We start from the raw sequence: 57,671 nt of genomic DNA on the forward strand, positions 1-57,671 counted from the left end.
AATTCCACAAGGCTCATGCCTTTCTGAAACTGGATTTTGTTCCTGGCCATGACACGTCTCCTAACCCAAGGAAAACCAGTGTCGTAAGTTTAGACGGGAGAATGGCTTATGTTAGGTGGTAATCAGGTAAATATATTAAACAATTGTCATTGTTGATCACGAGCTAAAATCACCAATGTATAGCCTCATTGATTAAGCACTTCTAAACGTTGTGCGTTCAGGACAGAATTACTCTTCGCCAAGTATTTTCCTGATATCGTCTGGATGCCGATCAACACCTACGAGGATATAAAGAAGGCGTGCTACATCAATAATGGCCAAGACAAGTAACGCTCTATCCTCATACTCTGGTTCGACCTTATGGAAGAGATTGCGTATAACATCAGGTATAGACTGCTCACTTATAGAACCTGACCCAATCTCAGAAAGCAGGAAGACGGTTAATGACTTTATGCGAAACTGCCTGTCTACTGCATGATATACGACTGGATTATCCAGGTACTTTGAAACCTCTCTTGCTCGACATTCCTCGATATAACGGAAGCCATCTAAACCATCGGGTATAATGTTTTCCTTAATTTTCTGAAAAAGCAGGTTGGATATATCTTCAGGGTCAAGAGGCTTATCAGAAAGGCTGATACCTGTCTCAGGATCGCGAGATAACGATCGCTCAAACAGTCCTGTGCCTTGATCACTCTCCATTGTCATCCGATGATTAACCCTATCAGTCTTGCTCTCTGACACAAGAGCGCGAAGGCCTGCAGAGACCTTCGAAGACGTATCATCTTTAGAGGCGACATTGCCTCCTGACCTGTATTTCTGGAGTCTATCTTCATACCCTATAAGCGTGATATAGCTTTTTGCCACTTCCCGATTAATAACCTTTCGATTACTGAGCAACATCTTTTGAATGTCTGAACCTGAAGAGTGCATGGCTTCCATAAGCCTTTGTGATTCACGCTCATCCTTCATTGATAAATACTGCTCATAAGATACCGTCAGTCGCTTTACAGGGTGTGTAATGAAATAAAGAATACGCCCAAAAAAGTGGGCTTTTCGTTCTCCTGATAAAACCTGGTCGCCTTTCAAGCGAATAAGCGAGTCATCATTGATCGTTTTATCTGCCGCCAGTGCTTTTAACTGTCTTAGCGCACTTTCATCTAAAGAACCGGATCTTCCAACATCCATGAGCCATCCCTTGGTCATAGTGATTCTTAATTGTCATTTACCCAAGGCCAATTCCTACTGTGCCATGAACCTGATAATGACATTACTATATTAGCAATAATGAACATGCCCTGATGGTTCAGCGGAAACATCCTGTATCAGAAATAAAAAACCCGCCATCTGGCGGGTTTTTTATACGACAATTTAAATTTACTTCTTGCCAAGCTTCTTGCGGATCGCCTGCAGCGTACGCAGCTGAGCCGCCGCTTCCGCCAGCTGGGTCGCTGCACGGGAGTAGTCGAACTCGCCCTGCTGGTTGGCCAGCGCCTGCTCCGCCTGCTTCTGGGCTTCCAGGGCTGCTGCCTCGTCCATATCACTGGCGCGCATGGCGGTATCCGCCAGTACTTTCACCTGGCTCGGCTGTACTTCCAGAAAGCCGCCGGAGATGTAATAGACTTCCTCTTCCCCATCCTGTTTCAGGACACGGATCGGGCCGGGCTTGAGCGCCGTCAGCAATGGCGCGTGCCCCGGCGAGATGCCAAGATCACCCTCGGAACCGGTCGCAACAATCTGCTCTACCAGTCCTGAGAAAATCTCTTCTTCGGCACTAACGATGTCACAGTGCACGGTTATCGCCATATTCTGCCTCACAGACATTCCAGTTTAGGCCAGTTTCCTCAGGGGTACGGCACTGTTTAAACAGCACCGACCACCTGTCGATTTACCTGCTGATTACAGGGTCTTCGCTTTTTCGACGGCTTCGTCGATGGAACCCACCATGTAGAACGCCTGCTCCGGCAGGGCATCGTATTCACCCTCAAGGATGCCCTTGAAGCCACGAATCGTGTCTTTCAGGGAAACATACTTGCCCGGCGAACCGGTAAAGACTTCCGCCACGAAGAAGGCCTGGGACAGGAACCGCTCGATCTTACGAGCGCGGCTGACTGTCTGCTTGTCTTCCTCGGAGAGTTCGTCCATACCCAGGATGGCGATGATGTCCTTCAGTTCCTTGTAACGCTGAAGTACGGTCTGGACGCCACGAGCAACATCATAATGCTCCTGGCCAATGACCAGCGGATCCAGCTGACGGGAGGTAGAATCAAGCGGGTCGATCGCCGGGTAGATACCCTTGGCGGCGATGTCACGGCTCAGTACCACGGTCGCATCCAGGTGGGAGAAGGTGGTGGCCGGCGACGGGTCGGTCAAGTCATCGGCAGGCACGTAAACGGCCTGGATAGACGTGATGGAACCGGTCTTGGTCGACGTGATCCGCTCCTGCAGAACACCCATCTCTTCCGCCAGAGTCGGCTGGTAACCTACCGCAGACGGCATCCGGCCCAACAGTGCCGATACCTCGGTTCCCGCCAGGGTGTAACGGTAGATGTTGTCGATGAACAGCAGTACGTCACGGCCTTCGTCACGGAACTTCTCGGCCATGGTCAGGCCGGTCAACGCCACACGCAGACGGTTGCCAGGCGGCTCATTCATCTGACCATAAACCAGCGATACCTTGCCCAGTACGTCAGACTCCATCATCTCGTGATAGAAGTCGTTACCTTCCCGGGTCCGCTCACCCACACCGGCAAACACGGAGAAACCGGAGTGCTCGATGGCGATGTTACGGATCAGCTCCATCATGTTAACGGTCTTGCCCACGCCGGCGCCGCCGAACAGACCGACCTTACCGCCTTTCGCGAACGGGCAGACCAGGTCGATGACCTTGATGCCGGTTTCCAGCAGCTCATTGGTCGCTGCCTGATCCGCATAGCTGGGAGGCTCACGGTGAATGGCAGAACGCTCTTCCTCGCCGATGGGACCCTTTTCATCAATGGGGTTACCCAGCACGTCCATGATCCGGCCCAGGGTCTTGGTGCCCACGGGAACCTTGATCGGGTCTCCGGTGTTATTTACAGCCAGACCACGAGCCACACCTTCGGTGGAGCCCATGGCGATAGTACGGACCACCCCGTCGCCCAGCTGCTGCTGGACCTCGAGGGTCAGATCCTTGCCATCGACGGTCAGCGCGTCGTATACCTGGGGTACGTTTTCGCGCGGAAACTCTACGTCGATAACGGCGCCGATTATTTGTGCGATACGACCGCTACTCATAGATTGGTTCCTCACCCTGTAAAAATGTCTTGGCTACGGTCATACCGCAGCAGCGCCACTTACGATCTCGGAGATTTCCTGCGTAATCGCCGCCTGACGCGCCTTGTTGTAAACCAGTTGCAGTTCGTTGATCAGATCACCGGCGTTGTCGGTCGCGCTCTTCATCGCCACCATCCGGGCCGCCTGCTCACAGGCGTTGTTCTCAACCACGGCCTGATACACCTGGGACTCGATGTAGCGCACCAGGAGTCCTTCAAGCAGTGCCTTGGCATCCGGCTCGTAGATGTAGTCCCAGTGGTGCTGGAGTTCCGCGTCTTCATCCGGCTTCAACGGAAGCAGCTGAATGTTGATCGGCTTCTGGGTCATGGTGTTCACAAACCGGTTGTACACCACGAACAGCCGGTCAATACGGCCCTCGTCGTAAGCGTCCAGCATGACCTTGATACCGCCGATCAGGTCAGCAATGTTCGGCTCATCACCCAGTTGGCTGATGGCTGCGGAGACATTGCCGCCGAAACTGCGGAAGAAGGATGCGGCCTTGCTGCCGATCAGGCAAAGATCGATATCGATCTCCTGGTCGTGCCACTCCTTCATGGACTGCACGGTGGACTTGAACAGGTTGGTGTTCAGACCACCACAGAGTCCGCGATCACTGGCGACCACGATGAATCCGACCCGCTTCACATCACGTTCCAGCATGTAGGCGTGACGGTACTCCGGGTTGGCATTGGCCACATGGCCAACCACCTGGCGAATGCGATCCGCGTAGGGGCGGGAATGCTCCATACGCTGCTGCGCCTTGCGCATCTTGGACGCCGCCACCATCTCCATGGCACTGGTGATCTTTTGCGTGCTGTTAATGCTCGCAATTTGCGTGCGTATTTCTTTTGCGCCTGCCATATGCGTTCCTCAGCGTCGGGCTGCAGGCAAACCTGCAACCCTGCCGCTATTTACCAGGTCTGGGTGGCCTTGAACTTCTCGATAGCCTCTTTGATGCCGGCTTCGATCTCACCGTTGAAGTCTCCGGCTTCGTCCACAGTGGCCATCAGCGCTGCGTATTCCGCATTGACGAACGACAGCAGGGCGGCCTCAAATGCGCCGATCTTCTTCAGTTCGACATCATTCAGGTAGCCCTTGTCCGCGGCATACAGAACGATACCCATCTCCGCGACGGACATCGGTGCATACTGCTTCTGCTTCATCAGCTCGGTGACGCGCTGACCATGCTCCAGCTGCTTCCGGGTGGCATCATCCAGATCGGAGGCGAACTGGGCGAAAGCCGCCAGTTCACGGTACTGGGCCAGTGCCAGACGAATACCACCGCCCAGCTTCTTGATGATCTTGGTCTGCGCTGCACCACCAACACGCGATACCGAGATACCGGCGTTCATCGCAGGACGAATACCCGCGTTGAACAGGTCAGTTTCCAGGAAAATCTGGCCGTCGGTGATGGAGATAACGTTGGTCGGTACGAAGGCGGAAACGTCACCGGCCTGGGTTTCGATGATCGGCAGCGCCGTCAGGGAACCGGTCTGGCCTTTTACTTCACCATTGGTCAGCTTCTCAACGTGGTCGGCGTTAACACGCGCGGCACGCTCCAGCAGACGGGAGTGGAGGTAGAAAACGTCACCAGGATACGCTTCACGGCCCGGCGGACGACGCAGCAGCAGGGAGATCTGGCGGTAAGCCCAGGCCTGTTTGGTCAGGTCGTCATAAATGATCAGGGCGTCTTCACCGATATCCCGGAAATATTCACCCATGGAACAACCGGAGAACGGCGCCAGAAACTGCATCGAAGCCGGATCAGCGGCTGCAGCGGCCACGATGATGGTGTGATCCATCGCACCGTGCTCTTCCAGCTTACGCACCACGTTAGCGATAGAGGATTGCTTCTGACCAATCGCCACGTAAACACACTTAATGCCGGTGTTTTTCTGGTTGATGATGGCGTCGATAGCCAGCGCAGTCTTACCGGTCTGACGGTCACCGATAATCAGCTCACGCTGGCCACGGCCAACCGGCACCATGGCGTCGACCGCCTTGTAGCCAGTCTGAACCGGCTGGTCGACCGATTGACGGGCGATAACGCCGGGAGCCACTTTCTCTACCGGGGAAGAGAGCTCGGTGACAATCGGACCCTTGCCGTCAATGGGGTTACCCAGTGCATCGACCACCCGACCCAGCAGTTGCGGGCCTACCGGCACTTCAAGGATACGACCGGTACACTTGACGGTCTGCCCTTCGGCCAGGTGCTTGTAGCCACCCAGTACCACGGCGCCGACAGAGTCCTGCTCCAGGTTCAGGGCCATGCCGAAAACACCGCCCTGGAATTCAATCATCTCACCGTACATGACGTCGGCGAGACCATGGATACGTACGATACCGTCAGAAACGCTGACGATGGTGCCCTCGTTACGGGCTTCACTGGACACCTCAAGGCTGTCGATACGGCTCTTGATGATGTCGCTGATTTCAGATGGATTCAGTTGCTGCATGTCCTGCCTCTTAACCGTCAGCTTTTCTAAGCTAGGAATTCATCGCGTCAGCCAGCTTCGCCAGCCTGGCGCGGACACTGCCGTCTATAACCATGTCGTCCGCCCGGATAACCACGCCGCCGATCAGGCTGTCATCCACAGTCGTGCGCAACTTCACCTCGCGGCCAAGCCTGTTACGCAGTTTCTCCGCCAGACGATCCAGCTGTTCGGGCTTCAGCGCGAAAGCCGAAATGACTTCCACATCAGCAGTGCGCTCCTGCTCGGCCTTGAGCCGGTCAAAGAGGTCAGCAATCTGTGGCAGCAGGGTGATTCGCTTGTTGTCCGCCAGGGTACGAATGAAGTTCTGCCCCGTCTTATCCAGGCTGTCGCCGCACACACGGATAAACTCATCCGCCTGTTCACGGCTGGTCAGCACCGGCGAGGAAAGCACCCGGCGAATCTTGTCATTTTCACTTACGGCTGCGCTTGTCCGCAGCATGTCTGACCATGACTGCAGGGCGCTGTTTTCGCTGGCCACTTCATACGCCGCTTTTGCGTAAGGCCGGGCACAGGTGGTCAGTTCCATAACACGCCCCCCTGTCAGAGTTCAGCGACCAGCTGGTCAACCAGCTTGTCGTTTGCACCATTATCGATATGCGAACCCAGAATCTTCTCGGCGCCGGCTACTGCCAGAGTCGCCACTTCGGCACGCAGTACTTCACGGGCACGATTCACTTCCTGTTCGATATCTGCCTGGGCCGCTACTTTCAGGCGTTCGCCTTCGGAACGGGCCTGTTCTTTCGATTCATCGATCAGCTGTGTGGCACGCTTGGTAGCCTGCTCGATGATGGCCTGGGCCTGTTCCTTTGCTTCACGCAGGTTGTCGGTGGCCTTTTGCTGGGCCAGTTCGAGATCCTGGGATGCGCGGGTCGCAGCCTCCAGCCCTTCGGCTATCTTCTTCTGCCGTTCAGACAACGCCTGCATGATCGGCGGCCACACGTACTTCATGCAAAACCACACGAAGACGAGGAAGGCTATCGATTGGCCGATTATTGTCGCATTGAGATTCACGCCAATACCTCTCGCATCAGTTAATGTCCTGGTCGCTGAGTCGCTTCCGTGGCCCCGGAGAGCCGGGGCCGGCGCGCACTCACACAATCATTAACTGCAGCTTATTGCAGAACGGCAGCCGCCTGACCGATGAACGGGTTGGCGAAGGTGAAGAACAACGCGATACCAACACCGATCATGGTAACGGCGTCCAGCAGACCTGCCACGATGAACATTTTGACCTGCAGCATTGGCACCATCTCGGGCTGACGAGCAGCACCTTCGAGGAACTTGCCGCCCAGCAGACCGAAACCGATAGCGGTGCCCAGGGCGCCGAGGCCGATCAGCAGTGCAACTGCGATAGCGGTCATACCTACTACTAATGCCATTAGATTTTCTCCCGACTGTGTCGTTGTGTGTGAGTAAAGTTAGAACAACGGTTTTTAATTAAATCCCTGAGTGACCATGCAGGGCGCACCCCCTTCGCCCTGCTCTCCCATGGAGACGAATCAGTGATCCTCATGGGCCATGCTGAGATAAACAATCGTCAGCATCATGAAGATAAACGCCTGCAGCGTGATAACCAGAATATGGAATACCGCCCAGAGGAAATGCATGGGCAGCTGGAACCAGCCAACCAGTGCAATCAATATGAACAGCAGTTCACCGGCATACAGGTTACCGAACAGTCGCAGCGCCAGAGAGATGGGCTTGGCGATCAGGGTGACGGATTCCAGCAGGAAGTTCACCGGTATAAACAGTGCCTGTACCGCTTTGTTCGGGCTGTTGAACGGATGAAGCGTCAGCTCACCGATAAAGCCACTAAAGCCTTTCACCTTGATGGAATAGAAGATAATCAGGACGAACACGCTGAGAGAAAGCCCCAGGGTGATGTTCGGGTCAGTGGATGGCACGATCTTCATATACGGGATGCCAACCAGCATCGCCAGGCCCGGTATCCAGTCCACCGGCACCAGGTCCATGAGGTTCATCAGGAACACCCAGACAAATATGGTCAGCGCCAGCGGGGCGATCACCTTGCTCTTGCCGTGGAAGGTATCCTTCACGCTGCCGTCAACGAACTCAACAATGGTTTCCACCAGGTTCTGCAACCCGCCGGGAACACCGCTGGTTGCTTTCTTGGCAACGTAACGGAACAGGCCGATAAAAATCAGGCCGAGAAAGACCGACCAGAACAGGCTGTCCACATGAAACGCCCAGAAACCCATGGCCTGTGCTTCTTCAGCACCATGAGCGATCGTCCAGGTAGCCTCACTCAATGTGGTGCCGTCGTAGCGTTCAAAACCTGCGGGGAGCTGACCATACGTCAGGTTCTGCAGGTGATGAACGATGTATTCCGATGATGTTTGTCCACTACTCGCCATAATCGTGCTCTCGTCAACTAACCCTGCTTTTAAGAATGACCGGGGTAAACCAGTTTACCGCCTGTACTACCGCAAAAGCCCCCAGCAGCGCCAGCGGATGCAGGGGACGAACCCAGACAAACACCAGAGCAAAACCGCAAACGGTTAACAGGAATTTTCCGGCTTCACCTTTATAGAAACTGTTGACTATGCGCCGGGCGGAACGTGCGCCACCGTGAGCGAAAGCCTTGCGCACCAGCCAGGCATTGGGCAGCAGGCAGATCAGACCACCGAGCAGGGCTGACAGCGCCATCACCCGGTCAACCGCCAGCAGAGCCAGCACCAGTAACGCTGTCACTGCGGCCTGGGCGATAATCACCCGGTAAACCGGTGGCCGGGGCATGCCCACTGCACCTTTACCGCGCCTGGAACCTTGTCTGTACGTTGCCTGCATGAACAGTGAGAATCCCCACAGCCTGTTAATCGTGTATCACATCGTCGAATGTCTCGCTGGCGATGCTCTTACCGGCCGCTTCCCAGCATTATTATCTGTACACATCCCGGCCATTACAGTGCTTATTCCGTAATGACTCTAAGGCGGCTGCGATTATATGGGTATTAATACTTAGGTTCAACCACGTCCGCACCAGAACGGAGCGACCTGCCTGATCCTACCCGTCGCGACAGAAAAATCGTCTGGAATGCCGGTTTCCGGCAGATGCTTTCGCTTGCAATAACGTCCCACATGTCCGTGGAGATTCGGAGATTTTTTTACCGGTCATTGATACTGTCTTGACCTTAAAATCATTCCTCTGCAGCGAAGCAAATGTCATTTGCCCACCCTACAAAGTAGGCATAATGGATTTAGTTTTTGCGGCTTTTTACTGCCTAGCGTCATTAATGAGGGGACGCCAAAATAATACCAGCGCCGGTTTAGTCACGTGTCTCCCACTCAGGAGTGGTTATTTCCTGTAGTCATTGAGCGCATCACGATACTCAGTCTCATCGACTACCTTGATCCCGGCCTTCTTTAAAATAGCGGTAGTGGTGCCGTCGCCCTTTTTGAGCGACTCAAAATCTTGCGTAAATATCTTTCCGCAGCCACATGAGGGACTGTTGCTTTTTAATATGGCCAGACCAGCGCCGGAAGTCTCCGCTACTTTTAGCGTACGCTCTCCGCCTTTGAGATATTCGCTGGTTACATCGTTGCCTTCATGGGTTAGGACTTTGGCTTCCCCCTTTACAACGTCATGGCCATCCGCATCATCCTGCTCGCCGACTATCCTGGCTCTTGGCCTTGGCGTACTCAGACCACCCATCTCTTCAGGGCAAACCGGAATCAACTCAACCGACTCAAGGTCATTAATCAACTCATCATTCGTACACGCACAACCATCAAACCGGCATTTTTCACCCAGCAGGCACGCACTGACCAATATCTTTTTCTTGGACACGTTTTTCTCCAACAGGACTGGATAACACTGCGTCGATTAATTTATTGCTCAGTATAAAGCCGACTATTGGCTCTTGATGAATGATGACTGTCTTCCTGACGTTTTAGTCAGAAGAACAAACCGGTTAAGAAAGCGTTACTAACACTGTTAGCCCGGCATCCAAACCCAACACAACCGTTAAACCGTTTTTTGAACAGTATCTTTCCGCAAAAAAATCACTCTTGTCATAGTCAATATATTCAATATCCGGCTTGGGATTCCACGCGCTAACTTCAGGTTTCAAGCTGTCATGAACCCGCACCCTTGCCGAAAAGCAGGGCAAGTATATGGAATATCCCTGACCGATAAGAAATAGCGATCATTTAAATGACCTATCAATATCACTTATGAGCTTCAGGCAGCCGCGAAGCACCCGCCTGAAAATAAGGCCGGATCAACTTTGGCAGGCCTGAATGTAGTCAATAAAACGCTGCAGCATCCGTCCCCGGAACTTTTTCCTGTGGATAGCAATATAGAAGTAGCGCTCCAGCACCAGGTCGCTGACCGGCAACACCACCAGGTCACCGCGCCGCAGGTCGATATCCGCTGCCAGACGGGACAAACAAGCCACGCCAAGCCCTGCCCGCACGGCCTGCTTCAGTGCTTCCGACCGGTTCAGTGACATGCCGATCCTGGGAGAACCCAGTCGGCTGGCAATCAATTCATCAAACAGGGAACGGGTGCCCGAGCCTTCCTCACGAAGAATCCAGGGTTCATTTTCCAGATCCTGGAGCTGCAAATCCTCCCTGCCTGCCAGTGGATGATTAGCGCTAGCAATAATTAACAGCTCATCCTTACGCCACTCAATGGTTTCAATGTCGGGATGAAGACAGATGCCCTCCACAAAACCAATATCAATCTCAAAGCTCAGCAATCGCTCGGCGATGATGCCGGTGTTATCGATAGACAGGGAAATCTGAATCCCGGGAAAGTCCCGGTTGAAGTGGCCGATCAGAGAAGGCATCAGGTTATTGCCGATGGTTGAACTGGCGTTAACCTTCAGCATGCCTTCCAGGTAATCCGTCTTGCCGGTGAAATGCTGCTCAATCTCGGCCGACCGGGTCAGCACCTCGTTCGCCATGGGCAGCAGGACACGGCCCCGCTCATTCAGCACCATGCGATGCCCCTGCTGGCGGTCAAACAGAAAACCCAGCTGTTTTTCCAACTCGCCCAGCGCCATGCTGGCCGCCGGCTGGGAGATATGCAGGCGTTCTGCCGCAGCAGTGACGTTCCGGTTCAACGCTACAGCCCGGAAGATCTCAAGCTGTCGTAGGGTGATGTGCATGGTGGATTTGGCCGGTCAGGGGTTTGGGATCAAGCAAAAGGGCTCAGATAATATTCTACAGACAGAAACATTACCATAAACTCACCAACAAGAAGCTGAATGGTCATTCTCTAATACTTCCATTTGCAGCACCATTAATTTAAAGCATGAAATATTTTTAAAACATTATTTATAGAATAACAGGATCGAAATAACACTTTCGTTATTTATAGATCTAAGCCGGAGTTATATAGTAACTATTTTGCGGATTTGTATATGGATAGTCATACTGTCAGAGGCGGTCAACATTCTCTCACTCCAACCACAACGGAGAAGAAACCAAAAGAGCCAGTTCAAGCCATTGTAGCCAAACAGAAATCTAATGAGCTTCTATTCTTTCAAAATCAATTTAAAGCATTGGCAGGACGGAAGATTATAAATTCAGATCTTCATGAGGAAGAAAAGCTAATGCTTTATAAGTGGGTACAGATACCTCAGGATGATGAACTTCGCATGCACAGAAGTACCGCTGTTGTGTGGATGGATGAATGTTTCGAAAATCAGGGAATTGATAATAGTTTAGATCTTCAGGAACTCTGCCAAGTAGACCTACCCTTCTTCATAGAGCGAATGACTTGGTTAAGTTTTTTAAACCTTAGATCCTGTAGCCTGCTTCACTTTCCAGTTGCGCTATGCTCCCTGACAAATCTTATGGAGTTAAATCTTATCGACAATTTACTAAGGCGTTTACCTGATGAAATTATTCATCTTACTGAGGCAATTATCTACCTCAAAGGTAATCCTATCGATAAGAACTGGAAAAATTATGAAACAAAGAAAATCCGTGCACGAGAAGATGCACCCACACTGGATTTCGATGGAGAACCAAAAAATGTGTTATCACTGAGCGAAGATGAAGGCTCACAATCTCCTATCCCAAAAGAAGTAGAAACGACTGCATTCTCCGATGAACTTTATGAAAGTCCATTTTTAGGTGTTGCTTCAACTTCAAAAGAACATTTTGCAACATTTGTGCATTGTGTCTCCCACTTGGAAAATTTTATAAACGGGCAGCGATTAGACGACACATTTAAAACGCTATTAAGGTTAAGAAAACCAAGCACATTTGGAAAGATTGTTAACTTTATTGATCAACATAGAGATTTATTAACTAAAGAAAAATTGAAACCCACTCCTAGCTTCAATCTAGCATTTTTTAACCTAATTTATAAATGCTTTCAATTTTCGCCAGCTCTTGATAGCAGTTATCTGCACCCAATTCTAGAACCACAAAATTCAGTACACGAATTCATCATAACAATAGAAACGATTGAAAATAGCATGACCATTACCTGTATGCTTCAACAAGACCTTAATGTCTTTCAATTCATTAAAATTAAACACTCTGAAAAGAGATTGGAAAAACTTAAGCATTTAACTAAAACGTCAACTAAAGGAAAAATTAAATCGAACAAAGAAAAAAGCAAACTCGATATTTTATCTAAATTTCATTTTTATAAATTTCTATATGGAGGATTATTTGAATTACCACAAAACACTACTGATCATCTTTTTACAGAGTTTCCTCAATACTTACAGTCTGAACATGATTACATACTTAATGAGTTAACTGAAACAACAGTAACTATTAATGACATTATTAAATTAGATGAATGGGTAAGATGCCTATCATCCTGTTTAAAGTGTACTAATCAGGATTTTGACGAAAACGATGAAGAGAAAATTTACCAAAAAACTGAAGAGATACTTTCTGAATACCATAGGCTTTATTCAGCACGACATGTCTATTTGCCAGAACAAGAACCTCCTTCTAAAAGACCACGTTTATTCTGAATAACACTACACTCAGGGCAGGATGCTATACCTGCCCTGCTGCTTCTTTTATCAGCTTTGATTGATAGTTGTCATTGTCGGCTTATAAGCCGTTTCAATAATCTCAACCTGCTTGACATCAATGTCCGTCGGCTCTGTTCTGTGGTAATCCACTTCTCCGGAGATACGCACCGTCATTTCCGGGGTGACCGGCTCACGGATCGCGCCCCACTCATCACCGTCAATCTCGACACTGATCTCACCGGTAGAATCCCTGAACAGGTAATCTTCCCGGTTGACCTGGCGGACAATATGGCCTGTCAATACTACCGGTACTTCATCAGAGGCATTTTTGGCTTCTTCCACGGTCTTGATTGTTTCACTGCCCGGCCCTGCATACTGTGCCCACAGCGGGGTTGATGCGCCCAGAACCGCTACCAAGGCCATGCCACGAATCATCTGATGCTTCATTGTCTGTCTCATTGCTCTCCACCTCTGTCATTGTTGTTTTTGGAAGCCACTGCTTCCTGATCGCTGTTGAGACATAATGTACAGGAGGCTCAGTGAACAGAGAGTGGATGCATCATGAACATTTGTTAATAAAAAACGGCAGGGAATTACGCCTAGGCCACTTCACTCAATACGTAGCAAAATCCGAAAAACAAACGCATTCCCCACGCATCACTGACAATAAAAAAAGATTCAGCCCCAAAACCGCCACCCTATAAATAACATTGATACCCCTCCCAAGTTTTAATGATTTCCCGGTGATTCCGGACGTTCCTATACTCGCACCACTCCTCCCTGGATTGTTTCGTGGAACAGGTTTCCCCTTTATCAAACCTGCTCTGGTGAATATTTATTGTCTTCAATACGGGACACAATAGATATTCATTCATGGCGACCTGTTCCACGCTTTTTTCTTCAAACCGGATTGATTGCCATGAATACTATGTCTGATGCAAAACGCTGGATTGAACTGAAGCAGAACACTCACATCTTCACCGATATCATGAATGCCCGTAAGACGTTGAAGCGTTCGACCTCCTGGGATGACATGACCAAATTCTTCCGTGAAGCGGATAAGCACCTGAAAGACTGAGTATTAATACCTATCAACGCTCGACTCTCACCTTGATAGGTATCAAAAACCCGAAAGCCTGATGCTCTATCATGATGCGCCTAACGATCCAAGAGGGGCGCTTCATGAGTATAAGGCTGGTCAACCGCGCAGAAAAAGAAACCTATACCTTCTTTGACAAGCGCGTCGTGCAGCCTGAACCAGAACTCTATTACCGTAGCGATTTCTCGATACTTTTTATTGAGAAGGGTGAAGGCGTCATCCAGGTCAACGGCCAGACCAGCGAGTTTTCTGAACAGAATATCATCGTCATTGGACCCTATATTCCCCACCGTATTGTTTCCGCTCACGACAGCCTGATCACAGCCATTGTGTTCCGCATGAAAGCCATGGGGGAAGACTTCATCAACTGCTGCCAGCTCTCCCACATTCGCTCTTTTCTGGAACGCAGCAGTTACGGCCTGAAATACAGCGGCTCCGCCTGCAGGAAAGCCTTCCGGATTGCCGACCGGATTGAGAATACCTTTGGTTTCCGGGAAGTTATCAACCTGTTTGAAATCCTGGATATCCTGTCGCTGTCAGGCAATCACAAAATACTCACGAACGAGCCGGTTTCTACCCCGATTATCGACAAGAACAAGCAGATGATTGACCGGATCAAGCACTATATTGAGCAGCACTCACAGGATGTCATCTATGTTGAAGCGCTCGCCCAGCAGTTCAATATGGCGGAAAGCACGTTTATTCGCTTTTTCAAAAGTAATGCCGGTGTCTCATTCACCAAGTACCTGAACCGGGTACGAATTGATAAGGCCTGCCATCTGCTCACCACCTGCAGCGACACCATTGCCAGCATCAGCGCTACCGTGGGGTATTCCAGCCTGTCCAATTTTAACCGGCAGTTTCGCTGTATTATTGGGACAACGCCGCGGCAGTACCGATGTTCGCTCTGTGCATAGAACCCCGAATAACGCATTACAAACAGAAGCATATAGGCATAAAAACAACGAAAAATTGAACAACCATGTCGTGGTCATTCCAAAACAGGCAGGTGTACCGTGTTTGCATGAACAATAAGCAGTCGAAGGATGGTCACCATGCATCAGCTGTTTTTCACACAGACTGGCATGATGTTGAACACAGCAGGTTTCACCAGATCTGCCCTTACGACTGCCTGCTCGCCATTCCCCTCACTGATAACCAGAAAGTCATCATACGTTTTCCTCGGTACAACCCTGCACTCTGACTCTTATCAGGAGAAAGCCTATGTTTACCGGCTCGTGGACGCTTGACTGGTTCTTTGTACTGGCCGTCATCCAGATCGGCCTGCCTGTCCTGTTGTGGATAAAACGTGAGGCCGATGGCGTCAAGGGAATAGGAGAAGCCTGACCTGACAACCGTTTTAACTGCGTGAATCACACCCCAAAAACCTATCAAAAACAGTGATCACGACGCTCCTCGACAAATACCAATAATTGATCCGGTACTGACTGGCGGTTGGCTGTATGTGCCCGTCCCGTCATGGTATCCGAGAGGAGAGATCCTGTTATGCCCGAAATTAACTGGACGAACTGGCTGATCCTGATGGCATCGATCATGGTGCTGATCGGCATGGGTTACTACACCAACAAGAAAATCGTACACGGCTCCGACGGCGAAGGAGGCTTCCTGCTGGCAGGACGATCCCTTGGCCCCATCATCGGCGGCGGCACCATTGTCGCCACCGGCTTCAGCGGCTGGGGATTCATGGGCTCACCCGGCGCCGCCTATGCGTTCGGTACCACAGAACTGCTCGGTAACTTCTTCTTTGGTTTTTCTCTCGTCATCGGTGTGTTGTTCTTTGCCCGGTTTCTGTATCGCCGCGGCGTCAAAATGGGCGCACTGACCATTCCCGAATTTATTGCCAAAAACCATCCCGGCGATGAGCGCATGCAACGAATTCTGCAGGGAACGGCTTCCGTGATTACGGCTGTGTTGTTGAGCGTTTTTCTGGTCGGACAGATCAAGGCACTGGGAATGCTGGGCGGCAGCTGGCTCGGTATTCCGCTGGAATACGCCGCCGCACTCATGGTGCTGGTGATTGTCATCTACACCAGTATGGGCGGCCTGGCAGCTGTCGCCTGGACCGACACCTTTATGGTGATCTGCATGACCTTCTCGGCCATCTACATCTGCTTCCAGATGTTCACCGATATCAGCCTGTTCGAGATGATCGACCAGCTGCATGTCATTGACGCCAACCTGGTGAACCCGGCCACCGCCAATCCCTACGGCAGTGCCCCTTTCCAGATCTTCTACCTGCTGCCTTACACCATCCTGTTTGCCTGTGTGCTGCCTTACCAGTCCATTCGTCTGATGTCGTTCCGCCCGGATGTGAAGGCGCATCATGTTGCCATGGTGGTTGCCCCGATCGGCCTGATGCTGAGTATGATTCCGTTCGTCGGCCTCTACATGCGCATCAAGTTCCCGGAACTGGCCGTTGCGGATGAAGCCATGCCCATGTACCTCAAGCACTTCATGCCGCCGATAGCCTCTGGACTGATTACCCTGTTCATCCTGTTTGCTATGCAGTCCACCGCCAACTCTGTCCTTCTGGTGGTGTCATCCTCGCTCTCTCATGACCTGCGCAAGGCCATCAAGCCCGAATCAAAAATCTCCGACAAGCAGGCCATCACACTGAACCAGGCCACTGTGGTCATCATTGGCCTGATCACCATGGCCATGATGCTGTTTGCCCCACCCTTCATGCTGAACATGATCGCCATCATGGGTACCGGTACCTTAATGGCGTCGTTTGTCGGTCCGGTACTGGTCAGCGTGTTCTGGAAGGGCACAGCCAAAGGTGCGCTGGCCGCCATCATTTCCGGTTTCGGTATCAGCGCTGGTCTGCTGGTCTTCAGTGACCTGGGCTGGATTGAGCCGCCCATCTACGCCGCGGTCTGTTCCAGCATTATTTATGTCGTTGTCAGCCGTTTCACCCGGACGGATCCGGTAAGGAGCAAAGACACCGAAAGCGTCGCGCATCACCACAATGCCAGACCACTGGCGCATTAAACCCCAGTTTCCGGACGGACAGTCCGTCCGGTGCGTTATTGATTGATGTATTGGAGTCGGCTTTATGAAGCTTCAGATTGAGGATATTCATGTTCATCAACTGGCGTTCGGCTCTCCCGGACGGGTTGAAGAGGAAACGGTCTACATTGACCGGGAAGCGGTGCTCACGTTTATCCGGGAACTGGATACGCATATCACGGAAGTCCGGCTGGATATCGCCCAGCCCGGCGACAGCATCCGTATCATGCCGGTCAAGGATGTGATCGAGCCACGGGTGAAGATGGACGGCAAAGGTGTGATGTTCCCCGGCATCCACGCCGATGAAAACGAGATGGTCGGTGAAGGCGTCACCCGGGTGCTGAAAGGCATGGCGGTTGTCACCACGGGTAAAGTCGTGGGTTTTCAGGAAGGCGTAATCGACATGAGCGGCACGGGCGCGGATTACACCCCGTTCTCCAAAACCCGGAATCTGGTGATTACCTGCGAAATGGATGATGCCTGCACCGCCCACGAGAAAGAGGCCATCCTGCGCAAGGTCGGCCTGGAAACCGCCTTGCTGGTCGGCAAGTTGGCGCTGGAAGGCGTGCCAGATGAAGCCGCCGTTTATGAGTGCAAATCCCTCGCTGAACAGGTGCTGGAACATCCGGAACTGCCCCGGGTCGGCTACATCTATATGTTGCAAAGCCAAGGCCTGATGCATGACACCTACCTCTATGGTGTCGATGCTAAGAAGATCCTGCCCACCCTGCTCTCCCCCACGGAAGTGATGGATGGCGCGCTGATCAGCGGCAACTGTGTGGCGGCGTCCGATAAAGTCACCACCTACATGCACCAGAACAACCCGGTCATCCATCAACTGCTGAAACACCACGGCACCCGCTACAACTTCGTGGGCGCCATTGTCACCAATGAGAACGTCACCCTGCAGGACAAGGAGCGTTCCTCCGCCTTTACCTGCAAGCTGGCGCGTCAGCTGGGGCTGGACGCGGTCATCATCACCGAGGAAGGTTACGGCAACCCGGATACCGATCTGGTGATGAACTGCAGCCGCCTGGAAGACGCCGGTATTGAAACCGTCCTGATTACCGACGAATTCGCCGGTCGTGACGGTGAAAGCCAGGCCCTGGCGGATGCCACTGACAAAGCCGACGCACTGGTTTCCTGCGGCAACGGTAACCCCACCGTGGTTCTGCCCCCCATGGACACCATTCTCGGCCACCAGAACTGCGCTGACACTATCGTCGGCGGCTTCACCGGCAGTCTGCGGGAAGATGGCAGCATCTGCATGGAGATACAGGGCATCATCGGCGCCACCAGTGCGGTGGGATTCCACAACCTGGCAGCCCGCGAAGGCTGATCTTTCCGGAGAACATGCAATGAAAGTACTGCACTACATCAACCAGTTCTTCGGCCAGAAAGGCGGCGAAGAAATGGCCCATATCGGCATGGAAATGGTCGAGGGATCGGTAGGCCCCGGCGTCATGCTGGCCAAGCTACTGAAAGACAAAGCGGAACTGACCCATACCGTGATCTGCGGGGATTCCTGGTTCAATGAAAACCAGGCGGTTGCCTGCCAGGGTATTACCGAAATTCTGGAACAGCTGAAACCTGACCTCGTGATTGCCGGCCCAGCCTTTAACGCTGGCCGTTACGGCATGGCCTGCGGTGCCGTGGCAAAAACCGCGAAAGCGCTCGGTATTCCTACCGTGACCGGCATGTACCCGGAAAACCCCGGTTTTGACGTGTTCAAAACCTCGGTCTACTGCGTGGAAACCGGCAACAGTGCCGCCGCCATGCGTACCGCCCTGCCCGCCATGGCGGAACTGGCAAAGCAGTATATTGTGAACGGAGACTTCGGTTACCCGGAAGAAAGCGGCTACATGCCTCGCGGTGTACGGGTGAACTACTTTGCTGAACGCAACGGCGCCGAGCGGGCTGTGGATATATTGCTGGCCAAGCTGGAAAAACGCCCGTTTACCAGCGAATTCCAGATGCCGGTATACGACAAAGTGGCGCCACAACCGCCTGTTGTTGATTTGAGCAAGGCGACCATCGCGGTGATTTCATCCGGCGGAGTGATTCCGAAAGGTAACCCGGATCGGCTGGAATCCTCCAGCGCCTCCAAGTTTGGCGCCTATGATATTGCCGGCCTGGAACGCCTGGATGCGGAACACTGGGAATCCATCCACGGTGGTTATGACCCGGTCTACGCCAATGAAGACCCCAACCGAGTTACCCCGCTGGACGTGATGCGTGACCTGGAACGGGAAGGCAAGATCGGCAAACTGTACGACAAGATTTTTGTCACCGTCGGTACCGGTACGCCGGTCTCCAACTCGGAAGGTTTCGGGCGGGATATCGCCATGCTGCTGCAGAAGGCCGGAGTGACCGCCGCCATCCTGACCTCCACCTGAGGCACCTGCACGCGTTGCGGTGCAACGATCGTCAAGCAGATTGAAAAAGTCATGCCGGTAGCCCATATCGCCACGGTCACCCCGATATCCCAGACCGTCGGGGCCAACCGGATCATCAAGGCCAAGGCCATTCCTCATCCTCTCGGTGACCCGACCCTGTCACCAGTGGATGAAAAGACCATGCGTCGGAAGATGGTTGAGAAGGCGCTTGCTGCGCTGACTACGGAGATCGCGGAACAGACGCTATTCTAATGTATTGAAACTTTGTAACTCTGGGGAAGCATGTAGTAAATACACGCTTCCCCGTAATATTGTTTTTCTGCATTAATACTCATTCAAACAAATAATACAGGGTAAATAATATTCATCATAAATAACGCTAATAACAACACTACACCATTGAACACTTTGCATTAATTATACATGGCATCATGAAAACACCCTCTTGCCTATCAGAACCAAAACACTTTGTATTGTATGGTTATTTTTCATTATTTATTAAGGTGGATCTATTTGCCACACTCTACTTAACACGGTAACACTACCAGGGAACATAACCTGACGTGCATCTTCAAGTTTAGCTCTTATCAATGAGTTATGTTCTATCCCTTCATGATCGATTTCCGTCATATATCCGATTCCTTTTTCTTTCAAAAGAAAACTCAATTTTGCATGCTTATCATCCCCCCAAGCGAACTGGGCATTCGCAGCCCCAAGGCGAACAGGTTTTAACAACACTATTTCAGTACCAAATGTGTCTGGCTTTGTTGTCCATTCAGCATTGGCAGTCTCCGCCGAGAAAACCGTACATGATTTATCTGCTACAGATTTATCTAATGACACAGCGTCTGCTTTCAAATGTTGTCGGCTATAAAGATATTTTACATTTTCTTTAAAATACCCATTAGATTCATCGAATCTCACACTATCCATTTTTAGAGAAAAGCTTGTGCCATCACTCTCGGCTTTTAACTTGTCTGAAACATATCCTAATAGCTGCCTGGAATCTTCATTACACTCATGCATTTTATCTTGATCTTCTTTCTTAAATTCGTGATAGACAAACCTATTGTATAGTTCTTTATTTTGCACTTCGGACATAGCTTTAGAAAACTCAAGTAATTCCGATGCTTTCTTCGCTGTAAATACACATTCCACACCTTTCATTTCAAATTTTATATCTCTCTCTTCTACAGTATTCCATATGTTTTCACCATCCGGTGTTGTTGTTTGTTCGCTAAGGATAGGAGTTCCGTCATGTAAAAATTCGTGTGCCTCTTGAGTAAAAGAGCTCACCTTAATCTTAACATCAGCTTTAGAAGAAGAGTCATCCATCATCACAAGATCTAATCCAGAACACTCAACCGTTGAATCGAATCTCCTGTTGGCTTTTAGCGGTGCATCAGTCATTTCAGTTCTAAATCCCGCTTTCTCAATCGTACCTGCTATCGCTTTAGATAAGTGAAGCTGTGCTTGGTGACCCAAGCGTGAACACATACTCGTCGTAAAATTCAAACTATCTTTTAAAAATGCAATATCTGTCTCTGATTTTTTCTCATCTACCATAAGATAACTAAAAACTTCTCTGGTTATAAAAGCAGTCTGATTGCATAAATCACATACAAACTCTTGCAGATCTCCTAAAGCATTGATAGTTATTTTCTCAGAAGATCCCTGGAAAACCATAGTATCTTGATCTGCTCGACCATATTTCTGCTCGATGTCCAGCTTAAATTTCTGCAAAGATAATCTGGCATCATGCGACTTATCCACACCAGCAACCATTAATTCCAACTCACCGATTTTTATTTGATACAAACACTCATTGCCTTCATCTGTATCTAGCCCTAGTTTTTTAATCTGATTAAAGATACTGCCGGCAAAAAATGGAATAAAATCTAAATTCCCACCTATTTCAATGAATCTTGTTATTATTTCGGCTAACCAACCATTACATGAAAATTCAATATCATGAACCGATAAACAGGCAGTAACACTTTTACCCTCGTCATCAAATGAGGGTACCTTAACCTCCAGGATTAGGTCGCAGCCCAGTTTCATCTGTAACGTATCATCATAACTGAAGTGACACTTCTTTAAAATTACTGCAGCTGTTTGCAAATGCACCCTAATACCAGGGTGCATAATCAGTAATGGATCCAATGCTAATGATCGGTGCCTAAATTTTTCAAACGCTGTATTAAACGCTTCTAGTTTTCTTTTTTGTTCTTCAATAACTGAGTAAGGTGACTCTTCTGCCATCCTGAAAAATTTTACGGCTGCACACTTCAGTTTTTCAAGTGGTGTTGCTTTAAACGCCATAGTAGCTGCTTGAGTTGATTCATCACTTGCTGTAACAATCAATGCCTTATCCACTTTTTGTTGGGCATCTTTTAGCTTGTCTATTGTTTTACTCAACCCATGTTTTGCGAACAGGCTGCCTATACTAAGCCAAAAATTGAGGGCTTTTTTTACTATATTGCAGGTTGTTTTTATACAAGCCTCTTTTCTATGAGGAACACTATAATCCGTATCATCCAGCTTTTCGGAAACGAGTGGTGGGCCATCATAGGCATGAAATACCCCCTCCTTCTCTAAGCGAGAAAGTCCCAAGTCCATCGATAACTTCATTGCGCCTAAAAGAATAAAAAAGCTACTTTCATCCCCTTTAAGCTTTAACGATTCAAGCAGTCTCTTCAATTCAGGCTCATCGTCTAATCTATCCGAATCAGCAGCACCTTCTTCGGAAACTTTTGCCTCTGATTGAGCACTGACTCCGCCTTCTGCTCCCAGCATCAGAGGTTCAATAGTTTTTTCCTTATCTGTAGGATACAAACTCTCATGCTCACTCGCTGTTACAAGATGACTTGGTGCTATCTCATCTAGTCCCTTTGTGGACTCATCAAAGGCTTCTACTTTTCTGGGTTCTTTACTATAAGTATTGTCAGTAGGTCTGGATACAGACTCTCCATCAGATAAATCCATTTCACTTAAGTGAATTAAACCGACAGGTTTAGCTGTCCTCCCGTGAAAATCAGCTGTACCTTTCTCCTTCCCATTTTCATCACTTGAACCATCACTGACTTGCAATGAATAACTTTTTACTGCTCCCGAAAGTGATTCTGCTGACATAATAAAAACACCTGATTTCAGTAGATAATAAATAAATAGATATTACTTAATTCACCTAAAAATATGCGTAACAATCCTGTTAGTTTTTCTAACATATTTGAAGAATTTGGTTTTTTATAACTAAAAGAAATACAAATTTTGTGAAGTAAAACTAACATTAAGCTAATAAAAACCTGAGATTAACCAGGCAGGGTATTAAGCGGTTACTATGTGGCTTGAGACATAAAAGCCACATCAAAGTGCGGCATTACCAAATATATAAATCCAGCAAGTTTTATTAACGTCGTAAAAAATCACATTAACCTATCTGATACAATACAAGCGGCACTTACTTTTTATTATTAACGAATTGATCTCTATCCTGTTAGGGGTATCCGCAGAGATAAACACCCATTATTTCAAGCCTTTCAAGATCCGCACAAACAGCAGGATGATCTGCACCGCTTTACCCCAACCAACTAATACAGCTTCAGCAACAGATATGTAGATAGTACGAGTCTAAATATACATTTATCAAACTTATCTCCATTATCCAATGCTATATCTCCCATGCCCGACTTAACACACTAACTGAACCATTAAAAAGAAATCCAAATGTTTCTTCAAGCTTACCTCTTACCAATGGGTAGTGTTCTACGTCCTCTGCATTCGTCATATATTTCATTTTGTTTTCTTTCAAAACAACACTGAATTTTGTATGATTATCATCTCCCCAGTTGAAATCAGCATGAGCTACACCGACACGATCTGGTTTTAACAGAGCTACCTCAGTACCAAATGAATCTGGATTTGTTAACCAATCAGCATTGGCAGTTTCTGCAGTAAAAATCCTACATAGTCCTGTTTCGCCAGACTTTTCTAATTGTAAATCTTTTGAGTTAACTAATAGATGACAATACAAGTATATTGGATTCTCTTTAATATAACCTCTATATTCCCCAATATCCATACGATCTACTTTTAAAGAAAGCCTTGTATCATCACTCTCTCTTTTCAAATTATCCGTCATATACTCTAATAGCTTTATAGTACTTTCCTTACATGCATGAATTCTATCGATATCCTCATCTTTAAACTTCGGCAACATAAAGCGGTTGTATAATTTTTTATCTTTAACTAATAACATTGCAGTAGAAAAATCCAATACTCCCTGCAATTTCTTCACTGTAATAGTACCTTCTAGTCCCTGCAGACAAGATTGACTATTAGATTGCTGTACACTAGTCCATGTTTCTCCATCCGCTGTTGGCCGCTCACTATAAAAAGGAGTTACATTATGTAAATAGCATTCTGTAGCATTAATAAATGAGTCCGCTTTTATTTTAACATCTGGCTTAGAATCTCGAGCCTCCATCATCACAAGCTCTAAACCATTAATACTTAATGTAGAAGTATACGTTCTTTTTTCTTTTAAGTATGCGTATGTCCAATTACCTGTAAATGTTGCATCTTCAAAAGAAGCAGTCATTGATTTAGGTAAATGCTGATTCACTTGATAGCCCACGCGGGCGCATATATCAGTCGTAAACTTTAGTGTGTCTCGTATATCCTCATCATCTTTTTCTGTTTTTTTCTCATTACCAAGAGCATAAGTCGAAACTTCCTTTGCTATATAAGCAACCTGTACACACAAGTCGCATATAAACCCTCTCAGATCTCTTAAAGCCTCAACCCTTGTATTACCGACAGAGGCTTTACAAGTTGCAGTCTCCAGGCATTCTGGAGGAAATTTATGTTCCATTCCTATTTTCAGTTTTTCCAGATAGAGTTTTGCATTATGAGACTCATCCACACCATTAACCACTAAACCCAATCTTTCACATTTAACCTGATAAGAGCATTTATCACCTCGATCCAGATTGTCACCTAGCTTTCTTATCTGACTAAATATCCGAGAGGCAAATGTTGGTACGAAATCTATATCTCCTCCTAGCTCAACGAATCTTGTTATCAATTCAGCCAACCAGTCATTACAGTCAAATTCCGCATCATGAACAGATAAACTGGCACTAACGCCTTTCCCCTCTTCACCCAATGAAGGTATTTCAAACTCGAGGAATAGATCACAGATCAACTTCATCTGTAACGTTTCATCGTAACTGAATTGGCATGTTTTTAACGTTAACATTGTATTTTTTAAATGCCCCCTTATTCCAGGATGCATAACAAGCAATGGGTTCAATATTAATGATCGGTTTTCAACTTTCTCAAACGCTTTATTAAACTCTTCCAGTTTTCTTTTTTGTACTTCTATCACTAAATGAGGAGATTTCTCTGCCATTCTAAAAAAAGTAACGGCTTTCTGCTTTATTTTATCAAGTGTTGTTATTTTAAAAGCCATAGTGGCTGCTTGTACACTTTCATCTGTTGCTGTAACAATCAATGCTTGGTCTACTTTTTTTTGCTCCTCTTTTAGAATGTGAATTATTTTTATTAAATTATGTTTCTTAAACAGCGAGCCAATATCATGCCAAAAGTTGAGAGCCTTACCCGCTATATCACAACATGTTGCTATACAAGCCTCTTTTCGATGGGAAACACTATAGTCCGTATCATCTAGTTTTTGAGAAAATAATGGTGGCCCGACATAGTCATCGAACATCCCCTTCTTCTCTAGGGCGGATAATTTATGATCCATCCATATTCTCATTAACCCTAAAAGAATAAAAAAGCTATTCTCATTTCCTTCAAGCTTTAAGGACTCAAGTAGTCTTTTCAGTTCAGGTACGTCATCTAAAGCATCCTCACCAACACCTTCTTCAGAAACATTTTCCTCAGTTTTAACGTCTATTCCTCCTTCTGCCCCCGCTCCCATTGATTCAACCGTTGTTTTAGCTAGACTAGCTGAGCTTTTATGCTCGCTGATGTCTTCATCATACGCCAATGTCCTAACATCATCTCGATTAGTATCATCTATATCACTGCTGTGACTTCCATAAGCTTCAACTCTGCTGATTGTTTTTTCATAACCTTCTTCTAAAGACTTGCTTTTCGATTTATTACTGGCTAATTCCATGCTCCTCAGCTGTTTGGTGGGGTATACCTTTGACGTTTTTTTTCTCTGAAATTTACCAGCTTCACTCACGTCTTTTTCTTCGCCTGAGCTACTGCCAGAGCCTTGTGAATAACGTTTTGTCGCCCCTTGTAACGATTCTGTAGACATAATAAAAACACCTGATACTTTTAGATATTAAAAGTATCGATATTACTTATATTTATATAAAAATTGCGTAACAATCCTGTTTACCTTTCTAACAATCCTAAAATATATATTTTATAAAGTGAGTATCCAGAAGGTTTTACCCACTAAATATCAATAATATTAACGTGTGATAATCTATAACTCGCTTAAAGGAATACTTTTTATTTTTATTAAAAATACCTGTCAGCAGATTGTTAGAAATAATGATCGATTAAATCAACAATAGTGTTCATTTAGCATTGCTCTCTCATTTTTTACTAACATTCTGTCCCAAAATCTCACATTAAAACATCCGACACAATGCACGCGATATCTGCTTTTTTTGTAGTCACAAATATATCTCTCGCTTCCTTAATCATTCCAGGATTCCCACAAAGATAGATATCCATACTTTCCAGCGATTCAAATTCCTCACAGACGGCACTGATGACCTGTCCGACTTTGCCAGACCACTCAACGGATGCTGTTTCAACAACAGGCACATAGGTGAACTGTTTGTGGCGCTTAACCAAACCAGCCAACTCACTATCAAAATAAAGATGCGCCTGATAACGCCCTCCCCAATAAAGAAAGACCTCTCTGTCAGGGAAATGTACCAGGCTATATCGCAGAATACTTTGAATATAAGAAAACCCTGTGCCACCGGCGATCAATAACATCGGCCGGTCACTCTTCTCCCTAAGCCATGCACGACCATGAGGCGCATCAATACGAAGGCGCAGGCCTTGACGGTAACGGTTGTTTAGATATTCCAACACTTCATCAAGATAACGGCTCGGCTCGGCACCACCAACATGCAACTCCAATCGATTGGAGCCGTCATGAATACTGGCAATGGAGAAAGCCCGTCGTGTTGTCTCATCCATCAGTAAATAAAGGTATTGCCCGGGTTTATGATCAACCCTCTGTTCAGCCTGCAAGATCACTTGATATACCGCTGGCCCAACCTGTTTTATCGTTTCTACAGTACAGTACGTCATTATCTGTCCATATCATGGCCGGTAAGTAGTACCGGCCATCTTCCTGTTAGTGCTTCAGAATTCCCTTCACATCCACCCGTTTGCCGGAGGATTGAATGGTCTTGTCGATAGTGATTTCCAGCTGAGCCAGTTGTTCTGCCACAGGCTCGGTCAGCGTGATGTTTTCAATCACAAAGCAGCCGTGCTGCTCACAGCGTTTATCGAACATCTGATGTTCTCCGCCATGCCCGCCGATGCCATAGCTGTCGATCACAATAAAGGCTGGTGATTCCGTCAGAATCTGATCCAGTACTAGGCTATCCAGTACTGTGCGGGTTTTCGCATATATATCATTGCCATAGCCATTGCGTTCCAGATTCCCGGTATAAAGTACCAGCGCCTTGCCTGACAGACTTAACTGAGTAATGTTGTCTGCGGTGGGCATACCGCTACGGCAATCCAGCACGACGGTTTCTACACGATAAAAAGCCTCTTCAGGTTCACGGGTATAACAGTCAATATGGGTACCAATATGCCCCATGGCGCTGACAGCATCCGATTGACGTTTGGCCCACTGATAGGCCGGATGGTCTTCAGTGAGTTCAAGGGAAAGGGTGACAGGTTGCATGGTTTTCGTCCGCTCTATCGGTAATAAGGTTGATGCGGCACAGTGTAAGATGCGTTTTGAAGGCAGATTACAACCATCAGGACAAAAACTATCGCTAACAGGACAACCTTCGTCTTCTGATTATCCTTCACTATAAAAATCACATAACCAATTGATTTTAAGGCAAATGTTAACTTCAACCATATGACTGGTATGTTTTCTTATCCGTAAGAATCAATAAGTTAACAAGGTGAATGATGGGTTCAGGTATTCAAAAATACGGTAATAAAAGCCCTTTTCCTGGCACCACCACTAGCCATCACAACTCTGAGAAAGGCACTTTTAACCCGTTCAACGCCGTTTTTTCATAACCAAACGCACAGCCCAATCGAAAAAAAATACCTATCAAAGTCGACTCAGTATCGATTTTTGACCCAAATCAATGTTCATAGAATAAACAGCATTTTCTTGATATTCGTGAGCATTAAACAGGTAAGCCCTGGCAGTTTTTTTGTAGTTTACCGCCACCGAAAGCGTAGGATAGCACTCAACCCCGGCACGGATGGCAACATCAACACCGGGAAGCAAAAAACTGCCGGACAGTCGTTGCATGATAAATAACCGGCAGTCGTGAACAAAAGCGCAGCATGGATTTCATTTTTTATCGATTTTTATCGATTAAAAATACGGGAAAGTATTGCCCGAAGAATCCGGGCCATAAACGACACGGCTTCATTTTTTACCCGAGGGTAAACCGTCCAGCCGCGGGCTATGGCGACAGCGCACAGAGTGTTGATTTGTTCGGACAGTGAACCACTGCCCGATCCGATAAATGACGCTAGCTAATGTGTTAATTGAGGAGTATTTCCTGTGACTCAAGATACTATTGTCAGCTCCTGGAACGACTTTGACCCTCTGAAGCACGTGATTGTCGGCCGCGCCGACCACTGCTGTGTACCTCCTTCAGAACCCGCTGTAGACGACAAAGTTCCTGTAGACAGCAAGATGAAAGGCATGTGGGGTCCCCGTCCGCTGGAGACCGTTGAAGCCGCCAATGAACAGCTCGACGGCTTTGCCAAACTGCTCGAATCCCGTGGCGTCCGCGTTGACCGTCCTAGCCCTATCCAGTGGAACCAGTCCGTTCAGACCCCTGACTTCCAGACCTCCTCCATGTTCGGCTGCATGCCTCCCCGTGACGTTCTGTTGACTGTGGGTAAAGAAATTCTGTCTGCCCCCATGTCCTTCCGCTGCCGCTATTTTGAATACCTCGCTTACTGGCCGCTGATGGAGCAATACTTCCGCGAAGATCCCACCTTCCGCTGGGAACAGGCGCCTCGTCCCCGCCTGACCGATGAGTCCTACCGGCCGAACTACGGCATGGGCAAGCATGCTATGACCATCGAAGAGCGTCTGGAAAAAGTGGCCGCCAAGGAGTTCGTCACCACAGAAGTTGAGCCCATGTTCGACGCGGCTGACGTCATGCGGATGGGTAAAGACCTGTTCGTCCAGCACGGCCTGACCACCAACCGCACCGCAATGGAATGGCTGCAGCGCCACTTCCACGACCACCGTGTCCACGCCGTTAACTTCCCAGGCGACCCCTACCCGATCCACATCGACGCCACCTTCGTTCCACTGCGTCCCGGTCTGTGCATCAACAATCCTCATCGTAAGATGCCGGAAGAACAGCGCAAGATCTTCGCGAAGAACGACTGGGAAATCGTCGATGCAGCGATGCCTGCCCACGACAACCCACCACCGCTGTGCTACTCCAGCACCTGGCTGTCCATGAACTGCCTGGTACTGGATCACAATACCGTCTGCGTCGAAGCCAGCGAAGTCCACCAGATGGAACAGATGGACAAACTGGGTATGGAAGTCATTCCTGTGCCTCTGCGCGACGCCTACGCCTTCGGCGGCGGCATCCACTGCTGCACCGCGGACGTCTATCGCGAAGGGTCCTGCGAAGACTACTTCCCGGTTCAGGTGCCTGGCACCCAGATCCGTCCGGTCGAATAAGCAAGATAACAGGAAAGCGCTTCGGCGCTTTCCTGGTTTTGTTCAGGGGTTATTCAGTTTCAGGCAAGGATAATCAGCACCATTGCGCGGAGGATACTCACAATGTTCACCACTTCATGGACCGCTGCCAGTTTTGTTGTGCTCAACCTTGCGCTGTTAGGTTTTGTGACAGCTGTCTATTGCTACCGGGAAGCGAAAGGCGCCAAAGGTATTGCGGAACAGTGATCGCTGAGCCTCCAGCGTCAGCCATTTCCCACTGTTTTTCCTGCAACCTTCACGTCCGGACTTCCAGGCAGTTTTATCAAGAAATTTGATACCAGGGAGTTCACCGTGTCCACCACCAATACCAAAGCCCTGGGCTATACCACGATGCTGATATCAGCGACGCTGATGGGCTGCGTGGGACTCTTTGCCCGCCATATCAATACCTCCGGCGATGTGATTGCCTTTACCCGTTTCACCGTCGGCGCCATCGGCACCCTCGCCATTATTCTGGCCAGCGGAAAACTCATTTATCTCCGGGGTACACGACTTTCACCCGCGATTATCTGCGGCGGTGTCTCGCTGGGCCTCTGCCTGGCCGCGTATGTGTCGTCGACTCAACATACAACACTGGCCAATGCTGTTTTCCTCATCTATACCGGCCCGCTGTTTTCCAGCATTCTGGCCGCCATTTTCCTGAAAGAGAAAGTCGACAAGATCACCGGCTGTCTGCTGTTCCTGGTCTTCATCGGAACGCTGATGATCCTCGGTTTGATCAACTACGACGCCGCTACCGGCTTTACCATGAGCCTCAGTTTCAAGGCGGAGAACATGCTGGGTGATATGCTCGGGCTTGTCTCCGGTTTCGGTTATGGCCTCTATCTGTTCCTCAGCCGTTACCGCACAGACGTCTCCTCAGAAATCCGCTCTTTCTATAACTTCCTGTTTGGCGGACTGGGAATTGCCATTTACCTGATCCTCAACCCACCCTCGCTGGCAATGATGGATGGCAGCTCCTGGCTCTGGCTGATCGCCATGGCGTTCTTCACCGGCTTTGCCGCCCTGGGGCTGCTGGCCGTAGCCGCCCGCCACCTGAAAGCTGCCGAACTGGCTTGTGTTGCTTACTTTGAATGTGCGGTTGGCGCCGGTATCGGCATCCTGGTCTTCGGTGAAACCATGACCGCCTTCCAGGCCTTTGGTGGCGCCATGATCATTATTGGCGGTGTCGGCCAGGTGGTGGCCAGCACCGTGGTCGATCACTTCAGCAAACTCCGACAGCCAACCCCGGTTCCAGAAACAGTTCGACACACGCACTAACCGCTTTACAGGTTAACTGTTTCACGGCGCAGCACAGGGAGGTGCAGCGCCCTCCAAGAGAGAGGGTTCACTGATGACCTCGAACTGGATTAACTGGGTAGTATTAGGTATTTCCGTTTTTGTACTGGTGGCTCTAGGACTGATTTCCAGCCGCCGGGTCTGCAACAGCAAGGGAGAAGGTGGGTTTCTGTTGGCCGGGCGCAGTCTGGGGCCGGTCGTCGGCGCCGCCAGTATTGTCGCTACCGGTTACAGCGGCTGGGGCTTTATGGGCTCCCCCGGTGTCGCCTACAAATACGGCACCATCGAGATTCTGGGCAATTTTCTCTATGCCCCCGCCATGTGCCTTGCTGTCCTGTTCTTCGCCTCCTTCCTTTACCGTCGCGCCCTGAAGATGGGCAGCCTGACCATCCCTGAGTACATTGCCCGCAGCCACGCAGGCTCACCGGCCCTGACACGCTTTATCCACGGTTTTGCTGCACTGGCAACGGCACTGTTGCTGCTGATATTTCTGGTAGGCCAACTCCGGGCGATGGGCATGCTGGGTGCCAGCTGGCTCGGGATTTCCATGAACCATGCCATTGTGCTGATGATCGGGATCATCATCCTCTACACAACATTAGGGGGTATGGCAGCTGTAGCCTGGACGGATACCCTAATGGTGGCAGGCATGACCGCGGCGGCTGTATTTATCGCACACCGGATTTTCAGTGATGTCTCACCAACAGAATTACTAACACAACTGGAAGCCATTGAGCCGACACTGGTAGACCCGGAAACGGCGGCGCCTTACGGTGACTCGCGATTCCAGGTCTTCATGATTTTCCCCTACGCTTTCCTGTTCAGCGCCATTCTTCCCTATATGTCCATACGTTTTCTGGCGTTCCGGAAGGATGTAAAAATCCATCAGGTTGCACTGATCATGGCGCCGATCGCCTGCCTGCTCAGCCTGGTGCCCATCGTGGGGCTGTATGTGCGGATTCGCCATCCGGAACTGGGTAACGCCGATAACGCCATGCCCTACTTCCTGGCGAATTTTGTCTCGCCGGTGGCATCCGGCCTGATCACCCTGTTCATCATTTTTGCTATGAAATCCACGGCCAGTTCGGTGCTGCAGGTGTCCTCCTCCGCCCTTTCCCATGATCTGCGTGTCGCCCTTTGCCCGAACCGCCATCTCTCTCAAAAGCATGCCTTGCGGTTTAACCGCTTAATCCTGGCCTGTCTGGGCGGGGTCACACTGCTGATGACCCTCTATGCACCGCCAGTCATGCTGTCGCTGTTTGCGATTACCGCCACCGGCACACTGATGGCCACCCTGATCGGCCCAGTATTGATCAGCAGTTTCCTGCCCGGCAACGCTGCCGGCGCACTAGCCAGTATGGTCACCGGTTTCAGCCTGTCTGGCGGTCTGTTGCTGTTTACCAATACTGGCTGGGTGGAGGCGCCACTGGTTGGCTGCCTGGTGTCCAGCATTATCTATGTGGTGGTCAGCCGTTTGAACAGAATGGAAACCCTGTTGGTTGGAAAACCCCAGTTACTGACCCTGGCGGAATCCGGGTCTCACTGAAGTCGAGGAGCCGTTATCAGTCAATGCTGATAACACTTTTAACCCCGCTCTTGCGGGGTTTTTTTTCATCTATATCAATTTCACAACCCTTACGTTTGGCGAGTTCATGAAATATGTTCCCAAGAAACTTTCTCAACCGTCCGTAGATCACTTTCTGGCGCCTCTTCGGAATAAAAACCACATGATACTTACAATCCCAGCGAGTATGGGTCAGACTCTTGTAGTCTGGCATAGGTTAAATCTCTTGATTCCTGGCGGAACCTCGAGATTAGCTACTAACGCCTCGGTAAAACCTATGCGAGTCTCCCCGGCATAGCCGAGAGTTTACCTAGTGATTAATTATGCATAATTTCTTATTTTATTGGTTGCTTGTATTTCCAAAATAGATTTAAAGAATCATCTACCATTCAGCATTGTTTATTGTATTGACTTTCATGCCAAAAGAGTAACATGCCACAAGCGACACTTGATAAAACTATAAACAATATCGATAATGATGGTAGAGTAACCCATAGTTTTCCAACTATCCAATTTGTAAAGGCTCCAACAACACCTGCAACAAAATAAAAAAAACCATAAAAAAGCCCTTTATTTTTTTCATTAGATAGCTCTGATATCAGTGCCATAGCACATGGAAAACAAATTAAATTCCCCAAAATCATAATAAATGTTGTAAGTATTGCCATCCATAGCGATGCATTTTTACTTAGAAGAAGCAAAAAAGGCAAACCCATTAAAATAAGACCAATTCCAAGACTCTGATGACGTTTAAGATATCTTAGGCAAAGGGATGTAACCTTCATCTGCAAAAATAACGTAGTTAATGCCGACAAAGAAAAAACACTAAAAATAGCAAACTCGCCAAGCTGATATATAGATAAATAAAGAGGGATCACCAAATATAATTGATTAAAAACAATATAATAACCTGACATCAAAACAGTAAAAAACAAAAATCGCTTATTCTTGAAAACCAACGAAAAATCAAGACATTTAATGCAATTAATTCTCTTACAATATTTTCTTGGAAAAAATAGGATTTGAACAATAATAAGTATCAAAAAAATACAGGCGGCTACGATACATAGCAATGTGAAATCTATTAATATAAGAATATACCCTAATAAAGGACCTACAAGCATACCTAGGCCTTCAGCAAGAGAATGGCAAGCAAAACACCAATCATGCTGTCTCCCTTCAACTGTTATTTGAGAAACACAGGCATAAAATGCAGGTGTGAAAAAAGCAGCTGCTATACCACTCAAAAAAGCTGAAGCAATAAGCCAAGCCTCATTACTTGCAAAACCAAAGAGAAAAAAACCGATAACTCTAAGACAGCACCCATTAATAATTGTGGATCGATAATCATAACAATCTGCTAATATTCCACCCAGTAGAAAACACCCCTGTTGACTCAAATTTCTTACCCCAAGAACAACTCCTGCAAATGCAGCACTATACCCTAATGAGTTAGTTATATGATGACTAAGATATGGAATAACCATATAGAATGAAAGATTAAATCCAAAATTTATAAAGAGAAGAATAAAAAACAAAGAACAGTGACGCTTTTTCATTATCAAACAACTCAATCAAACCAAAAAATTAGAGCTGACTATTTCTTGATGCAATGATGATAGAATTTATTATATGATTAAAAGGATTTATCTCTAGAGATTTATTTATAAATCGGAGCTTATCTAAATTTACTTCAGGATAAAGTAATCGGCGCAAATCATATGAAGATCGAAACAATAACAATGTGTCTTGAGAACTATTTTCACTAACATTACATGCAATATTTAATTTTTCTTTTTTATTAATGCCATTTAAAGCTGCAAATATTATAACATCATAATTATCATAAGATTTATAAAACTCAGAATCAGAACAAATAATATTATCAACTCTTACATCCAGTTTTGAAAGTATTACTTCAGCATAAGAACAAGCTTCTTCAGATTTATCAAGAAGAGTACACGACAAGTTATAGAAAGATGAATATATAATCACACTTAAGGGCAGTGGACCAGCTCCAAGAAAAAGAATCTTCTCAGGTTTACTACCTAAAGAGGCTACCATAGCATGATATTCTAATCGGCATAGACTGTAATAATTTTCACTGTATGGAAATTTTTTTAAAAATTCTTTTGGGCAAGAAGAAAGCGCTATTTTTTCTGACCAATGAAGTTCAAGTAAATATTCTCCTTCTGCACATAACTTATGCAAGTCAAATATAATTGACTTAATATCACTATCATTAAGTATATTTTCAACAAGACTAGAGGAGTAGTTTTTTGTAACCAAAAAACAAAGCTCCTGAAATAATGTATTCACTTTCTGACATGGTTTAAGAGAATCTAGAAGAGATATTTTACGATATAAATTAATAATATTATCTTTCAACATAGTAAACTAGCTCAATTTCCGGTTATATTTCAAACAGGCTAATATCACATTCTCGAGATGAACTCTCCGATGACTTTGTCATATCGCTCCTTGAACGGGAGAAATAGATGATCTTTAGATTCAACCGCTCATTCCGTGTAGGTAGCGTCAGATGGTTTCTTTCAATACCCTGGGTAAACTCCTTACTGATTACTTTCTGATAGTTAGGCTCCCCAAGCATGGAACACAGTACTGGCTCCCTTTATTACCGACAAATGACCATTACTCGCCCATCTGACAGATCAACCGCCGTTCCTCCCCCTCCAAAGGTTGCTATTTCACATTCGGCGGCACCAGTTTTTTAGATGGCTAATGATAATAGTTGGACTGATTCCGAGTACCCGGTCCATATCCCTGACTCCCAAGCCATTCATCGCCATATCCTTTATACGTTCGTGAGTACCCGCTTTGTTAGCGTTATAGACGAAATCAAGCTGAAAGCTGCATTTACAGAGATAACGTTGCAGCCCAGAGTCTGCTTTACCGTTTTTCACGACACCATCCATACTTTCACAGTGCGGGCATACAACATCAATGACACCCATAATCCAAAATGCGCAGCATAACCATTACAAAGGACTGTTATATATACGTAATCAATAGATCTGATTCACAACCAAATTTCCAAAAGAAAATAACACCGTACAGCTTTAACAACCATCCTGTAAAAATCACGCTATAAAAAAGCCTACATCAATATAAAGTAGCTTTTTCTTAGTTATAAACATTAAGCATAACGCTAAATGTTAACGATTATCATTATCGATAAAGACTAGCAGATACCTCTGCTTTGGCAAATGACTATACATACTTTAAGCAAAAAACATCTAGAAGTTCTGATAGCTAAATGTTTCTCCATATACCCTTCTAACAGCCTACCTAAACCTGCAGTTATCCCCTCTGGCAAGGCTCCTAACATTAAACAAAATCTATCAACCCTATAATTTTAATTAATTTTAAACATCTAAGAGCTGGCCTTATATTTATCACAACGAAACGTTACTCACGAACGAACAAACCAAGGAACATGACCATGACTCAATCTCTGATCAACACCAAAATCAAGCCTTTCAAAGCCACTGCATTCCACAAAGGCGATTTCGTCGAAGTCACTGAACAAGATCTGATGGGCAAGTGGTCCATTGTCTTCTTCTACCCGGCTGACTTCACTTTTGTCTGCCCCACCGAGCTGGGCGACATGGCAGATCACTACGAGCAGCTGCAGGCCATGGGCGTTGAAGTGTACTCCGTGTCCACCGACACTCACTTCACCCACAAGGCATGGCACGACGCATCTGACACCATTAACAAGATCCGCTTCCCGATGATCGGCGATCCGACTGGCGTCATCAGCCGCAACTTCGGTGTGATGATCGAGGAAGAAGGTCTGGCCCTGCGCGGCAGCTTCCTGATCAACCCGGAAGGTGAGATCAAGGTCACTGAAGTCCACGATCTGGGCATCGGCCGCTCCGCCAAGGACATGGTCCGTAAGACTCAAGCAGCCCAGTACATCGCTGAGCACGACGGCGAAGTCTGCCCGGCAGCATGGCAACCCGGTGAAGACACCTTGGCGCCTTCTCTGGACCTGGTCGGCAAGATCTAAGTAAGAAAGCAGGAATCACTGGCTGTCGTCCTCTCCATCAGCGACAGTCGTGAGCCGCCCCGCCCCTGGCGGGGCGTTTTCTGAACGCTTTTGTTTGCAGTATTTCATAAAGGACGGAAGCAGCCATGCTGGACGCCAAGATCAAATCGCAGTTACAAAGTTATCTGCAAAACCTGAAAACCCCGGTAGAACTCGTGGCGTCGGTTGATGACAGCGCAAAATCCGGGGAACTGAGCCAACTGGTTCAGGAAATTGCCACGATGTCTCCACTAGTCACTGCGACTGAAAGCCGTGACAACAACGAACGCAAACCGTCCATGCTGGTTCGCTCCAAGGCCACCGGCACTGAAATCCGGTTTGCCGGCCTGCCCATGGGCCACGAATTCACCTCATTGGTACTGGCGCTGCTGCACAGCGGCGGTCATCCATTGAAACTGGATGAGGCGATGATCGAACAGGTCAAGGGCCTGTCCGGTGAATACCATTTCGAGACCTATGTCTCCCTGAGCTGCCAGAACTGCCCGGATGTGGTCCAGGCACTGAACATGATGGCAGCGATTAATCCCAAGATTACCAACGTCATGATCGACGGCGCCCTGTTCCAGGAAGAGGTCGACAGCCGCAAGATCATGGCCGTGCCCTCGGTTTACCTGAATGGTGAACTGTTTGCACAGGGTCGTATTGCCCTGGCGGAAATCCTGAACAAGGTGGACACCAAAGCCGCCGAACGTCAGGCGGAAGCCATCAGTGAGAAAGATCCCTTTGATGTACTCGTTGTCGGTGGTGGCCCTGCGGGTGCTTCTGCGGCAATTTATGCGGCCCGTAAAGGTATTCGCACCGGTATTGTGGCGGATCGCTTTGGCGGACAGGTCATGGATACTATGGCCATCGAGAACTTTATCTCCGTAAAAGCGACGGAAGGTCCGAAACTGGTTTCCGGCCTGGAAGAACACGTTCGCGATTACGATGTGGATATCATGAGCAGCCAGCGCGCCAGCAAGATCATTGGTGCAGAATCCGTTGGCGGCTTGATTGAAGTGGAACTGGAAAGCGGCGCCAAACTCAAGAGCCGTTCCCTGATCCTGGCTACCGGCGCCCGCTGGCGGGAAATGAATGTGCCGGGTGAGCAGGAATACCGTGGTCGTGGTGTTGCCTACTGCCCGCATTGTGATGGTCCACTGTTCAAAGGCAAGAAAGTCGCGGTGATCGGTGGCGGTAACTCCGGTATTGAAGCGGCAATCGACCTGGCTGGTATTGTTGAACACGTTACTGTGCTGGAATTCGCCGACACCCTACGCGCTGACGCAGTACTGCAGGATAAGGCACGCTCCATGGGCAATATCGACATCATCAAGGAAGCCCAGACCACTGAGGTTATCGGCAACGGCGAACAGGTAACTGGTCTGCGTTACACCGATCGCAAGACGGGTGAAAACAAAGAACTGGAGTTAGCCGGTATCTTTGTCCAGATCGGTCTAGTGCCTAACACCGAGTTCCTGAAAGGGGCTGTGGAGATGACACCTCTCGGTGAGATTATCACCGGCGCTCAAGGTGATACCTCCCTACCCGGCGTGTTTGCAGCAGGTGATGCGACTACCGTGCCTTACAAGCAGATCATCATTGCCATGGGCTGTGGTGCGACTGCAGCACTGGGTGCGTTTGATTACCTGATCAGAACACCTGATCTAGAAAACAAGGCATCATAAATAAAAAATACAGCCTGATTTCATAATCGGGCTGTATTTTTATTAATAATCTTATGAGCTATGAGCTCATGCTTGGACTTAATGGTGTAATGAAAACTTTTTCGATCTCGTAGCTTAATTCATTCAATACAACATCAAATAAATATCCGGATTTATCTAATGGTACAAAGAAAACCCCCAAATTTGGATCAAAAAATGTCAACATTTCAGATTCAACCTTAATCCCTAAAACATGGCCTTTATCATCTGCACCTATAATATGAACGAATGCTCTATCCGTTGTCCTCATATTTTTTACAAGTGTATCTATAGTTTGAGATATTTGAAATTCACCCTTTGAGTCCTTCAATAATTGAATTATATAGTGACTACTTCCTCTATTCAGAGTATTATCCTTATCCTTTAATTTAACTTCATCCTCTTTAATAACTGCAATCTTAACCCCTTCTATTTTTAACTCCCCTTCTACTGTATTTTTTAGTCCCAAATCCTCAAATGTATCCAATATAGTGAAAATAAATGCTTTACCAGCATGTTGTTGTTGATACTGAATTCCTCGATCAAAAAATTCAGTATTAAAATCATTACCCTTACCATCAAGCCATGCAGCAACCAAACCTCTACAAACAGAAGGCTTAATCCCTTGCTCTAAGGCTGCATCTTTTCTATATAAATAATTTAATGAAACCTGACTATAAGAAGGCCCTGTATTGCCACCTAGCTTTTTACATTCATCACTAAGCTTAGTTGTTCCACAAGCCGCACCTAGCTCTTCAAAATGTTCATTATATAGTCCCGAACGTGCTTCTCTTATAACGAATGTAACAAACCCTATTGGCATAAAAACAAGTGTTCGCTTAACCCATGATTCGATACCTAATGCTCTACAAAAACATCCTGTTGCAACACAGGCACCCAACAAATAAATAGGATCAGTTTTAAACAACGTAAACTTACTCAAGAAACCACGTTTTTTTTCATATTTACTAGGATCAAAAGATAAACTTCTTGCAAAGCTTTTATCAGGAGCTACAGACTCTCTCATAAGCACATCCTCTAACTTTTAAAAAAATTAGGGTAAACTTTATAAACATAAAAAATCACTAACATATTTTGTTATGAAAAAAGTAAATTAATACTATGAAAATTAAATTTCAATATTCCCTGCACTTTCTAGTCATTTTTATAAACTCAATATTTAATCATAAATCAGATCCGTTGATTACGTATATAATAATCCCCAGTAATGGTTATGCTGCGGATTTTGGATTACATCCTCATTAACGTTGTATGCACACACAATGAAAACATTGATGGAGTTGTTAAAAACGGTAAAGTGGAATCCGGCTTGCAACGTTATCTCTGCCGACACGAAAAATGCAAATTTCAACCAAAGTCATCGCCTAATTCTTCTCTAGAATAGGGTATTTGAAACATGACCAAAAAATGAATAACGGAACCTGTATACATTCTCTTTAGACAAGCTTTCGGTGTTGTGTGAATGGTAGATGCTGCCACTGTTAGAAGTATCTACCTGTCCCAACTCCCCACTCTTAACTTAAACAGGTTTATGGCTGATATTGTCCAGAGGTAATAAACTGTCCAAACGTCTCACACCAGATAATGACGGTGTTGTACTGGTTAGGGTCTATAGTTGGTGATAGTGGAATAATAAAATTATTAAACGTTTTGACATCGCCAATACGAACCATGTCTGCTTTGTGCTGGTTAAAAGCATCTTCCGTTTCTACATAAACCGGTGACAGATACAGCTTATAGTCAGGCCCAGGCGCCAGTTCTCCTGAAAAGCTGATTGAATCCTTATTGATACTGAACTGCCCCTCACCCCAGTGGAGCTTGTCGCTGTCTTTCCTATCCTTCGAAAACTGTCCCTGAAAACGCGTAGTTTTTTTACTGTCCTCAATGACGGCTACCGAAGGTGCTTCAGGTGCTATCAGGATAGGAAGAAGGTAAATGCCTGCAGCAAAACCCACAGTAAGACAAACACTATGAGAGAGTGTCAGTAACACTAGACGGGGGAGACGACTTTTCCGGTGACTCATGCTAAGACCTACACTAGGTTCATTATTGTAATATCGCTTATTTTAGAGCAGAAAACTTATAAGAGCATTTCAACATTCCATAAAGTCATAAACGGTTGCTAGCTGTATGTTTATTGGATGAAGTTCGTCAGGAACATACCTGACGGAAACCTTACCAAAGTCTTGGGATCTCGTGATAGCAGTTCTTCCTGGTGTAGTTTCAAACAGTTGGAAAAATGACACCTCTGTGATTATGGCATGGTGTGAATCAAGTACTGGAGACTGAAAACTGAAAATATTTTTTGGGGCCTGACGTTATACTCAGATCGTTCCCCATATGGCAGTGATATAAAAAAACACCTGAAATGCAGTGAGGAAATATCCTAGGATTATCAGTGTTATCGCGATACCCTTTTCGCGCTTGGTATCCATTTTCTTCCACCCCCATATACAGCTGCCTATCCCCAGAATAAGGGGCAGAACGCCAGCGAGCGCAATAAACGTCACTAATCCGGGGATAAACTGAGGGAAGATTATGGTGACACTCAAAGCCTGGTAAGCCAGTAACACCAAAAACGCAGGAAACAGCTTTCGTAATTTACGAAACACAATGCATCCAGCAATCAAACTATAGAGGATCGCAAAACCACCAAAAAAGAAGAAGGTGTAGAGGGATATAAACAGAATGCCAAGCGCTTTTTCCATTCTTGGCTAAGTCCTTTTTCATCCTTTTCAATGCGTAACCTTTCTTTCCTGAAAGGCTACTGATCAGGCGTTACTTGATATGTTCCAGCACGCCGTCCAGCTCATCCAGACTGTTGTAGCTGATCACCAGCTTACCCTTACCTTTGGCGGAGTGCTGAATGGCAACACGGGCACCGATACGCTGAGAAAGGTCTTCTTCGAGCGTTTTGATGTTGGGATCAACGCGTTTGATCTCAAATGCCGGAGATTCTTTCTGCTGCTGAAGGCGGCGAACGAGCGCTTCGGTCTGGCGGACAGAGAGGCTTTTCGCAACGACCGTCCGGGCGGCTTCCAGCTGGTCATTGCCCGTCAGGCCAAGCAACGCTTTGGCATGGCCCATCTCGATATCACCGTATTCCAGCATTTTCATGACATCCGTCTGGAGTGTCATCAGGCGTAACAGGTTGGTTACCGTCACCCGGGATTTACCCACAGCATCCGCCACTTCCTGCTGGGTAAGCTCAAACTCTTCTTTCAGGCGAGACAGTGCCAACGCTTCTTCGATAGGGTTCAGGTCTTCCCGCTGGATGTTCTCAATGAGCGCCATGGCAATGGCGGACTCATCGGAAACCTCACGGATAACGGCAGGAATACGATCCAGCCCGGCCAGCTGGGTAGCACGCCAGCGGCGTTCACCGGCAATGATCTCATAGCGGTTTTCGTCCACAGGGCGCACCACAATTGGCTGCATGACACCCTGGGCCTTGATGGAATTGGACAGTTCTTCAAGCGCTTCCGGACTCATGTCCCGACGGGGCTGATACTTGCCTCGCTGGATGAATTCCACCGGAATTTCACGCAGCATCTTGTCACGAACCGACTTAACTTCCGCAGATACCGGCTGTTCCGTCGTCTCCGGCTGCTGCAGCTCCCGGATCTCAGCCGCTACCTGAGCGCTCTGTAGCAGAGCACCCAGTCCTTTTCCCAAACCGCGTTTTTTCATTGCCATAGTCAAAGCTCTGCGGATACGGTCTGCCGGGGCTCGACAGCCGGTTGATTGGCCTCCTGCCGGCGAATCAACTCACCAGCCAGGGCAAGGTAAGCGATGGCGCCACGGGAATTCTTGTCGTACTTGAGCACGGGTAGTCCATAACTGGGCGCTTCCGCCAGCCGGACATTCCGGGGAATCACACTGCGGTAAACCTTCTCACCAAAATGCCCGATCAGCTGTTTGGACACCTCGGAGGTCAAACTGTTCCGCGGATCGTACATGGTCCGCAGAATGCCTTCGATGTGTAGCTTAGGGTTCATGGTCCGGGAAATACCGGAAATGGTTTCCAGCAGGGCCGTCAGACCTTCCAGGGCATAGTACTCACACTGCATGGGGATGATCACGCCGTCCGCCGCCACCATGGCGTTGACGGTCAGCATGTTCAGGGAAGGTGGGCAGTCGATCAGGATAAAATCGTATTCGCTGCGGACAGAGTCCAGCACGTTCTGCAGGCGGCGTTCCTTTTCCGGCACGTCCAGCAGCTCAACTTCAGCGGCGGTCAGGTCGGCATTGGCCGGCAGGATGGTGAAACCGGCGTCATCCGTTTCCTGGATCGCTTCGCCAATCTTACAATTGCCCACCAGAACATCGTAGATGGAATATTCCAGCTGGTGCTTGTCGATCCCGCTGCCCATGGTGGCGTTGCCCTGGGGATCGGTGTCCACCATCAGCACACGCCGACGGGTCGCCGCCAGCGATGCCGCCAGGTTGACACATGTGGTGGTCTTACCGACCCCACCTTTCTGATTGGTTACCGCAAGTATTTTGCTCACATTAAGAACCTGAACGTATAGAGCCGGAAAAAGTCTGTCCGTATCAGTTCCCGGAAAACCCTAGTATGACAAGATGACGCTCTCCATCACAACCGGGAACTGAGAGTTGGATGGATTTAACCAGCTGGACATCCGGTCTGACGGCCTGCAACTGCGCCAGTTCTTCGTCCGGATGAATGCCTTTCATCGCCAGCCAGCGACCGCCTTCGGCCAGCAGATGGCTGGTACCTGTCACCATATCCTCCAGCGAACTGAATGCGCGGGAGGTAATTTCATTAAAGCCGGTCTCTATCTGCCACTCTTCAACCCGTCGATTTTCGACCGTAACATTCTTCAGACCAAGGGCTGTTTTTGCCTGGGTCATGAAGCGGGTTTTCTTGCCATTGCAGTCCAGTACGCTGAACTGGCGCTCCGGGAACATAATGGCCAGTGGAATACCCGGCAAACCGGGGCCAGAACCAACATCCAGCAAACGCTCACCGCTGACGTGCGGCACCAACGTGAGACTATCAAGAATATGGCGGCTGACCATGGCGTTTTTGTCACGAATTGCAGTGAGGTTGTAGACCTGGTTCCACTTCGCCATCATCTCAACATACGTCGTCAGCTGGCCTAACTGCTGATCGGTGACTTTCAGCCCCATCGCATCGACGCCAACCGCGAGTAAACCCTCAATACCGTGCACTGTTACAACCCGTCTGCAAATTGATCAATTTTATGGCAAAGCCCTGGTTCCGGCTATAGGGGGTGCTACTCCATAAACGACAGAGTTCAAACATGGAGTCATTTTGATCATCAGACCATTGTGCAATTTTCTTAAATTGGTCTTATATGAAAAAGTAGGTGGTTAATAAATAGACTGAAAAACACGGGTATTTTCTAGTATTAAAAGTCAACTGACCAGTATTATTGGTTTCGAAAACTTCCTTTGAAACACTTATAGATCAATATTTAATCAAATCGCTTTTCGATAACACCTTTGATTGATAACCTTTAACTTAAACGACAAATATAGTTTATATTTTTCCTTACATTTATCTTTTCAAATCAAATTTTTTACGACCTGTTTAGAGGGATAAACAATCTCAGAAAAATTAATATTTTTAGTGAAAACCACTAAATATTCGGTGTTTTTGCAGATAATTCAAGGGCATTTAAGGCAGGATTCGTTTTATATTTTTATTGTAGTGATTGGCACTCACAGGTCTTTTGAAGAAGCAAAACAATAAAAAAGGGTGCAAATGCACCCTTTTTCTCATTAAGACAGCTGATTACGCCCGCTGTCTCTCATTGATGATCGACCGTTTTTTCAGGTAGATCAGCAACAGCGAGATCGCTGCAGGCGTGACCCCCTGGATACGACAGGCCTGCCCCAGTGTTTCCGGACGAATATCCTTCAGCTTGATCCGCACTTCGTTAGACAGACCTGAAATTACGTCATAATCGAAACCTTCCGGCAAACGGGTTTCTTCATGCCGGCGCAGACGATCGATTTCCTCGGTCTGGCGTTCGATATAGCCTTGATATTTTGTCTGGATCTCTACCTGCTCAGCGACCTGATGGTTTTCCACAGGCTCGCCATTCAGGGATGCCACATCGTCGTAAACCAGCTCAGGTCTTCTCAGCAGTTCCAGCAGGCTGTATTCACGCCCCACTGGTTTTTCCAGTTTCGCATTCACCTGTTCCGCTGCTGCGGTATTCGGATGGATGTAGGTTGTGGTCAAACGCGCCGTTTCTTTTGCAATCCCTTCCTGTTTTTCACAGAAAGTCTCCCAACGACGGTCATCCACCAAGCCAAGCTCACGGCCTTTTTCGGTCAGACGAAGGTCAGCGTTGTCTTCCCGCAGAATCAGACGGTACTCAGCACGGCTGGTGAACATGCGATAGGGTTCGGTGGTGCCGTTAGTGATCAGATCATCCACCATAACGCCGATATAAGCCTCGTCACGACGCGGACACCATGCATCCCTGCCCTGGGCCTTCAGTGCGGCGTTAAGGCCTGCCAGCAGCCCCTGAGCGCCTGCTTCTTCGTAACCGGTGGTGCCGTTGATCTGTCCGGCGAAGAACAAGCCATCGATATATTTGGTTTCCAACGAGCTGGTCAGATCACGGGGATCAAAGAAATCGTATTCGATCGCGTAACCCGGACGGCTGATATGTGCGTTTTCCATACCGTGGATAGAACGCACCAGTGCCAACTGCACATCAAACGGAAGACTTGTGGATATCCCGTTGGGATACAGCTCGTGTGTCGTCAGCCCTTCCGGCTCAATGAACACCTGATGGGAGTTTTTATCCGCAAAACGCTGGATTTTATCCTCAATCGACGGGCAGTAACGGGGACCAATCCCTTCAATCACACCGGTATACATCGGTGAACGATCCAGGCCACCACGGATGATGTCGTGGGTACGTTCATTGGTATGTGTGATGTAGCAACTGATCTGTTCAGGGTGATCCTCAACAGAGCCCATAAACGACATCACCGGCACCGGGGTATCACCCGGCTGCACCTGCATCACAGAGAAATCCACAGAACGCGCATCAATTCGTGGCGGCGTTCCGGTTTTCAGGCGTTCTACACGAAATGGCAGTTCACGCAGACGTTTGGCCAGACCAATCGAAGGCGGATCACCGGCACGACCACCGGAATAGTTTTCCAGTCCGATGTGGATAACTCCACCCAGAAAGGTGCCGGCGGTTAACACGACGGTATCAGAATAAAAATGTAGTCCCATCTGGGTGACGACACCGACCGCCTTATCCTGCTCAACAATCAGGTCTTCCACAGCCTGCTGGAACAGCCAGAGATTCTCCTGGTTTTCCAGGGTTTCCCGAATCGCGGCTTTATAAAGGATACGGTCAGCCTGCGCGCGGGTTGCACGGACGGCGGGGCCTTTACGGGAATTCAATACGCGGAACTGAATACCACCACGGTCGGTCGCCATGGCCATTGCGCCACCGAGGGCGTCAATTTCCTTCACCAGATGGCTTTTACCAATACCACCAATGGCCGGGTTACAGGACATCTGTCCCAGCGTTTCAATATTGTGGGTAACCAACAGGGTTTTTACACCCATGCGTGCGGCTGCCAGGGCCGCTTCTGTGCCGGCATGTCCGCCGCCAATAACAATTACGCCAAACCGTGCAGGAAATTCCACGCAGTTCGTCCCTCCTTAAAAAGGGTCTGATCAGTTCAAAGTCAGACAGCAAACCGTTGTTGGTTGTTTCAATTCCGTTTCGTCGGCCTGTGTTGCCGAGGTGTCTGGCTGCCTGAAGAAATCGCGCAAGTATACCGTCGGTTGATCAAAAAAAAACCGGTGTTTTCCTTTACTTAGGCGGTAACAGCCGTCATTACAGAAATAATAAATAATCAGTACTCAATTTAATCTCTTTCTTGTTAATGCTGTTATGTATAGTGTGGATAATTTCAGTGGAAAAGATAAAAATACCAATAATTATCAACAAGATAGCCGCTTAATAAGTCTGTTAACTTGAAGTAGGAAAGCTAAGGTTATGATGGGTTTAGGCTGTGTATAAGTGGCAAGTTACACACAGATGAATTTAAATCCAGAATTAATCCATAGATTATCCGAGTACTTTTCTGCCTACTTTTCAACAGGTTAGATAACAGGAAAATTGTGTGTTCTGACAGGTTCAGGAAGGATCAGGGGTGAGTTGCTACCTTGAAAATCCAGTAGCGGCAGAGAAGGAAACTGATGGCTGGCCAGCTGACCACAATCAGGAAAATACAGATCGCCGGGGGAAACGCCGTCCACTCAGTCAATATCAGCATGCCAATCGCGTTGTAGACAAAACCACATACCGCCAGCAACAGATAACGTGTAAAACGTTGCTGACCAGAGAAAAAGGTCACTCCCCGCCTATGACCAAACGTCCAGAATGAATTCCCCAGGTAAGACACCAGTGCACCAAACACAAACGCGCCAAGATTACCGACAATGGGCGATAGCAGCAGAATCTCTATGGCATACAACGCCGCCAGAAAATGCGTAGCGGCAGACAGGAGTCCCACAATCCCGTAACGAAAGACTTCCCGCCCTAAAATGATCAGTGACACCCACGGCTCCCTGCGTTGTCTGAAGTGGCTGTTCTATGGATCTTTCACTAGCATGAATCGATATAACTCGTTTTTTCAAGGGCTGACCGTGACATGGATGATACGTCTGCCGGTAGAAGCGTCGCTGCCAATTCCAATCACTTTGACGAACAGACTTTAAGACCTGATCCGGACAGCCTCTCGGTCATCATCCCGTTCTATAACGAAGCAGAATGCGTCGATCTGTTACTGGATACCCTGCTACCAGTTGTTCGGCCATTGTGTGATTCCATTGAAGTGATTTGTGTGGATGACGGCAGTTCTGACAAGACCGGTCCCTCTTTACTCAAGCGTTGCAGAGATATTCCAGAATTACGCGTCATACGTCTGAGCCGTAATTTCGGGCAGGATGCCGCCATTACCGCAGGACTGGCTCATTCCTCCGGCCAGGTTATTTGCATTATGGATGCGGATCTCCAGCACCCCCCGGCCTTATTGCCAACTATGATCAATGCTTGGCGAGAGGGTGCGGACATGGTCTGTATGATCCGCAAGCACCGGGATGATGAAACCCCCTTTGTTCGCTCAGCAAAATCCGTTTTTTACTGGATTATGCAGCGTATCTGCTCGTTTGAAATGGTGCAGAGTGCCGCACATTTTCGGCTGATGGATCGAAAAGCCTGTAACGCCTTGCTTCGTCTGACGGAAAGATCCCGCTACCAGGCAGGGCTTTACCAATGGATAGGCTTCCCTACAACCTACATGGAATACACCCCGGATCAACGCGCGGCAGGTTCTACCAAATGGCTTTTGCTTCCCATGCTTAACCGGGCATTACGGGGCATTATTTCATTTTCCAGCGCGCCATTAAGAATATGGAGTTTTACCGGCGCGACGATTGCCTGCATGGCGTTTCTCTATGGTTTTTATATTGTCGTGAAAACACTGATTTTTGGCATCGATTTCCCGGGTTTTGCGACATTAGCCACCCTGATACTTTTCTTCAGCGGTGTAATCCTGCTTTCCATCGGTATGATCGGTGAATACCTTGCCGGGCTTTTTGAGGAAGTGAAGCAAAGACCCCTCTACCTGATCTATGAAACCCGCGGTTTCGACCAGGACAACATTGATCGGACGTCGTGATGTCGCGGCTCGATGCCTTCGTTCTCAAGATTCAAAAACACTGGCCGTTCTTCCTTGGCTTTACAATTTCCCTGTTACTTCTGCTAACCGGCTTTGATGATTTCTGGCTCGGTGCTGATGATGGATATTACGCCCACAGTGCCGAGCGCTTTCTCAACGGAGAAACGCCCCACGTCGATTTTCATGAAATCCATCCCGGTTACATTCTCTGGGTGCATGCCGCGGCGATGAAGTTGTTTGGGATCACGACTCTATCACTACGCTTTCCGCTGCTTTTACTTTCCATTATTCAATGTGTGCTTGTCTGGCAGTTACTACGAGATGCCGGGCGATTACCCGCCATGATTGGGATGATCCTGGTGACATCTCTTGGTATGCCAGCGTGCGCGAATCCTACTGCCAATCTTTATGCCCTGTTTTTTGCCATCGCTACATTTCGTGTCGCCGCTGAAACAGATCTGTTCGATCGTCCTGGCAAACTGGTATTGCTTGGCCTGATGATTGGGTTGTGTGTCCTGTTCCGGCATCTATCCGGCATATTGCTCGGATGCGGGATGGTGACATGGCTGTTGAGTCATCCACAGGTACAACAAACTCAGACAGCGTCGAGTGCAAGTGGTCACTTTGGGAGGTTATGGCTATTTTTGGCTTTTCTCGGTGTTGCCGGATACAGCGTGAACCGGAGTGACCTGACGGGGCTCGGTTTGTTTGCCTTTCCGGCGCTGGTGATTGCACTGATTGCCAGCTGGAAGGCGAGACCCGATGCAAAAGCCATCTGGCGAATCCTCCTTCCGAGTGCCTTGGGACTGTTTATTGCCTTCCTGCCGCTGGCTGTTTACCTATCCATCAAGGGGATCTGGCAAGCCTGGTTACAGGATATTGTGATTCTGCCGTTGTCCTTGATCTCAATGTCTTTCTTTGAGGTCTGGCGATATTCAGACTTATTGATCACTGTCAGCGCTGCTATCAACCAAATCACCAATACCATCAGCACTATCAATTACTTGACGTGGATAGGTCTGGTATTACTACCCGGGATTGCAGGCTGGATTGTTGCTAAACGCTTTATCGCCCAATTTTCCCCAAACAATCAGCCCCAGGCGCTGCCGGCTTTTGTCGTCTGTGCGCCGTTTTATGGTCTGGCCAGCCTCCATTTTGAAATCCCGCTCTATTTGATCTGGTCAATTCCTCCTTTGCTATTAGCCGGTTTCTGGTTCTGGGGGAAACCTGGCAGATGGCAAAAAACCGGTTTTATCGGGTTAATGGTGATAACCATCGGGGCACAGACAACCGTGGCAGGAGCCCCGGTTTGGGAACGCTCCTTTGTGCAATTTGTGACAACTCAGCCGGGCGAGTTCCTGGCAGATTCTCAGCTGGCAGGACGCGCCAAAATCAATCTCACCACAGAAGAAACCGATTTCTACCAACGCTCATTGGCCCTGATTAACGAGAATACCGCACCGTCAGATGCCATTTTCAGTTTCCCGTCTCATCCTCAATGGTATTTCCTCTCAGGAAGAAAAAATCCCACAAAACATCTATTTGCCGGGGTTAGCGTTAATAGTGAATACTCACTACAAAATCTTGAAAAGCAGTTTATAGCGCACCCGCCAGCGATGGTCATTCACAAAACCCATGATAAATACGGGAATCCCTTCACTGAGCAGCTGAGACGTTGGCTTAATCAACGTTATCAGCTGATTCATTCCGAGAAGGGCTTTGATTTTCTGGTCGTAAAGGATCGGAACCCGTAAGTAGTCCCTGGCACCATTGTCGCACCTCCAATCTGGTCTATGCTTGCTGCTCGGCCAAAGGAGGCAGTATGAGTAAATCGCTGTACGAAGAACTCAAACGCGTTGGTATCGATGAAACACTGGCTTATGACGTGAGCCTTTCACTGGATCCGGATCATAATGCCAGTAAAAAAGATATTCTGATGTTGCAGGAAGCCATTCTTCAGGTTCAATTGACAACAGAGTCTCGCTATCACGAACTCAGACACGCGATCAGTGATGTCCGCTCAGACCTGCATAGGGAAATCGCTGGCGTCCGAACCGATATGGCCAGCCTAAGCCGCCAGTTCTGGATAACCTTTGGCGGCTTAATTACAACCATCATGAGTGTGTTTTTCGTGAACTGGTATTTCCACCAGTAAGCCGGTACTTACTTCCCGATACAGAACGACGAGAAAATCCGGCCGAGCAGATCATCACTGGAAAATTCACCGGTAATTTCTCCCAACGCTTTCTGAGCCTGACGCAGATCGTCTGCCAGCAGCTCTCCAGCGCCGTAGCCGCTTAATTGGGCTTTCCCCTTCTCCAGATACTCTTTAGCCTGCTCAAGGGCCTCTATGTGCCTTCTACGGGCGCTGAAGCCGCCTTCAAGCGTTCCGGTATACCCCATACAGGCTTTCAGGTGTTCGCGGAGGTGATCGACTCCATCTCCGGTCTGGGCACACAAATGGATCACGGTAACGCCGTTATGCACAGTCAAGCCGGCGATTTCAGAGGTCAGGTCAATCTTGTTGCGGATGATGGTGATCTTTTCACCTTTCGGTAACTTATCCACAAACTCTGGCCAGATTGTGTGCGGATCATTGGATTCGGTGGTACTGGCATCAACCATCAGCAGAACACGATCCGCCTGACCGATCTCCTGGAAAGCCCGTTCTACGCCAATCTGCTCGACGCGATCCTCGCTGTCGCGGAGACCAGCAGTATCGATAATGTGCAGCGGCATGCCGTCGATGTGGATATGTTCACGCAGAACATCCCGGGTGGTACCCGCTATATCGGTGACAATGGCGGTTTCTCGTCCAGCCAGTGCATTCAGAAGGCTGGATTTGCCCGCATTGGGGCGTCCGCCGATAACGACCGTCATCCCTTCCCGCATGATGGCCCCCTGCTGCGCTTCGCTGAAGACTTGATCCAGCTGAACCATCACTGTATTCAAATCATTCTGCACTTTGCCGTCTGACAGAAAATCGATCTCTTCTTCAGGGAAATCGATTGCCGCCTCCACATAGATACGCAGCTGAATCAGTGCTTCCACCAACGCCTGAACCCGGTTAGAAAAAGCCCCCTGCAGAGAACGTACCGCATTTCTGGCAGCCTGCTCTGAAGCACTATCGATAAGATCCGCGATGGCTTCCGCCTGGGCCAGATCCATCTTGTCGTTCAGGAATGCGCGCTCAGAAAACTCACCCGGACGTGCCATTCGCACACCAAGTTTTCCTATCCGGCGCAGCAACATATCCAGGATAACCTGGCCACCATGCCCCTGTAATTCCAGTACATCCTCGCCGGTGAACGAATTAGGTCCGGGGAAAAACAGTGCCAGTCCTTCATCGATCACTGAGCCATCTTCATCCTGAAAAGGAAGATAATGGGCGTGTCTTGGTTTTAATGTTTCAGGCAACAAAGCGGCCGCAACATCGCGGCAAAGCGGTCCTGAGACCCGGATAATACCGACACTGCCGCGTCCGGGAGCGGTAGCCTGAGCGGCAATAGTATCGGTGCTTGTCTGGAGTGCGTCGGAGTGGGTCATAGATGAGACGGGGAAATCGGAGCCAATAAAAAAGGCGTAGTCTAGTGACCACGCCTTTGGGGGTAAAGCAAATCCTGTTCAACGTCAGGCGTTGGGATCCGCCTCGATCTTGCGGGTGATGTACCACTGTTGGGAAATGGACAGCAGGTTATTCACAACCCAGTACAGGACCAGACCCGCCGGGAACCACAGGAAGAATACCGTGAAGATCACCGGCATCAACTTCATCACACGCGCCTGGACAGGATCCGGCGGCGTCGGACTCAGCAGCTGCTGAACAAACATGGAGGCACCCATGATCAGCGGCAGGATGAAGTAAGGATCCATCTGCGACAGGTCATGTATCCACAGGATGAACGGCGCCTGACGGATTTCCACAGATTCCAGCAGTACCCAGTACAGGGCAATGAAGACCGGCATCTGAACAAGAATCGGAAGACAGCCACCCATCGGGTTGACCTTCTCTTTCTTGTACAGCTCCATCATCGCCTGGGACATCTTCTGCCGATCATCGCCATACTGCTCCTTCAGCGACTGCAGCTTCGGCGACAGCTTACGCATCTTCGCCATGGAGCGGTAGCTGGCAGCAGACAGCGGGAAGAATAACGCTTTAACGATCACGGTCAGCGCGATAATGCTCCAGCCCCAGTTACCCAGGATGGAATGCAGGAACTGCAACAGTTCAAACAACGGCTTGGCGAACCACCAGAGGATACCGTAGTCGATGGTCAGGTTCAGGCCATCGGCCAGTGCACCCAGCACTTCCTGGTTTTTCGGGCCTACATACAGAATCGCACCCGCTTCACCCGTTTGACCCGGCTTCACTTCAATGGAAGGTTCTACAACACTGATAATGTTGTTGCCATTAACGACACGAGTCTGGTAAGTGTTCTGATGATCCTGTCCGGGCACCCAGGCAACGACGAAGTAATGCTGCAGAATCGCGGCATAACCACCTTCCACAGTTTCTTTAAACGGCTTGCTGGCGAAATCGTCAAAATCCACTTTCTGATACTGCTTTTCGTTACTGCGAACGGCAGCACCCAGATAGGTGTTAATTGTCGTTTTGCTGCTGAACTCGCTGCTCGGGTCTTTGGAATTGTCCCGCTTCAGCTGACCGTAAAAGTTACCACGCCAAGTCTGGTCAGACGTGTTGTGGATAAGATAATCGACAGATACCTGATATCCACCGCGATCAAACGTGTAACGCTTGGTGATATCTGCTTTGTCGGTCTTCAGGGTCAGGTCAACCTGCAGCGTGTCCTTGCCATCGTCCAGTTGATAGGACGTCTTGGCGGCGGTGAATACCGGATGACCCTGTCGGTCAGGACCATCGGTGCCGGTCAGGCCGCTCTGGGCAACAAACAGACGGTTCTGGTTGTTTTCCAGCAGAACAAACGGGTTATCCGGCTGGCTTTTCACCTTCGGATATTTCGGGAGCGAGACAGAGACAATATCTCCGCCACGTGTATCAATGGTGACGTTGAGCGTGTCGGTGGTTACGGTGATCAGCTGCGCACTGGCGGCAGAACCGTGATCCACAACAGTATCGCTTTCCAGCACCGGCGCATCGCTGCTGCCAGTGGCTGCTTGCGCGACCGGCGCCTCTCCCACCGAGACAACCTCAGTTGTACTCAGCTCGGGCGGCTTGTTGTAGTCCTGGTTCCATTGCAGCACCATCAGGTAACCGACAACAGCCAGGCCAACGATCAGAATAGTTCTCTGCAAATCCATGATTATCGGGCCATCGAATCGGTTTGGTTTTGTGCCTTGAGCGACGCAGTCGTTTTATCCACAGAAGGATCTTCACCACCACGGTACCCAGGGCTGTTTGTTAACGGCGTTGTCTTTGCAGCACATGCACACGCAGACAACGGGGATCGGGACTCCTCCGACACAGCATCATGCCCATCAGCCGAACAGTCCGGTACGGGATCATACCCCCCCGGATGCCAGGGATGACAGCGCAAAAGGCGTTTTATCGACAGGAAACTTCCGCCTAGAAGACCATGGTTTTCAATGGCCTCTTTCGCATAAGCGGAACAGGAGGGATAGAAACGGCAATTTCTGCCCAGCAAAGGACTGATCGCGTACTGGTATATGCGAAGAATCAACAGCACCAGTGACTTGACCGGGTTGACGGACATGGCCTGTTCTCCTTGCTGGCGGAGTGCCGGTCAGACCTGAGAAGCAACAGCCCCCTTAACCATGACTGGCGGGGGCTTTGACCTGACCCGGTGCGTTTCGGGAGGGAGACGGCTTCCGGGATTCAGACCGTTGCCTGATTCGCAACCATTGCTTCTCAAGCAGGTTCTGCAGTTGCCTGTTACTGAGTGTGTCCAGACCTTTCCGGGCCAGAACCACGATGTCCAGTTTTTCAAGACTGGTCTGGTTCAGGCGGAAAGTTTCCCGCATCATCCGCTTCACCCGGTTGCGGTTAACCGCATGACGGATATTTTTCTTGGCAATCACCAGACCCAACCGGGGGGTTTCCCGGGTGGTGCGGTGAGCCAGAATCAGCAGATGCTTATGGGATACCTTGATATCTGCAGTATCGAAGACCTGTTTAAACTCAGCGGCATTCAGCAGCCTGTGATCACGGCTGAAACTGAAACTCACGCTCAGGTCCTGGCTGCAGATCAGGCAGACAGGCGCTTGCGACCCTTGGCACGACGACGAGCGATAACCTGCTGGCCGCTCTTGGTAGCCATGCGAGCACGGAAACCGTGAGTACGCTTACGCTTCAGGACGCTGGGTTGAAATGTTCTTTTCATGGGTAACTCACCTACGCTGCAGTTGTACGGGGTACAACTAAAAATGACAGATAAAAGACGCGCAATTGTAGGGAATCAGATAAATAGCGTCAATTTAAAAGATGTATAAAAATCGACCAGCGTATTGCGGCATTCCTTATACGGCAATATTCCTGCCTCTATACCCTACACAGCATTTACTTATCCTCAGGCTGGGTTAACGCAATCGAGTGTTTTCAAAACCTTACGTCTTCAACAGGAGGACATGAATTTTTGATCGCATGTGTAAGGGTTAAATATTAGACAGTTGTCTTTTTTGATGATTTAAACCATATAAATATATAAAGAAAAATATAAAAAAATATATCTTATATATATTCTTTTATTCTTTAATGTTGTTTATATAGGGTACGCCTTTTTCTGTGGAAAACGTCAAAAAAACATTATTTATCAACAGGATAGATAATGACAAACCTTGTCCAAACTACTGCTCTTACGTTGTACGGTTACCGTGGAGCGATGTGTATAAAAATAGAGGGGGTTACACTGGTTGTGTATAAACAGCCATTTCAGCCACAGGTGATCCGCGCTACTTATACATTTTTCCCACAGAAATATTCACAGCCCTGTTAGTAACTCCCTGTTTTTAAAGTATTTATTTCTATTAATGTTAACTTATTGATAAATAAGGATATTTGCCGTTTTACCTCTATAAATACAGGGTTTTTACGGGTGTGGATAACATAGCCAACACACGATAAAATAAACTGTTTTCAACATCGGTTCTGAACCACTTTCTTCACTTTCAACCGGAGCGTCCTCGTGCCACTGGAGCTATGGCAGAAATGCATGGATATCCTTCAGGATGAACTGCCTTCCCAGCAGTTCAACACCTGGTTACGTCCACTGAAGGTCATGGCGGATCACGATGAACTGTGTCTGCTGGCCCCTAACCGCTTTGTGCTCGACTGGGTCAAGGATAAGTTCCTGCCTCGTATCGAGGAGGTGATGGATGAGCTGACGGATGGGAATCCGCCGGCGATCGCTCTGGGTGTGAGTAACCGGAAACCTTCTTTTAATATCCGTTCCCGCTCGACGGGATCGACGATATCCTCGCGCCAGACCGCCACTGAATCGCCTGTTGCCGCTGCAACGCAGTATGCATCTCCTTATTCCAGTAACCAGAAAAGCCTGGATCTGGTGGATGAGCGACCTCAGGCGGTGGCAGAACCGCAGTCGATTCAGCACGGCCGCAGGCCTGTTGAAGCTGAATCCCGTATGACGGAAACGGTTTCTGCGCAGGCAACCTCCACTCATCATGGTGCGGGTGCTTCTTCAGGCTCTCGTACTTTCGTGAATCCTTTAAAGCAATCACGGGCTGCTGTCAGTGATGTGATTGAGCAGGATGAGCCTGCCAGGCCTGCACCAGAGCCTCAGCAACCAGCGCCTGCTCGCCAGAAAGAGCGTCAGGTCGAGGTTGAGGGCAGCATTAAACACAATAGCTCCCTGAATACGACGTTTACCTTTGAAACGTTTGTCGAAGGCAAGTCTAACCAGCTGGCGCTGGCTGCCGCACGACAGGTGGCGGAAAACCCGGGAGCGGCCTATAACCCCTTGTTCCTTTACGGTGGCGTAGGCTTGGGTAAAACGCACTTGATGCACGCTGTGGGTAACTCGCTGGTTAAACAGAATCCAGACGCCAAGGTCATTTATCTGCATTCCGAGCGTTTTGTTGCGGATATGGTCAAAGCCCTGCAGTTGAATGCCATTAACGATTTCAAGCGGTACTACCGTTCTGTGGATGCATTGCTGATCGATGATATCCAGTTCTTTGCCGGCAAGGAGCGTTCCCAGGAAGAGTTCTTTCATACCTTTAATGCATTGCTGGAAGGCGGTCAGCAGATGATCCTGACCTGTGATCGTTATCCCAAGGAGATTGCGGGACTGGAAGAACGGTTGAAATCCCGTTTCGGTTGGGGGCTGACGGTTGCCGTTGAACCGCCGGAACTTGAAACCCGGGTGGCTATCCTGATGAAGAAAGCCGAGCAGGCCAATATTGAGCTGCCTCATGATTCGGCTTTCTTTATTGCCCAGCGGATCCGTTCTAACGTCCGTGAGTTGGAAGGTGCATTGAAGCGCGTTATTGCCAGTGCCCATTTCATGGGACGGCGTATCAATGTGGACCTGATCCGTGAATCGCTGAAGGACCTTCTGGCGCTTCAGGACAAACAGGTCAGTATCGATAATATCCAGCGTACGGTGGCTGAATATTACAAGATCAAGATGTCAGATATCCTGTCCAAGCGACGCAGCCGCTCTGTGGCGCGGCCGCGGCAGATCGCCATGGCGCTGTCCAAGGAACTGACCAACCACAGTCTTCCGGAAATTGGTGAAGCCTACGGCGGCCGCGACCATACCACGGTCCTGCATGCCTGCCGCAAGGTGAAGGAACTGATTGAAACTGATAACGAAATCGCTGAGGATTACAAGAATCTGCACCGGTCTTTGACCAGCTGATGACGGTATCTTCCAACGAGGATTACGAGAGAAGGAAACCATGAAACTCACCATTAACCGGGAAGCACTGCTAAAGCCGCTGCAGTTGGTCGCTGGTGTTGTGGAGCGCAGGCAAACCCTGCCGGTCCTGTCCAACGTTCTGCTGGTTGTCGAGGGGGATCAGCTCTCCCTGACCGGAACCGACCTTGAGGTTGAGCTGGTTGGCCGGGTCAAGCTGGAACAGCCTGCCGAGAGCGGCGAGATCACCGTTCCTGCACGGAAACTGATGGATATCTGCAAATCCCTGCCTGAGGATTGCGATATCGAGCTGAAGGTCGACGATCAGAAAGTGATTCTGCGTTCTGGCCGTTCACGTTTCACGCTGTCCACACTGCCTGCTAATGACTTCCCGAATATTGAGGAAGAAGCCGGCTCGTTTACCTTCTCCATTGCTCAATCCCGTCTGCGTCGCCTGATTGATCGCACCGGGTTTGCTATGGCACAGCAGGATGTCCGTTATTACCTCAACGGTATGCTGCTGGAAGTGAATAACCATATGCTGCGCTCTGTCGCTACTGATGGCCACCGTTTAGCCATGTGCTCTGTGGATGCGGATATCAGCCAGGATAACAAGCACCAGGTCATTGTGCCTCGCAAGGGGATTTTGGAGCTGGCACGTCTGCTGACGGAAGGTGATGAAGCGGTCAATATCACGGTTGGCGGCAACCATATTCGCGCCAACACCGGTGATTTCACCTTTACCTCCAAGCTGGTTGACGGGAAATTCCCGGATTACGAGCGGGTTCTGCCCCGTGGTGGTGACAAGATTGTTATCGGTGATCGACAGACCCTGCGCCAGGCATTTAACCGGACGGCCATTCTCTCCAACGAGAAATACCGTGGTATCCGGATGATGCTGAATGAAAACACCATGAAGATCATGGCGAATAACCCGGAGCAGGAAGAAGCGGAAGAAGAAGTCACCGTGAACTATCCGGGTGATGGTCTCGAGATCGGCTTCAATGTGAGCTATCTGCTGGATGTGCTTTCCGTCATTTCCGGCGATGCTGTCAAGCTGACCCTGTCTGATTCCAATAGCAGTGCGCTGATTGAAGAGACCGAGGGTGGTGATTCCGTCTATGTGGTCATGCCTATGCGTCTCTGAGCCATTGGCACTCTCCTGCTCCCCTTACGGAAAACGGATGCCCCTGTGGCATCCGTTTTCTGGTTTTAACCCGGTAAAAACAACGATATGACCATCAGGCGTCTCGCAATCACCGA

Annotated in this window: 54 protein-coding genes and 1 pseudogene (1 of these 55 running past the window's edge); 19 read left to right on the forward strand and 36 right to left on the reverse strand. The window is 48.6% G+C overall.

Annotation, left to right across the window (positions count from 1 at the left end):
* Positions 1–228 precede the first annotated feature (228 nt).
* The 12 genes from KHS78_RS20090 to KHS78_RS20145 all read right to left on the reverse strand — a co-directional run bounded on the left by KHS78_RS20090 (position 229) and on the right by KHS78_RS20145 (position 10,942).
* Entirely contained in the window at positions 229–1,188 is a 960-nt protein-coding gene (locus KHS78_RS20090) for a hypothetical protein (RefSeq protein ID WP_211830643.1), read from the reverse strand.
* A gap of 189 nt (positions 1,189–1,377) precedes the next feature.
* Positions 1,378–1,806: a F0F1 ATP synthase subunit epsilon gene (locus KHS78_RS20095; protein ID WP_211830644.1), complete on the reverse strand. Its 429-nt coding sequence runs from the start codon at positions 1,804–1,806 to the stop codon at positions 1,378–1,380.
* Positions 1,807–1,899: 93 nt separating this feature from the next.
* Positions 1,900–3,276: a F0F1 ATP synthase subunit beta gene (gene atpD / locus KHS78_RS20100; protein ID WP_211830646.1), complete on the reverse strand. Its 1,377-nt coding sequence runs from the start codon at positions 3,274–3,276 to the stop codon at positions 1,900–1,902.
* Between the two features lie 39 nt (positions 3,277–3,315).
* The gene (atpG, locus tag KHS78_RS20105) at positions 3,316–4,176 is read right to left on the reverse strand and encodes a F0F1 ATP synthase subunit gamma (RefSeq protein WP_211830648.1); all 861 of its coding nucleotides are present in this window, start codon (positions 4,174–4,176) and stop codon (positions 3,316–3,318) included.
* Positions 4,177–4,226: 50 nt separating this feature from the next.
* Positions 4,227–5,771 carry a F0F1 ATP synthase subunit alpha gene (gene atpA / locus KHS78_RS20110; protein WP_211830650.1) on the reverse strand — a complete coding sequence of 515 codons (1,545 nt, stop codon included), beginning with the start codon at positions 5,769–5,771 and terminating at the stop codon, positions 4,227–4,229.
* Positions 5,772–5,802: 31 nt separating this feature from the next.
* The gene (locus tag KHS78_RS20115) at positions 5,803–6,336 is read right to left on the reverse strand and encodes a F0F1 ATP synthase subunit delta (protein ID WP_211830652.1); all 534 of its coding nucleotides are present in this window, start codon (positions 6,334–6,336) and stop codon (positions 5,803–5,805) included.
* A 14-nt stretch (positions 6,337–6,350) separates the two neighbouring features.
* On the reverse strand, positions 6,351–6,821 hold the full coding sequence (locus KHS78_RS20120; protein WP_211830654.1) for a F0F1 ATP synthase subunit B: 471 nt from the start codon (positions 6,819–6,821) through the stop codon (positions 6,351–6,353).
* Positions 6,822–6,922: 101 nt separating this feature from the next.
* Entirely contained in the window at positions 6,923–7,189 is a 267-nt protein-coding gene (gene atpE, locus KHS78_RS20125; protein WP_211830656.1) for a F0F1 ATP synthase subunit C, read from the reverse strand.
* A 120-nt stretch (positions 7,190–7,309) separates the two neighbouring features.
* Positions 7,310–8,185: a F0F1 ATP synthase subunit A gene (gene atpB / locus KHS78_RS20130; protein WP_211830658.1), complete on the reverse strand. Its 876-nt coding sequence runs from the start codon at positions 8,183–8,185 to the stop codon at positions 7,310–7,312.
* Positions 8,186–8,198: 13 nt separating this feature from the next.
* Entirely contained in the window at positions 8,199–8,618 is a 420-nt protein-coding gene (locus KHS78_RS20135) for a F0F1 ATP synthase subunit I (RefSeq protein WP_211830660.1), read from the reverse strand.
* Between the two features lie 508 nt (positions 8,619–9,126).
* On the reverse strand, positions 9,127–9,618 hold the full coding sequence (locus tag KHS78_RS20140) for a 2-thiouracil desulfurase family protein (RefSeq protein WP_211830662.1): 492 nt from the start codon (positions 9,616–9,618) through the stop codon (positions 9,127–9,129).
* A gap of 433 nt (positions 9,619–10,051) precedes the next feature.
* Positions 10,052–10,942, reverse strand: coding sequence for a LysR family transcriptional regulator (locus KHS78_RS20145; RefSeq protein WP_211830664.1), 891 nt, complete (start codon positions 10,940–10,942; stop codon positions 10,052–10,054).
* A 255-nt stretch (positions 10,943–11,197) separates the two neighbouring features.
* Between KHS78_RS20145 and KHS78_RS20150 the strand changes: the two genes are divergently transcribed.
* Positions 11,198–12,775 (forward strand): hypothetical protein, encoded by a 1,578-nt coding sequence (locus KHS78_RS20150; RefSeq protein ID WP_211830666.1) that lies wholly within the window; start codon positions 11,198–11,200, stop codon positions 12,773–12,775.
* A 51-nt stretch (positions 12,776–12,826) separates the two neighbouring features.
* Here the strand turns inward: KHS78_RS20150 and KHS78_RS20155 are convergent, their stop codons facing one another.
* The gene (locus KHS78_RS20155; RefSeq protein WP_211830668.1) at positions 12,827–13,237 is read right to left on the reverse strand and encodes a NirD/YgiW/YdeI family stress tolerance protein; all 411 of its coding nucleotides are present in this window, start codon (positions 13,235–13,237) and stop codon (positions 12,827–12,829) included.
* 460 nt (positions 13,238–13,697) lie between these two features.
* On the opposite strand from KHS78_RS20155, the gene KHS78_RS20160 reads away from it, so the two are divergent.
* The 6 genes from KHS78_RS20160 to KHS78_RS20180 all read left to right on the forward strand — a co-directional run bounded on the left by KHS78_RS20160 (position 13,698) and on the right by KHS78_RS20180 (position 19,555).
* Positions 13,698–13,856: a hypothetical protein gene (locus KHS78_RS20160; protein WP_211830670.1), complete on the forward strand. Its 159-nt coding sequence runs from the start codon at positions 13,698–13,700 to the stop codon at positions 13,854–13,856.
* 104 nt (positions 13,857–13,960) lie between these two features.
* Complete coding sequence (locus KHS78_RS20165; protein ID WP_211830672.1) at positions 13,961–14,794, forward strand: helix-turn-helix domain-containing protein; 834 nt, start codon at positions 13,961–13,963, stop codon at positions 14,792–14,794.
* Positions 14,795–15,101: 307 nt separating this feature from the next.
* Positions 15,102–15,224, forward strand: a complete 123-nt coding sequence (locus KHS78_RS22530; protein ID WP_281417122.1) for a hypothetical protein — start codon at positions 15,102–15,104, stop codon at positions 15,222–15,224.
* A gap of 159 nt (positions 15,225–15,383) precedes the next feature.
* Positions 15,384–16,889, forward strand: a complete 1,506-nt coding sequence (locus KHS78_RS20170; RefSeq protein ID WP_211830673.1) for a sodium:solute symporter family protein — start codon at positions 15,384–15,386, stop codon at positions 16,887–16,889.
* A gap of 64 nt (positions 16,890–16,953) precedes the next feature.
* On the forward strand, positions 16,954–18,246 hold the full coding sequence (locus tag KHS78_RS20175) for a glycine/sarcosine/betaine reductase component B subunit (protein WP_211830675.1): 1,293 nt from the start codon (positions 16,954–16,956) through the stop codon (positions 18,244–18,246).
* Between the two features lie 19 nt (positions 18,247–18,265).
* The gene (locus KHS78_RS20180; protein WP_281417123.1) at positions 18,266–19,555 is read left to right on the forward strand and encodes a glycine/betaine/sarcosine/D-proline family reductase selenoprotein B; all 1,290 of its coding nucleotides are present in this window, start codon (positions 18,266–18,268) and stop codon (positions 19,553–19,555) included.
* A 246-nt stretch (positions 19,556–19,801) separates the two neighbouring features.
* On the opposite strand, the gene KHS78_RS20190 is transcribed toward KHS78_RS20180, so the two are convergent.
* From KHS78_RS20190 to KHS78_RS20210, 5 genes are all read right to left on the reverse strand, one after another.
* Entirely contained in the window at positions 19,802–22,435 is a 2,634-nt protein-coding gene (locus KHS78_RS20190; protein WP_211830679.1) for a hypothetical protein, read from the reverse strand.
* A 538-nt stretch (positions 22,436–22,973) separates the two neighbouring features.
* Positions 22,974–25,598, reverse strand: a complete 2,625-nt coding sequence (locus tag KHS78_RS20195; protein WP_211830681.1) for a hypothetical protein — start codon at positions 25,596–25,598, stop codon at positions 22,974–22,976.
* Between the two features lie 317 nt (positions 25,599–25,915).
* Entirely contained in the window at positions 25,916–26,617 is a 702-nt protein-coding gene (fre, locus tag KHS78_RS20200; protein WP_211830683.1) for an NAD(P)H-flavin reductase, read from the reverse strand.
* 46 nt (positions 26,618–26,663) lie between these two features.
* Entirely contained in the window at positions 26,664–27,224 is a 561-nt protein-coding gene (locus KHS78_RS20205; protein ID WP_211830685.1) for a cyclase family protein, read from the reverse strand.
* 384 nt (positions 27,225–27,608) lie between these two features.
* Positions 27,609–27,815, reverse strand: a complete 207-nt coding sequence (locus KHS78_RS20210; RefSeq protein ID WP_211830686.1) for a hypothetical protein — start codon at positions 27,813–27,815, stop codon at positions 27,609–27,611.
* Positions 27,816–28,073: 258 nt separating this feature from the next.
* Here KHS78_RS20210 and KHS78_RS20215 point away from each other — a divergent pair, with 258 nt between their 5' ends.
* The 4 genes from KHS78_RS20215 to KHS78_RS20225 all read left to right on the forward strand — a co-directional run bounded on the left by KHS78_RS20215 (position 28,074) and on the right by KHS78_RS20225 (position 32,085).
* Entirely contained in the window at positions 28,074–29,222 is a 1,149-nt protein-coding gene (locus KHS78_RS20215) for a serine/threonine protein kinase (RefSeq protein WP_343216947.1), read from the forward strand.
* 102 nt (positions 29,223–29,324) lie between these two features.
* Positions 29,325–29,447 carry a hypothetical protein gene (locus KHS78_RS22535; RefSeq protein ID WP_281417124.1) on the forward strand — a complete coding sequence of 41 codons (123 nt, stop codon included), beginning with the start codon at positions 29,325–29,327 and terminating at the stop codon, positions 29,445–29,447.
* Between the two features lie 105 nt (positions 29,448–29,552).
* The gene (locus tag KHS78_RS20220) at positions 29,553–30,521 is read left to right on the forward strand and encodes a DMT family transporter (RefSeq protein ID WP_211830688.1); all 969 of its coding nucleotides are present in this window, start codon (positions 29,553–29,555) and stop codon (positions 30,519–30,521) included.
* Positions 30,522–30,594: 73 nt separating this feature from the next.
* Entirely contained in the window at positions 30,595–32,085 is a 1,491-nt protein-coding gene (locus tag KHS78_RS20225) for a sodium:solute symporter family protein (protein WP_211830690.1), read from the forward strand.
* 76 nt (positions 32,086–32,161) lie between these two features.
* Here the strand turns inward: KHS78_RS20225 and KHS78_RS20230 are convergent.
* The 5 genes and pseudogenes from KHS78_RS20230 to KHS78_RS22720 all read right to left on the reverse strand — a co-directional run.
* Positions 32,162–32,317, reverse strand: a pseudogene (locus tag KHS78_RS20230) (transposase); the annotation flags it as partial.
* A 175-nt stretch (positions 32,318–32,492) separates the two neighbouring features.
* Complete coding sequence (locus KHS78_RS20235) at positions 32,493–33,662, reverse strand: MFS transporter (RefSeq protein ID WP_211830692.1); 1,170 nt, start codon at positions 33,660–33,662, stop codon at positions 32,493–32,495.
* A gap of 28 nt (positions 33,663–33,690) precedes the next feature.
* Positions 33,691–34,494, reverse strand: a complete 804-nt coding sequence (locus KHS78_RS20240) for a nicotianamine synthase family protein (RefSeq protein WP_211830694.1) — start codon at positions 34,492–34,494, stop codon at positions 33,691–33,693.
* A gap of 22 nt (positions 34,495–34,516) precedes the next feature.
* Entirely contained in the window at positions 34,517–34,714 is a 198-nt protein-coding gene (locus tag KHS78_RS22715; RefSeq protein ID WP_211830696.1) for an IS1 family transposase, read from the reverse strand.
* A gap of 97 nt (positions 34,715–34,811) precedes the next feature.
* The gene (locus KHS78_RS22720) at positions 34,812–35,078 is read right to left on the reverse strand and encodes an IS1 family transposase (RefSeq protein WP_211830753.1); all 267 of its coding nucleotides are present in this window, start codon (positions 35,076–35,078) and stop codon (positions 34,812–34,814) included.
* A 488-nt stretch (positions 35,079–35,566) separates the two neighbouring features.
* On the opposite strand from KHS78_RS22720, the gene ahpC reads away from it, so the two are divergent.
* Both ahpC and ahpF read left to right on the forward strand, forming a co-directional pair.
* Positions 35,567–36,136 (forward strand): alkyl hydroperoxide reductase subunit C, encoded by a 570-nt coding sequence (gene ahpC, locus KHS78_RS20255; protein WP_211830698.1) that lies wholly within the window; start codon positions 35,567–35,569, stop codon positions 36,134–36,136.
* A gap of 125 nt (positions 36,137–36,261) precedes the next feature.
* On the forward strand, positions 36,262–37,842 hold the full coding sequence (gene ahpF / locus KHS78_RS20260) for an alkyl hydroperoxide reductase subunit F (RefSeq protein WP_211830700.1): 1,581 nt from the start codon (positions 36,262–36,264) through the stop codon (positions 37,840–37,842).
* Between the two features lie 58 nt (positions 37,843–37,900).
* Here ahpF and KHS78_RS20265 read toward each other — a convergent pair whose 3' ends face one another.
* From KHS78_RS20265 to KHS78_RS20300, 8 genes are all read right to left on the reverse strand, one after another.
* The gene (locus KHS78_RS20265) at positions 37,901–38,887 is read right to left on the reverse strand and encodes a YopT-type cysteine protease domain-containing protein (protein ID WP_211830702.1); all 987 of its coding nucleotides are present in this window, start codon (positions 38,885–38,887) and stop codon (positions 37,901–37,903) included.
* Positions 38,888–39,410: 523 nt separating this feature from the next.
* Positions 39,411–39,905 (reverse strand): DM13 domain-containing protein, encoded by a 495-nt coding sequence (locus KHS78_RS20270; RefSeq protein ID WP_211830704.1) that lies wholly within the window; start codon positions 39,903–39,905, stop codon positions 39,411–39,413.
* Positions 39,906–40,205: 300 nt separating this feature from the next.
* Positions 40,206–40,589: a hypothetical protein gene (locus tag KHS78_RS20275; RefSeq protein ID WP_211830706.1), complete on the reverse strand. Its 384-nt coding sequence runs from the start codon at positions 40,587–40,589 to the stop codon at positions 40,206–40,208.
* 70 nt (positions 40,590–40,659) lie between these two features.
* Positions 40,660–41,577 (reverse strand): ParB/RepB/Spo0J family partition protein, encoded by a 918-nt coding sequence (locus KHS78_RS20280; RefSeq protein WP_343216948.1) that lies wholly within the window; start codon positions 41,575–41,577, stop codon positions 40,660–40,662.
* A gap of 2 nt (positions 41,578–41,579) precedes the next feature.
* The gene (locus tag KHS78_RS20285) at positions 41,580–42,392 is read right to left on the reverse strand and encodes a ParA family protein (RefSeq protein WP_211830707.1); all 813 of its coding nucleotides are present in this window, start codon (positions 42,390–42,392) and stop codon (positions 41,580–41,582) included.
* A 43-nt stretch (positions 42,393–42,435) separates the two neighbouring features.
* Positions 42,436–43,077, reverse strand: coding sequence for a 16S rRNA (guanine(527)-N(7))-methyltransferase RsmG (gene rsmG, locus KHS78_RS20290; protein WP_343216949.1), 642 nt, complete (start codon positions 43,075–43,077; stop codon positions 42,436–42,438).
* A gap of 586 nt (positions 43,078–43,663) precedes the next feature.
* Positions 43,664–45,553 (reverse strand): tRNA uridine-5-carboxymethylaminomethyl(34) synthesis enzyme MnmG, encoded by a 1,890-nt coding sequence (mnmG, locus tag KHS78_RS20295; protein WP_211830709.1) that lies wholly within the window; start codon positions 45,551–45,553, stop codon positions 43,664–43,666.
* Between the two features lie 506 nt (positions 45,554–46,059).
* Positions 46,060–46,473 carry a GtrA family protein gene (locus KHS78_RS20300; RefSeq protein ID WP_211830711.1) on the reverse strand — a complete coding sequence of 138 codons (414 nt, stop codon included), beginning with the start codon at positions 46,471–46,473 and terminating at the stop codon, positions 46,060–46,062.
* A 93-nt stretch (positions 46,474–46,566) separates the two neighbouring features.
* Here KHS78_RS20300 and KHS78_RS20305 point away from each other — a divergent pair, with 93 nt between their 5' ends.
* The 3 genes from KHS78_RS20305 to KHS78_RS20315 all read left to right on the forward strand — a co-directional run bounded on the left by KHS78_RS20305 (position 46,567) and on the right by KHS78_RS20315 (position 49,750).
* A complete protein-coding gene (locus tag KHS78_RS20305; RefSeq protein ID WP_211830712.1) occupies positions 46,567–47,595 on the forward strand; it encodes a glycosyltransferase family 2 protein in 1,029 nt (342 codons plus the stop codon).
* A complete protein-coding gene (locus KHS78_RS20310) occupies positions 47,595–49,349 on the forward strand; it encodes a glycosyltransferase family 39 protein (protein WP_211830714.1) in 1,755 nt (584 codons plus the stop codon). The genes KHS78_RS20305 and KHS78_RS20310 overlap by 1 nt, the downstream gene beginning before the upstream one ends.
* 68 nt (positions 49,350–49,417) lie before the next feature.
* Positions 49,418–49,750, forward strand: a complete 333-nt coding sequence (locus tag KHS78_RS20315) for a hypothetical protein (RefSeq protein ID WP_211830716.1) — start codon at positions 49,418–49,420, stop codon at positions 49,748–49,750.
* 8 nt (positions 49,751–49,758) lie between these two features.
* Here the strand turns inward: KHS78_RS20315 and mnmE are convergent, their stop codons facing one another.
* The 5 genes from mnmE to rpmH all read right to left on the reverse strand — a co-directional run bounded on the left by mnmE (position 49,759) and on the right by rpmH (position 53,915).
* Complete coding sequence (gene mnmE, locus KHS78_RS20320; RefSeq protein ID WP_211830718.1) at positions 49,759–51,141, reverse strand: tRNA uridine-5-carboxymethylaminomethyl(34) synthesis GTPase MnmE; 1,383 nt, start codon at positions 51,139–51,141, stop codon at positions 49,759–49,761.
* Between the two features lie 84 nt (positions 51,142–51,225).
* The gene (gene yidC / locus KHS78_RS20325) at positions 51,226–52,875 is read right to left on the reverse strand and encodes a membrane protein insertase YidC (RefSeq protein ID WP_211830720.1); all 1,650 of its coding nucleotides are present in this window, start codon (positions 52,873–52,875) and stop codon (positions 51,226–51,228) included.
* Between the two features lie 2 nt (positions 52,876–52,877).
* Complete coding sequence (gene yidD / locus KHS78_RS22725) at positions 52,878–53,288, reverse strand: membrane protein insertion efficiency factor YidD (RefSeq protein ID WP_211830722.1); 411 nt, start codon at positions 53,286–53,288, stop codon at positions 52,878–52,880.
* 55 nt (positions 53,289–53,343) lie between these two features.
* Complete coding sequence (gene rnpA, locus KHS78_RS20335) at positions 53,344–53,760, reverse strand: ribonuclease P protein component (protein WP_211830724.1); 417 nt, start codon at positions 53,758–53,760, stop codon at positions 53,344–53,346.
* 20 nt (positions 53,761–53,780) lie between these two features.
* Positions 53,781–53,915 (reverse strand): 50S ribosomal protein L34, encoded by a 135-nt coding sequence (gene rpmH / locus KHS78_RS20340; protein ID WP_211830725.1) that lies wholly within the window; start codon positions 53,913–53,915, stop codon positions 53,781–53,783.
* An 801-nt stretch (positions 53,916–54,716) separates the two neighbouring features.
* Here rpmH and dnaA point away from each other — a divergent pair.
* The 3 genes from dnaA to recF all read left to right on the forward strand — a co-directional run.
* Complete coding sequence (dnaA, locus tag KHS78_RS20345) at positions 54,717–56,411, forward strand: chromosomal replication initiator protein DnaA (RefSeq protein WP_211830727.1); 1,695 nt, start codon at positions 54,717–54,719, stop codon at positions 56,409–56,411.
* A gap of 40 nt (positions 56,412–56,451) precedes the next feature.
* Positions 56,452–57,555, forward strand: coding sequence for a DNA polymerase III subunit beta (gene dnaN, locus KHS78_RS20350; protein ID WP_211830729.1), 1,104 nt, complete (start codon positions 56,452–56,454; stop codon positions 57,553–57,555).
* Positions 57,556–57,642: 87 nt separating this feature from the next.
* A protein-coding gene (gene recF, locus KHS78_RS20355) for a DNA replication/repair protein RecF (protein WP_211830730.1) crosses the window boundary here: on the forward strand, positions 57,643–57,671 show its beginning. The gene runs 1,060 nt beyond the window's last position; the window shows 29 of its 1,089 coding nt (coding positions 1–29); the start codon lies at positions 57,643–57,645; the stop codon falls past the right edge of the window.

This window comes from Kistimonas asteriae (assembly GCF_018263925.1).
Taxonomy (GTDB): Bacteria; Pseudomonadota; Gammaproteobacteria; order Pseudomonadales; family Endozoicomonadaceae; genus Kistimonas; species Kistimonas asteriae.

What these genes read in the sequence shown, in the direction of transcription:
- KHS78_RS20090 (WP_211830643.1), bottom strand. Translation starts at nt 1,188, where the DNA reads ATGGATGTTGGAAGATCCGGTTCTTTAGATGAAAGTGCGCTAAGACAG.
- KHS78_RS20095 (WP_211830644.1), bottom strand. Translation starts at nt 1,806, where the DNA reads ATGGCGATAACCGTGCACTGTGACATCGTTAGTGCCGAAGAAGAGATT.
- atpD (WP_211830646.1), bottom strand. Translation starts at nt 3,276, where the DNA reads ATGAGTAGCGGTCGTATCGCACAAATAATCGGCGCCGTTATCGACGTA.
- atpG (WP_211830648.1), bottom strand. Translation starts at nt 4,176, where the DNA reads ATGGCAGGCGCAAAAGAAATACGCACGCAAATTGCGAGCATTAACAGC.
- atpA (WP_211830650.1), bottom strand. Translation starts at nt 5,771, where the DNA reads ATGCAGCAACTGAATCCATCTGAAATCAGCGACATCATCAAGAGCCGT.
- KHS78_RS20115 (WP_211830652.1), bottom strand. Translation starts at nt 6,336, where the DNA reads ATGGAACTGACCACCTGTGCCCGGCCTTACGCAAAAGCGGCGTATGAA.
- atpE (WP_211830656.1), bottom strand. Translation starts at nt 7,189, where the DNA reads ATGGCATTAGTAGTAGGTATGACCGCTATCGCAGTTGCACTGCTGATC.
- atpB (WP_211830658.1), bottom strand. Translation starts at nt 8,185, where the DNA reads ATGGCGAGTAGTGGACAAACATCATCGGAATACATCGTTCATCACCTG.
- KHS78_RS20135 (WP_211830660.1), bottom strand. Translation starts at nt 8,618, where the DNA reads ATGCAGGCAACGTACAGACAAGGTTCCAGGCGCGGTAAAGGTGCAGTG.
- KHS78_RS20145 (WP_211830664.1), bottom strand. Translation starts at nt 10,942, where the DNA reads ATGCACATCACCCTACGACAGCTTGAGATCTTCCGGGCTGTAGCGTTG.
- KHS78_RS20150 (WP_211830666.1), top strand. Translation starts at nt 11,198, where the DNA reads ATGGATAGTCATACTGTCAGAGGCGGTCAACATTCTCTCACTCCAACC.
- KHS78_RS20155 (WP_211830668.1), bottom strand. Translation starts at nt 13,237, where the DNA reads ATGAGACAGACAATGAAGCATCAGATGATTCGTGGCATGGCCTTGGTA.
- KHS78_RS20160 (WP_211830670.1), top strand. Translation starts at nt 13,698, where the DNA reads ATGAATACTATGTCTGATGCAAAACGCTGGATTGAACTGAAGCAGAAC.
- KHS78_RS20165 (WP_211830672.1), top strand. Translation starts at nt 13,961, where the DNA reads ATGAGTATAAGGCTGGTCAACCGCGCAGAAAAAGAAACCTATACCTTC.
- KHS78_RS22530 (WP_281417122.1), top strand. Translation starts at nt 15,102, where the DNA reads ATGTTTACCGGCTCGTGGACGCTTGACTGGTTCTTTGTACTGGCCGTC.
- KHS78_RS20170 (WP_211830673.1), top strand. Translation starts at nt 15,384, where the DNA reads ATGCCCGAAATTAACTGGACGAACTGGCTGATCCTGATGGCATCGATC.
- KHS78_RS20175 (WP_211830675.1), top strand. Translation starts at nt 16,954, where the DNA reads ATGAAGCTTCAGATTGAGGATATTCATGTTCATCAACTGGCGTTCGGC.
- KHS78_RS20190 (WP_211830679.1), bottom strand. Translation starts at nt 22,435, where the DNA reads ATGTCAGCAGAATCACTTTCGGGAGCAGTAAAAAGTTATTCATTGCAA.
- KHS78_RS20195 (WP_211830681.1), bottom strand. Translation starts at nt 25,598, where the DNA reads ATGTCTACAGAATCGTTACAAGGGGCGACAAAACGTTATTCACAAGGC.
- fre (WP_211830683.1), bottom strand. Translation starts at nt 26,617, where the DNA reads ATGACGTACTGTACTGTAGAAACGATAAAACAGGTTGGGCCAGCGGTA.
- KHS78_RS20205 (WP_211830685.1), bottom strand. Translation starts at nt 27,224, where the DNA reads ATGCAACCTGTCACCCTTTCCCTTGAACTCACTGAAGACCATCCGGCC.
- KHS78_RS20210 (WP_211830686.1), bottom strand. Translation starts at nt 27,815, where the DNA reads ATGCAACGACTGTCCGGCAGTTTTTTGCTTCCCGGTGTTGATGTTGCC.
- KHS78_RS22535 (WP_281417124.1), top strand. Translation starts at nt 29,325, where the DNA reads ATGTTCACCACTTCATGGACCGCTGCCAGTTTTGTTGTGCTCAACCTT.
- KHS78_RS20225 (WP_211830690.1), top strand. Translation starts at nt 30,595, where the DNA reads ATGACCTCGAACTGGATTAACTGGGTAGTATTAGGTATTTCCGTTTTT.
- KHS78_RS20235 (WP_211830692.1), bottom strand. Translation starts at nt 33,662, where the DNA reads ATGAAAAAGCGTCACTGTTCTTTGTTTTTTATTCTTCTCTTTATAAAT.
- KHS78_RS20240 (WP_211830694.1), bottom strand. Translation starts at nt 34,494, where the DNA reads ATGTTGAAAGATAATATTATTAATTTATATCGTAAAATATCTCTTCTA.
- KHS78_RS22715 (WP_211830696.1), bottom strand. Translation starts at nt 34,714, where the DNA reads ATGCTTGGGGAGCCTAACTATCAGAAAGTAATCAGTAAGGAGTTTACC.
- KHS78_RS22720 (WP_211830753.1), bottom strand. Translation starts at nt 35,078, where the DNA reads ATGGGTGTCATTGATGTTGTATGCCCGCACTGTGAAAGTATGGATGGT.
- ahpC (WP_211830698.1), top strand. Translation starts at nt 35,567, where the DNA reads ATGACTCAATCTCTGATCAACACCAAAATCAAGCCTTTCAAAGCCACT.
- ahpF (WP_211830700.1), top strand. Translation starts at nt 36,262, where the DNA reads ATGCTGGACGCCAAGATCAAATCGCAGTTACAAAGTTATCTGCAAAAC.
- KHS78_RS20265 (WP_211830702.1), bottom strand. Translation starts at nt 38,887, where the DNA reads ATGAGAGAGTCTGTAGCTCCTGATAAAAGCTTTGCAAGAAGTTTATCT.
- KHS78_RS20270 (WP_211830704.1), bottom strand. Translation starts at nt 39,905, where the DNA reads ATGAGTCACCGGAAAAGTCGTCTCCCCCGTCTAGTGTTACTGACACTC.
- KHS78_RS20275 (WP_211830706.1), bottom strand. Translation starts at nt 40,589, where the DNA reads ATGGAAAAAGCGCTTGGCATTCTGTTTATATCCCTCTACACCTTCTTC.
- KHS78_RS20280 (WP_343216948.1), bottom strand. Translation starts at nt 41,577, where the DNA reads ATGGCAATGAAAAAACGCGGTTTGGGAAAAGGACTGGGTGCTCTGCTA.
- KHS78_RS20305 (WP_211830712.1), top strand. Translation starts at nt 46,567, where the DNA reads ATGGATGATACGTCTGCCGGTAGAAGCGTCGCTGCCAATTCCAATCAC.
- KHS78_RS20310 (WP_211830714.1), top strand. Translation starts at nt 47,595, where the DNA reads ATGTCGCGGCTCGATGCCTTCGTTCTCAAGATTCAAAAACACTGGCCG.
- KHS78_RS20315 (WP_211830716.1), top strand. Translation starts at nt 49,418, where the DNA reads ATGAGTAAATCGCTGTACGAAGAACTCAAACGCGTTGGTATCGATGAA.
- mnmE (WP_211830718.1), bottom strand. Translation starts at nt 51,141, where the DNA reads ATGACCCACTCCGACGCACTCCAGACAAGCACCGATACTATTGCCGCT.
- yidC (WP_211830720.1), bottom strand. Translation starts at nt 52,875, where the DNA reads ATGGATTTGCAGAGAACTATTCTGATCGTTGGCCTGGCTGTTGTCGGT.
- yidD (WP_211830722.1), bottom strand. Translation starts at nt 53,288, where the DNA reads ATGTCCGTCAACCCGGTCAAGTCACTGGTGCTGTTGATTCTTCGCATA.
- rpmH (WP_211830725.1), bottom strand. Translation starts at nt 53,915, where the DNA reads ATGAAAAGAACATTTCAACCCAGCGTCCTGAAGCGTAAGCGTACTCAC.
- dnaN (WP_211830729.1), top strand. Translation starts at nt 56,452, where the DNA reads ATGAAACTCACCATTAACCGGGAAGCACTGCTAAAGCCGCTGCAGTTG.